The sequence below is a fragment of the Methylobacterium sp. Ger2507 genome (genome assembly GCF_055231875.1).
In genome coordinates, this window is sequence record NZ_JBUYVC010000003.1 from 1 (window position 1) to 52091 (window position 52091).

Sequence of the window (52091 nt, forward strand, 5' to 3'; positions counted from 1 at the left end):
CAGCATGGGAGGAGACCAGAAGCGGGTGTGCTCCGACCATATCTGCCTGCATGCACGGCGCCGCGCGAGGCCTTCCACCTGTGGAACAAAGGTAAAACATCGACTGTCGCTTGGCGGTCACATACCTACCGACAGCTGACTTCACTCATGAGGCTTTAGCTGCTCGTCCAGCCTTCTTCTTCTTCGGCTCGGCCGACGCTTCTGAGACTGTCCCATCTGGCTCAGCAGCCTTGCTCCAGCCTCTCCGCTGCTGTCCGAGCCCCAGCGAACGAGCAAGCTCGGAACGATGCGCCGAGTAGGTTGCCGAGGTCATCGGGTAATCGCGTGAGAGACCGTACTTCGCTCGGTAGGCCTCAGGCGTTAATCCTCGCATCGTAAGGTGGCGGCGTAGCGTCTTATAGGGCTTGCCGTCCTCAAAGCTGATGAGGGCATCGGGCGTGATCGATTTCTTGATTTCAGCTGGGGTCGGCTTCTCGATCTGGTCCGCGGCTGGCGTAGCAGGCCCGCCCAGACCCTTGAGCGTCTGATGCACGGAGGCAATCAGCTCACTCAGTTCGGCAGGCCGGACGGAGTTGTTGGCGATGTAGGCCGAGACGATGTCGGCGGTAATATCCACGTAATCGACGGCGGTTTCTTGGAGCGCGTTTTCTTCGGGTGTGTCGAGCACGTGAAATCCTTATGGCCTGATGATCTCGCAATGCCTTACTGTGATCTGCGCCGCGGGCAAACACATTGATTAGGTCCCCTCTCCAATGTAGAGATGTTCGTCACATCTAGATCGTAGGGTCCGCTACCGCGGAGCGTGCCTCTGCTCTTTGAGAGCTGCGGTTGCCGGTCTCGGACCGGGATGAGACCAGAGAAGGTCAAGCTCTTTGAGCCCGTTCGGTGTCGCGCCGGACGGGCTCACTCGTTTCAAGGAAGCGAGCGCTACTTGGTACGTCGGAAACTCTTGGCTTGCCGTGAGTTCATCCTGTGAACCTCAGGAGTAACCATGCAAACGCTGATGCTTTCGACCTGCGCCATAGCGCTGTCCTCGTTCGTCCTCGTGCAGATGAGCACTGAGGCTGACGCACGCTCGCGGACCAAGAAGCGGGGCGGCGTCGTCACCAGCATGCAGAACAACACGGGCGGCCGTCCAACCCGGGTTAGATCGCGTGGCGCTACCGGAGCCGACACGATCACCTCGAACTCTGCTGCGGGTGGCAATGCAGCCCAGCCGTCACGGGCCGGCAGCACAGGCAGCGCTGGCGGCGGCTCAGGTGGTGCTGGCGGCCTGTAGAGCCCGATAGGCCTTCAACGATCCTTCGCCCGCCTGGCTCCGGCCGAGGCGGGTTTCTTCGTTCTGCGTCTCGGTTACGCAACAAGCGTCCGGATCAAACCCCAGAGAGCCTGGTGCTCGGGGCCGCCGCTATCGAGGCTGAGGAAGATCGGCAGAGCCATGTCGACCAAGTGCCCACCTGACGGCTCATTGGCTGTGTGACGCACGAAGGTGTGGCCTGAGGAGGCGTCGACCATCAGGTCCCAGCGATCCCCGTTCGAACTGGCGTACAACTCGCGCATATGCGTCTCCTGCTTCGTGGTTCCTGCTCTGGAGCGCTCAGCGCTCCAGAGCTTCAGCAGCGTACCGGGCCCGGGCAGCACCGTCGGAAGGCAAGCCCGCGATCTCGCACCATGCACTGAACACGCCCGGTTCGATCGGCACGCGCACGACCTCGACGCCGCTGCATTGCACCTCTCGCTCGACCTGTTCGGTGGAAGCCCGCCAAGCCTCGTACTGCACTGGCAGCTTCCCGCCATCAGACAGGCTCTGGCGAAGCGCCTCGTAGTGCTCCGCGGCGTACCAGGGCAGAGCAACGCGACGGGGACGGCTCATCACGGACTTCCGGCTAGAGGTGATCGGTCTGATGGCCGCTCGATGCGAGCTGTGCTCCTAGGAACGGATCTTCGTACCACGAGGTTGCAGAAGCAGTACCAAGGAGAAGAACATGCTGACGGGTAGCTTACTGTGGCTTTTGGGCGTTCCGATCCCCGTCCTGATCCTGGTCTGGTTCTTCTTCCTTCGAGGACGGTAGGTATTGTCAGGCGTCTCGGAAACGAGGCGCCTCTTTGCTGGAGCAGAGTTGCTCCCTCGGACGTTCGTGGTAGGTCAGGCGAATGGCGAGAGAGTACCGGCTAAACCCTAAGGTCGAGATCCCGGAGGGCGTTACCCTCGACAAGCCCGGCATCTACGAGTGGGCGATCACATACCCGGATGGCTCGATCCGACGCTATGTAGGCAAATACACGCGCCGGAGCCGCCCGATGCGTGAGTACCGCGCCAACGTCGAACGCATCCTCGATAAGCGTCCTTACCGCAAGGCATCGCCAGAGGGCTTCCGCCAGGTGCACCGCGAGTTGGCTACGGCGGCCTCCGAGGGACGCATGGTCGTCCTCACGATCCTTGAGAACGTCCTTCTCGAAGACCTCAACCGCCGAGAGCAGGCGCTGATCCGTGAGCGAGGCGCGACCCTGAACGGAAGCGGAACTGCATCCGCCGCTACGTCGTAGGCGGACCCTCTCACTCAGCCTTTGCGCTCAGCGCCCGATGCACGGACCCCTTGCCGATGCCAAGCCTCGCCGCGTTAGCGGCCATGGATAGGCCCTCGGCCGCTAACGCCTTGATCTCTGCGCTCTTGGCACGTGCAGTCGGCTTCCGACCTTTGTAGGCGCCTTTTGCCTTGGCCTTGGCGATGCCCTCGCGTTGGCGCTCCAGCATCATTTCTCGCTCGAACTGCGCGACGCCGCCAAGGACGTTGAGCATCAGCTTGCCGGTTGGGGTCGAGGTATCCACGCCTAGGTTCTCGATCCGGAGGGCGATACCCTTTGCTTCGAGCTCCGAGAGGATGCTGCCGAGATGGGTGACGGACCGTGCAAGGCGATCGAGCTTCGTCACCACCAGGGTGTCGCCGTCGCGGCAGAACGAAAGAGCCTCGTATAAGGCCGCACGCTGGCCTACAGACGAGACCTGCTCCTTTAATAGCCTTTCGCATCCGAGTGCCGTCAGCGCCCGAATTTGGGCCTCCAGGCCGGCTTCCTGTTCCAAGGTCGACGTGCGGGCGTATCCGACGAGCATGTTTGCGTCCCACTAGGGTCTGAGACCTAGTGGCTGGACGCGTTCCAGAAATCAAACCCTAGGTCTGTGGAACCGGTCGCTGCCTGACTGGAACGTTCCACAAGGGCAAGGTCTAGTGGAACATGAGATAGCCGGGCGCGGTCATAAATTTACGAGGTACGTGTTGGCCCCAGCTTGGCTCACCAAAAAGCACACGTGACCCACGGAGTTCGGGAATGCGGACGCTAGGCTACGCCACTCAGATCGGCGAGCTGTCGGTGGCATTCGCCTGATGTCGTGTTTCCTCACGCCTAGTATGTATGGCAAGGCAGCCGAATTAAGCGTTCGTTTCCTTATTTGCATACCTTGTTGGGGTAATCTCGGGCAAGGCACGGGAACCTCCTAGCCAAGGCTGTCGACGCGCCTGGTGCTTGCCCCGCCGGCGCCGAGAGCCAGCGTCTTTCCGGTGTGAAAGCCGTGATACTTCCCCGGCAGGCATGACATCCGCCGGTCAGTTGGGTACAAATTCCGTTGGTCGCGGAGGACTTATGCGAAGACGGGATTTGTTCAACAGGGCCAGCAACCTGCTGTCCCTGCTGCACCTCCAGGTTCAGGGGGTGGCGGGCCTCAACCTCCTCGACACCAACGTCCACGCAGAGAACCTTTATCGCGATTTCCTCAACCTCGCTTACGGGTTCGGACTCGTGAACGCGAACCTGATCCGTGCCAACTTCCCGGCGATAGACCTTGCCGACGAGCCCGGTCGCGTCTGTGTGCAGGTCACATCCCAGGAGGGGGCGGGCAAGGTCACAAAAACTGTACGGAGCTTCGTCGATAACGGCCTCGACAAACGCTTTGATAGGCTGATCGTGCTGGTTATGGGGGCCAGTAAGTCAAAGTCTGGAGCTGTCCGCGTGTTCGCATCGGGCAAAGATTTCGACCCCTCGCGCGATGTGTGGGACACGTCCACCCTTCTGCGAGACCTCAACGACATGGACCTCGATCGCCTGGAGAAGTGCGTCGATTTCTTGGGCAGAAACCTCCGCTTCTCCGACCCTGAGCCAGTCCCGCGCGAAGTCCACACAGTCGTAAGCCTATTAGAATTCCTGTGCTCGCAGGAGGTCGTCATGCCCGATGGCAGCTTCGCTCAGGCGCCTGATCCCGAGAGGAAGGTGTATCGCCGGTTCGCCGACCATTCAGATTATCTGATGGACCGCTTCACCGACCTATTCCCAGAATACGGCAAACTCTTAAGCGACGTCGAGGCGCGCTGCGGGCTCACAGCCGTGTCAGTCCGGCGGATGCATATTTACCTGAAGGGGCGGAGCGACGCGCGCTTGAACGAGTGCGGCGGGAACCCAGTCGATGCCATCTCCATGTTGGTCAAGGATCTCGGTACTCTGCTCGCACAAGCCGAGGTCGACTACGATGAGGGAGCCGTCGAATTTTTCCTCCTCGCCAAGCTTATCGAGTGTAACGTCTTCCCGAACAGGACAAAGGCTGATGCCTAATATCTTCACGACCGGCGAGGATCTTGAGTCATCGCCTGCGATCGTCGGATACAGGATCCTGAAGGAGATGCGCGACAGCGGGCAGAACCGCATGAGCGTTTTCGACATTGCCGACCGCCATGCCGGCGAAAAGTGGTTCGAGGCCGGCCGCCTCTACTACGGACTCCTGTTCCTCTTCGCAGTAGGCCTCGTCCGGATGGACGGATCGTACGTGGTGCAGAATGCTGCTTAGGCGGCTCTACTCCGTTCCTGTCACGTTCGACTCCATCGAGTTCGGGCTTGGACTGAACCTTGTTCTCGGCGAACGGGACGACACCAGCTCCAAGAACAATGGGGTTGGTAAGTCGCTCTGTGTTGAGTTCCTGAACTTTGCACTTTTGAAGCGGAAGTCCGAGAGCCGGGTCATGAAGATCCCGGAGTCCCATCTCGATCCAAAAACGCTGATATGCGTCGAATTCGAGCTCGGCGGCGAAATCTATACCCTACGGCGCTCCCCTGCCTGTGCCGAGATGCCTGAGCTAGTAGGTCCCCAAAGCTCCATACTCTTCGACAAAGTCGAGCACGCAGCAGCGCACCTCTCATCGCTTCTGTTCGGCGACATCGACAGCGCACCCTCCTTCCGAGAGATGCTCGGCCCTCTCATCAGGGACGAGAGGTCGGAATTCAAGACGTTGGCGGGATGCTACGACACCTCTTTGCGCATACCGGACAATTATAAACCGCACTTGTACTTGTTCGGGATCGACACGCGCATTTACGACAACCTGAAGCTCAACTCGCAGATTACCTCCGCGAAAAATAAGGAGCAGAAAGGGATCTCCGACAACTTCGCCCTACTGACGAATGGCGAAACCATGGCGCAGGCACGTGCCCTCATGAATGGCCTCGACGCTGATGTGCGCGCGATCGCAGAGGACATCGACAAGCTGGAGAACACGGCCGGGTACGAGCTCGTCAAGAACGACATGCTGGACCTCGAACTGAGGATCCAGGATTTGCGCAATCGCCGCGGCATAGCGATATCCGCGATCACGCGCATGAAGCCCATTAGCCAGTCCCACCAGCTGGATGAGGACGACGTCAGAGCTTTCTACGACACACTGAAGGCAGGCCTCGGTGACATGGTCTCACGGGACCTCTCCGAGGTTCTCGGGTTCAGAGCCGAGATTGAGCGCTTCCAGAATAAGGTCCTTTCGCGGAAGGTCTCTGCCCTGGAAGCCGAGCGCAGACAGGCTACGGTGGAACTCCAGTCGCTTGAGCGGGAGTATACCAAGCTGCTTCGGGTTCTTGACCAAGAAGGAGGACTGAAGAACCTTCGACAGACTTATGCCGCTCATCGCCTTAAGAGCGAGGAGGCAGCGCAGCTGCGCGCGTTTATCGGGCAGTACGACAAACTCAAGATCGAGATCCAAAAACTGAAGAGTGAGCGTGCAGGATTACTGGTCGACATGCAGGCCAACGTTGCTGAGAACCGGCGAACGATTGCGTCCTTCGAAGACACCGTTTTAGACATGCACCAGTTCATCCAAGGAAATCGCATCGCTTCCTTCGATATTGAGGTGACAACGAATAAGCAAGTCGTTGAGCTAAAGATGCGTATCGACGACGACGGTAGCCACAGCATTAACCGCGAGAAGGTATTTATTTACGACTACGCGTTGCTCACCAACCCAGACACTTCGCTTCGCCATCCTGGCTTTCTTGTCCACGACAACGTGTTTGAGGTCGATCAGGACACGTTGAAGCGAAGCTTGCTCTTCATTCTAGAAGACCCGGCGCTGCGCACGCGCCAGTACATCTTAACACTGAACTCGGACCGCCTTGAGGCGGAGTACGAGTTGACGGACATGGTCGATCCGTACATCCGAGCTCGGTTCACAAAAACCGACAGGTTTCTGAAGGATCAGTACCAGGAAATTCGATCCTGACTTGGTATACTTTGTCTTTTAGCGAGCAAATCCGAAAATTTATCGTTTTGTCGACGGCTAAACGGCTGGATTAAGCTTCAGGTGCAAGAAACTCCGCTCCCCCGTCGCAGCCTCAGCCACGTGGTCGATCGCGTTCAGCAGCTCGCCAAGGTTCTGTACGGCTGAGGGCTGAAGCAGAACACGCCGGGCCGTAGTACGGCCAGCCAGGAGCTGCGCCTCGGTCAGCGGATCGAAGTCGGAACGGCCGCGTCGCTTCTTGCTCATTGCCCCTCCGGACTACTGATTGCCCCTGCCAGTGCGGCAGCTAACGCCACGGTCAGGACCGCCGTCATCATCCCGATGAGGGTTGCCGTGATCACGGCTCAGGCCCTCTCGATCTTGGCTACGAGCCGGTCGAAGCCCTCGCGGTAGGACATGCGCTCGCGCTCGCACCACTCGATGAACTCGTTGGCTGATCGAACGCTGACGCGAGCTGTGAAAGAGTAGGTAGGCTCCTCGATCGGCTTGCGGCGCTTCCGGATTGTCTGCGGATTGCGCTCAACAAAGCCGTGCGCCTCGGCGATGGCACGTGCGGCAGGAGCCGGGGCAGCCTGGGGCTCAGAGGCCTGAGCGGGGCGGAAGTCAGAGAGGCCAGTGAGGCCAGCGGGGATAGGACGGTTCATAGGGCGATCCCTCAGGCAGCCTGGCGGTTGATGCGGAGGTTCTCGACTACCTCCCCTGCCAGGGCGTCAGCGTTCTCCAGGGCCTTATCCAGGCCGTTGACCGCCGCCGGGTCCATCTCCTCAAGGCTCTGCCGGAACGTGAACATCGAGCGGTAGGCGGCGCGCTCCGCAAGGTCGGTCTTGAACATGGGGATGCCAGATCCGACCATCGTCTCCCGGATCACGCGCTCGTCGCGGGTCGCGAAGCCAGGCTTCGTCCGTGTGAACAGCACGCGGTACGGCCGGGGGCCGACCGCGGCAGCCTGATCGTCAATGAAGCTGATGGCGCGCCGAGCTTGGGACGCATCCATCGCCGAGCCTTGCGTCGGGATGATCACCAGGTCGGCCGCGAGGATCGCGGAGGCGACCATGAGCGACGCCGTGCCTTCGAGATCCGCGATGACGAACTGCTGCCGGCTGGCTTCGGCCTTGAGCATGCGGGCGATGTTTGAGGAGTCGGCATGTCCGACGATCTCGACCTTGTTCTGGGTCGGACCATCCTTCCAGGCGACGAGATGGCGGTTCGGATCGCAGTCGAACGCCGTCACGCTCGCGCCGTGGCGCGCGAGCGTCGTCGCGAGCACGAGGGACGTGGTGCTCTTGCCCGTCCCGCCCTTGGGATTGCTGATGACGAGAACCGGCATGGCGTGCCTCCGGGCGGCTCGACCTGCCGCGACACGGCTCAAATGCCCATCAAACCGTTAACTCGACCTTAAGGGCCTTTGCTCGGCATCCTGTGACAGGCCGTGACGTAAAATGACTTCATTGACGTCATGAGGAGTGACGCACCTTCACGTCGCAGTCTGTGATGTTGCCGACGTTACAGCACTGCATGTAACGGCCCTGCCGGGAATCCATCAGAGCAGCACCGGTATGACCGCGAACTCCTCCGACACGCACCCCTACAGCCTCGAAGTGCAGCCCGTTCCTGGAAGGAAAGGACAGTACGCCTGGACCATCCGGCAGTACGGGAAGGTCTTCCAACGCTCGGACCGGCGCCATCCGTCCGAGGCCAAGGCGACTCAGGACGGGCCTGTCGCAAACATTCGCTGTCCGAAATAATCTTCTCTGAACAGGACGTTGCAAGGCCAACTCGGCGCCTGCCCACCCACTTTACAAGGGTCGATGAAGCCGTCTGACTTGGTCGACACCGCCCCACCGAGCCAGGGTGCACCCACGCTGAGAGCATAATTTTCTGCGGCAAAAATCTTTGCGACAGGCCCCCTGAACGTACCCCAGCGGGGCAGAGTGAAGAACCGTGGGGCCGGCAACCAGACGCCCACAAAATAACTCGACAATTTTACGGCGCACATCGCATCTTCCGACCAAAGATTGGGAGGACACGTTGGCTCGGGGGTTTGTCAGCACCATCAACAAGATGGCGAGAGAGGCCGAGCGGACACGCAAGGCTCAGGAGCGCGCCAGGGTTAGGTACGCGAAAGCCGCCGTACAGGATGTGAAGCGACTAGAAAAGTTTGAGCGACAGGCCTACTTCGAAGCCCGGCTAGAGGAGACCCAGGCCGAGAACGACCAGCTCGCAGAGCAGATTACGGAGCTGAGCGGCATCCTTGAGAGCGCGCTTGCTCGAGATCTGTCGATCAATTTCGACCAGCTTCAGCGGTACGTCAGCGACAGGGATCTCGATCAGGATTCGTCCTTGAAGCTGCCGCAGGTGCCCATGCTTGCCGCGCTAATGCCACCGCCCCCTGGATTTTTCGGGAGGCTGATGCCAGGGGCACAGGGCCGGCACCGGAAGCTCTCGGCGAAGGCCGAGGCCGAGCACGCCGGCTTGATGAACGACTTCGAGGGAATCAGGAAACGCCGCACATCTGCGCTGTCCCAGCTGCAGGCCGAGGCCGACCAGCATAACGCTGAGATCTCCGCCTTCAGGGACGCCTACTGCGTCGGCGAGGCTGAAGGCGTCATCGCCTACTTCGAGGCTGTCTTCCAGCGCTCTCAGTACCCCGACAGCTTCCCCCAGGAGCACACCATCGCCTTCGTGCCCGAGTCCAAGCAGCTGGTGGTCGACTACGAAATTCCGCCTATGGACGAGGCCATCCCTACCGTCGAGAGGTATCGCTACGTCAAGACGAACGATGAGATCGTAGAGGCCAAGCGGAGCGAGAAATCCCGCCAGGCTCTTTATGGGAGCGTTCTCGCCCAGACGGCCCTGCGCCTCCTTCATGAGGTGTTCGCATCGGATATAGAGCAGGTTGTCGAGGTCGCCGTTGTCAGCATCTTCGTCTCGACAATCGATAAGGCTACGGGGCGTCCGATCCGCCCCTGCCTCGTTTCCGTCCGCATGTCAGCCGAGCAGTTCGCGGAGCTCCACCTGGAACGTGTTGAGCCGGCCGTGTGCCTGCGGCAGCTCCGCGCCCATGTCTCCGGCCATCCTTCCGAACTCGTGGCCGTGAAGCCGATCGTCGACATCAACATGGTCGACAAACGCTTCATCGACGAGACCGACGTGCTCTCGACCCTCGACAGTCGGCCGAACCTGATGGAGCTGACACCGAGCGAGTTCGAGTCACTGATCACCAACCTGTTCGAAGCCATGGGCCTGGAGGCGCGGTTGACGCAATCCTCGCGGGACGGCGGGGTCGATTGCGTTGCCTTTGACCAGCGCCCTATCTTCGGCGGCAAGGTCGTAATCCAAGCCAAGCGCTACAAGCACACGGTGGGCGTGAGCGCCGTGCGGGACCTCTACGGCACCATGCTCAACGAAGGAGCCTCGAAGGGCATCCTGGTAGCTACGAGCGGCTACGGCAAGGCTGCCTTCGAGTTCGCTAACGGCAAGCCAATCGAGCTGATCAGCGGAGGCAACTTGCTGTCGCTTCTGTCCGAGCATGCTGGCATCGAGGCGAAGATTCAGGCACCAGACACTTGGGTTAATACCGATCTCTCATCCTAAGCAGGCAGCTTCAAGACGCCAGTCCTTAGTACCAACCATTACCTCAAAAAAAGGTCTCATCGTGGATCCTGGCGAGCGCGACAAGATGCTATTTGAATGGCTCAAGTCAGAAAATGAATTAGTAAATAAACAGATTTCAGCCTGGTCTGAGGCAGACCAAAAAATAATTGCTGTCATGGCTACTGTTGTTGGTGCAATAATAGGTCTTTCCTCATCAAAATACATTTCTGGAACAGGTAATATTACATCGTATCTTCTGTTTCTTGCGTCTGTGCTTATGACACTAGCTGTGATACAAAGCTCTCTATATAGTTCTTTAATATTGCTTGCCCTAGAAAGAAAAGTTGAACTTTCAAAAAGAACAGGATCATTCTTAGCTGTTGACCCTGACTTTGTCCTAACCTTATACAAACCCAACGAAACAATTGCCTTCAAATCTTATAAAGTAGGAGTTGCTCCATACCTTGTTTTTAGGGCCACGGCAGGACTCATACTTAGTTTTGCAGGATTATATCAAATCGATTTTGAGTACTTCAATTATAAAGCTGCAGTATGTATTGTAATATCTTTATTTTTCTCGGTTACGGCATTTATAGTTACATTAAATCACACCGCCGCGATCTTTGCCTATCACGAATCACTAGGTGATAGGCCGGGTGCCCCAAAACCGAAGGATGCATCTGAGACGATTAAAGCTTGGAAGGATTGGTTTTTAAGCTCGCCGTTTTTTCGTTGAACGCTCGTTTAAGGTGATGTCAGACGGGCGGTTGGGGAGTGATGTTGTGGCTGAGGGATCATACGTCTCGTACATCCGGGTTTCTACGGACCGCCAAGGGCGCTCAGGCCTTGGACTCGACGCCCAGCGTAAGACGGTCGCCGATTTTCTTAACGGCGGCTCCTTGAGCCTTGTGGGCGAATTCGTAGAGGTTGAAAGCGGCAAGGCGGCCGATCGGCCTGAATTGGCAAAGGCTCTCGCGCGGTGTCGGGTCATGGGCGCGGCGCTGGTCGTGGCAAATGTCAGCCGCTTAACGCGAAGCGTCGCCTTCCTGTCCAAACTCCTGGAAGCGGGCGTTCCGGTTCGATTTTGTGACCTACCTCGCATCGAGGGGCCGACCAGTCGATTTTTGCTCCAGCAGATGGCGACTGTTGCAGAGCTTGAGGCGGGGCTTATCAGCGACAGAACGAAAAAGGCCCTGGCCGTTGCGAAAGCGCGTGGTCAGAAACTCGGAAACCCCGGCAATTTGAGAAATCGCGATGTTGGGTGCGCAAATGGCCAGGCCGTGCGGATCAAAAACGCTAATGCGCGGGCTCTCGACCTGGCGCCAATCATCACGGAAGTTCGAGACGCCGGCGCTGTATCCCTTCGTGAAATCGCAGCCGGCTTAAACGATCGCGGCATTCACACCCCGCGAGGGAAGCCGTGGTCCGCCACCCAGGTACAAAGGGTTTTGACCCGTATTTCGAGCTAAGGCGTACAATGACGCCGAAAAACAGAAAGAGTGAACGGGGGCATTGCCCTGGTTCGACTACACAGCAAAGAAATAATCTTGCTGGCTAAGGCTCGTTACGCCATCGATAGAAAAGGTCTCGGCGATGCTACCATCCGCGATCTTCCATGTTCCGCCCCCCAAATAGGCGAGTGTGGCGTCCGCGTTGTAACCACGAATATCGAGCTTATCACGGGCGAAAGCACCGGGATTGTCGAAATCTAGAATGCGGTCACCTTGGATTTCACCACGGGTCAGCACGTAGGTGTCATTGCCGGCGCCACCACGCATCCGATCGGCACCCATTCCGCCAACCAAGATGTCGTTACCTGCACCGCCGTTCAGAGCGTCGTTCCCGGCGCCACCGAATAGGAGGTCGTTGCCCTCGTCGCCGTAGATGACGTCCACGCCATCCCCACCGTCGATCCAGTCATTGCCGCCTTTGCCGCCGATTTGATCGTCGCCAGTGCCGCCGAGAATGGTATCTTTGAGGCTACCACCGCGGAGGAGATCGTTGCCGGCACCGCCGTCTATAAAGTTCAGGCCTGCACCGCCCTCGATCAGATCGTTCCCAGTATCGCCCCACAGCGAGTCGTCGCCATCGTCGCCGTAAATGGCATCATCACCATCTTTGCCGCCGATCTGATCATTGCCGTCACCGCCACGCAGACTGTCGGCGAACGTACTGCCACGCACAATGTCGTTGCCGCCGAGAGCACCGATGTCCACGAAGTGATCGGCCAGCGTAAAATCAAACGTCTCGTTTGCTCCTGTGCCGATAATATCTTGGGTGCTCGTGCTATGTGTTCCAATAATTTCGAGAGTAACAACAGCATCGTTGCTGACGTTATCATGACTATCGATGATACTGTATGAAAACTTAGAAATACCGTAATATCCAGAGTCTATCCACCCTCCCGTATTCGGTACTCCTGAATAAAATGCGAGTCCTTCCGGCAACACAACATCCTCAAACAGGTTCTTTGTTAGAGAGTGGAAGCCATTGATACTTACAAAATCGCCATCTTGATCAAAATCATTTGTGCCGAGCGTCGTAGGACTAATGGTGAAAGCGTCCAATTGGCGTATGACGATATGGTCGCTCTGAGCAATGGGAGCATGCTGCTCTGGAAGGGACCCATCGTAATTCAAAACAGTAACGTTGGAAATTATACCACCAGGTCCATGCCAATCACGAACAAAAAACGTATCGTATCCTGGCTTGTCTGCAACATAATAATAATCGACGCCGGTGTCTCCTGAAATGGAATCATATACAGGCCTCTCTATGATATGACCAATGCCAGTGAACAACTGCAAACCATCAATCTTACTTCTACCTAAGCTGGTTCCCAGACGTGCCTCAACTCCTACGGTAATTGATATAGGCGAACCATGATTGTTGAAGCTATTATACAAAGGGGATGCAAGGTATTCCTCCGAAAAAAGGACCATTGAAATTCTCCTGATTTATTTTGTGTCACTTTTCGGAAGGCTACTAACATCGATTCCCACCAAGCGGACAAAATGCAACTTGTCGGGTGATAACACAATCTTTTTAACGGTGACTTTTAGGTAGGTTACCGCAAATCAGGCCGTCTCCATGCGCTTGGCGAACAGGTGATTGCCCTGGCCGTCCCACCACAGCACCTTGATCAGATGCCTCTGTCGACCACGGAAAGCGAAGGCTTGTCCCGAGAACGGATCACGCGCGAGGTGATCCTGCACGAGGCTGGCCAGGCCGTCGAAGCCCTTGCGCATGTCGGTGTGGCCGGTCGCCAGCCAGACCCGGGAACCAGAGGGGACCGGGATCATCGTCCCAGCAGCGCCGCGATCACGCGTTGGAGGTCGACTTCAGCCCACGCCTCGACGCGCCCTCGATGACCACCGGCCAGCTCGATCTCGATGGCGCCGGGACGGAGCGGCTCGTCCCGGACGCTGGAGGGTGGAGCCGGCAGCGCAAGCGGGATGAAGCTCGGGCGGGACGCCGCCGTCGGTGCAAGCGCTCCGGCCCGCAGGGCACGTCGCCAGCGGAACAGCAGGCTGGAATGAAGCCCGTGCCGGCGTGCCACCTCGGAGGCCGTGGCAGTCGGATCATCCGCCTCGGCGAGGATCGCACGCTTTTGCTCGGGCGACCAACTCCGTCGCGTTCCTGCGACGACGATGTGAGGAGCGTTCGTCATAGGTCCAGACACAGGACCGATACAGCGCCACCGCGCGCCATCACCTGTATCCAGACCCAAGCCCTATCCCCGCAAGGCAGCCGTCACCGAGCGCTTACGATCCAGGCGCAGTTCCCGGCCTTAAAGACGCTGCACTGCGCTACGCCACTTTCGTGCCGGGTAACAGATTGGCTATCATCTCCTATCGGTCAGATTCGTGCAGAGCCGGGCGGATAAGAGGTGGCTCGGTTTGTCTGAACAACGACCTGGGCTTGGGTAAGTGGATCTTCTGCCGGGTTCAGGCCGCCGCGGGATGCGGCAGCCTGTCGAAGTAGGCTTGGTCGGGAGTACGCCGGTCAAGGCTCGAATGGGGCCTGCGCTCGTTATAGAAGGCGAGGTACCGGCCGATCGAGGCGCGCGCCGTGCTGACGGTGTCGTAGGCCCGCAGGTAGATCTCCTCGTACTTGACCGAGCGCCACAGCCGTTCGACGAAGACGTTGTCGCGCCAGGCGCCCTTGCCGTCCATGCTGATGTCGATCCCCGCCTCCCGCAGCACGCTGGTGAAGGCGTGGCTGGTGAACTGCGAGCCCTGGTCGGTGTTGAAGATTTCCGGCCTGCCGTGCCGGGCAAGCGCGTCCTCCAGGACCTCGACGCAGAAGTCGGCCTCCATCGTGATCGATAGCCGCCAGGACAGCACCCGGCGGCTGAACCAATCGATGACGGCGGCGAGGTAGACGAACCCGCGCGCCATGGGCACGTAGGTCATGTCCATGGCCCAAACCTGATTGGGCCGATCGATCGTCATCCCGCGCAGGAGGTATGGATAGATCTTGTGCCCAGGTGCCGACTTCGAGGTGTTCGGCTTGCGATAGAGGGCCTCGATGCGCCGAGCGCTTCATCAGCGTCGCGACATGGCGGCGGCCGATCACAAGGCCCTCTTTGTTCAGAAGGTCCCGCAGCATCCGGCTCCCGGCGAAGGGGAGTTCGAGATGCAACTCGTCCATCCGCCGCATCACTGCGAGATCAGCGGCTGGGACTGGGCGCGGCAGGTAGTAGACACTGCCTCGACTGATCCCAAGCGCCTTGGCCTGGGCGGCGATGGGGAGATCGTGACCTCGATCGATCATCGCTTTGCGCTCAGAAGACCGGCCTTGCCGAGCGCGCCGGACAAAAAATCATTGGTCAGCGTCAACTCGCCGATCTTGGCATGCAGCGTCTTCACGTCGATGGCCGGTGCCGCTTCCGACCGGGGCGCGGCCCCGAACACCCCGGCAGCCCCATCGAGAAGCTGGGCCTTCCAGGTCGTGATCTGGTTGGGGTGGACATCAAACTGCTGAGCCAATTCGGCCAGCGTCTTCTCGCCCCGCAGGGCAGCCAAAGCCACCTTCGCCTTGAAGGCCGGGAGGTGGTTCCGGCGCTGTCGCTTGCTCATCATCGCTCCTGATCCGCAGCCATCCTGGCCACCGTCAGGCAGAAACTCCACTCAGCCCCACTGTGCAGATTCCTTGAGCCACCTCTGATATGTCCACCCTGGCGGCGATATGGCAGTCCGCCCCATGACGGCCGGACCAACATCGTCAACCGATTTCAATCCGTTCCGTGCAGCGCCAAGTTTGCGGTAGCCGCCAAACCTTCGCTCTCAGAATGATGCCTTCTGACACTTGGGATGCGACGCATTTTTCGTTCGTTCGAGCATCACCGCCTTAAGTTTTCAGAGCCTTCCGTCGCTTACCGGCCCTTTGCACTAAGGTCCGTCTAAGTCCGCTTATGCATAAAGTTTGCGATCGCACCCCGCGAAGTATCTGCAAGTTTTTGCATAGGAGTTTTTCGATGATCGATGATGAATCACGGATTGCATTAACACGTCTGACCTGCAGCCTGGATCAAGCCACGGCGCTTCTTGGCTTGTCGAGACCAACAGTCATTGAAGCCATTGAGAGGGGAGACATTCCGGGTCAGAAGCTCGGGAGGAAGTGGGTAATTCCGACAGCACCGCTTCGAAAGATGCTCCAAGTCGAGCATATTGCCTCATGCCAGAAAGCCGACGCTGCTTAAATGAAGCGTGCAAAGAAGGCCCGGCAGTCGCGTAGGAGCGCGACCACCGGACTAGATGCGAAGGCTTGCGTCCTGGCAGCCGCGCGCATCTCCTATACCACGGTCGCACCTGATCCCGTGCGTACCGCCTCCTTGGAAACATCGCTTCTCTCTGCCGATGTGATGCCGAACGGCGCGGAGATCATCCTCGACGTCACCATACGCCTTGCCTGCATTCGCGGCCGGGTCTCTCAGGAGACCGCCTTCGCGCCGATCACGGCTAGATGGCGGCCTGCAACCATCCCGCTGCCGCGCGCAGCCGAGAAGACGACCCGAAACGGCTTCGACTGTACCGTGTCCTTTCTCGACAGTCTGAAAGTCCATCCCGCGCATGTCGGTTTTGACGCCTGTGCGGTCGCCGCACTGGCAGGCGGGAGGGTGCTTCAATGATCCATAGGGGGAACCGAAGAGCAGAACGACGCCGCTGTTGGACCGACGCCGAGATGGAACACGCGCGTGGCTTCGGCCTAAGGAGGGCCGATTTCGCTTGGCTGCTAGCACAAGGCATTTCGGGCCGGGTCAGCGCATGGCGGTACGTTGGCGGTTTTGATTTGATCCTGCGGGATGTGGTGGTGTTCGACCGCGAGCATCACTTCGAATTCGCGCGGTACCGGCGTGACGCCGAGGGTCAATGTGTTGCCGCGTACACGCTGCTGGCCCGTGATCGTGGGGGAGCTCCTCTCGACGTTATCGCTTGGCATCCGCGCACGGGTCGGCTCGCCACCTGGCTTGGACGTACCGGCTTGCTCGGGCTTGAGTACCCGTGTCCAGGCACGGCTCAGGACCCGCTTGTCATCTATCGAGATCCCGCGACTTGGCTCGCGGACGAACGCCAGGGCGTCGTCGTGGTCGATGAACGGCTCGCGCGCGCGGACCTGCTTAAGGCAGGCTCGATCATGGCGGCAGACATCGCCCATGGTACAGCTCTGCAGGCTATGCTCTCGAAGGTACGCCTCCCCTCGATCTTAGTGCCAGCCGATGCCTTCAGGGAGGCGACGGCATGATTGACTTCATCAGCCTTGAGAGCGCCTTTCGGAGGGCTCAACCTGTGAAGGTCGAGGAGGTGACACCTAAGTCTCCGCCGACCGGTTCGAAGCTCAACCAGCATTTGGCTACCTTTCCCAGGACAGACCTCGGAAACGCCGACCGATTCGTCGAGCGCAACCGTGACAGGTTTCTGTGGTGCGCAACGGTTGGATGGCTCGTCTGGGATGGAAGACGTTGGAACACGGATGGTGCCGCAGAGAAGGTCCTCCGTGCCGAACACGAGACGGTGAGGTCTATCCAGGACGAAGCGGAAGCAATCCGAGGGTCATATCAGGACATTAAGGTCAAGACGAAGAATAGCAACGAAATTATTATGCTGTCAGATAAACTTTCGTCGTGGGGTCGATTATCAGAGACGGCCTCTAAGCTTCGTGTGATCGCGAAACTTGCGTCTTCTTACATGGCGGTCAAGCCGAGCGAACTCGACACCAATCCAATGCAGATCAACGTTTTGAATGGAACGCTGACAATCATGAAGCGCTCCACCGGGTCCCACGTCATCCTCACTCCGCATAATCCGGCAGATCGCATCACCAAACTTGCGCCTGTCGTCTATGACCCTACGGCGGCTTGCCCGATCTTCGACAAGTTCCTGCTTCGGGTGCAACCGGATCAGAATAATCGCCGATTCCTCGACCAGTGGAGCGGCCTCTCGCTCACGGGCGATATCAGCGAGCAGAAGCTCGTCTTCCATTGGGGCACCGGCCGAAACGGGAAGTCCGTCTACGTCGATACCGTGGGGTACGTGGCCGGCGATTACGGCGCCACGATCCCGATCGAGTCCTTCACCGAGAGTGGCCGAGGCCGCCGGGGCGGCGACGCAACACCAGATCTCGCCCGACTGCCCGGTACCCGCATGCTGCGGACCTCAGAACCTGAAAAGGGAGCGAAACTCGCCGAGGCGCTGATCAAGCTGGTCACGGGCGGTGAACCGATGGACGCCCGTTACCTCAACAAAGAGTTCTTCACCTTCACGCCAAGCTTCAAGCTGACCATCCAGGGCAACTACCGTCCGAAGGTCAATGGGACGGACGAGGGTATCTGGGGTCGCCTGATCCTGGTGCCTTGGAGCGTGTTCATCCCGCAGGAAGAGCGCGATCCAAAACTCGGAGAGAAGCTGAAAGCCGAGGCCTCGGGCATCCTAAACCGCCTGGTCTCTGGCCTTTGCGATTGGCTCGACAACGGCCTCGTCATCCCACCAGCCGTTGAAGCCGCCACGGTAACGTACCGGGCCGAGTCCGACCCAATTGGCCGCTTTCTCTCCGAATGCACGAAGCCGACCCTCGGCGAGAGGATTCAGGCGAAAACCCTCCACGAACTCTACTCGGCATGGGCTAAGGCGCACGGTGAAACAGCTCGTACTGCGAATATGCTCGGACGTGACCTGAGGGGGCGAGGCCTACCCGATATCAAGTCCGGTGTGCAGTGGTGGGTCGATATCGAGGCGACAGCCCTGCCGTCCGACTTTATTGATCGCCGTGATGAACCTCCGCGCGCGAATAAGCGAAGCCGTGGATATCGCGATGACGATCAATCCTCCCGGCCCTCCCAAACGCCGCAAAATCCTCCTCGCTCTAAACCTTTGCAACACAACAGCTTTGACTGATGGGGGAGGATTGGGAGGAATTCGACCACCCATGCTGATATTTATGCGCGTGCGCATGCACCTGCGATAGTCTTTAAAATAATTTCCCAATCCTCCCAAAATCTCCCAATTTCAAACAAATCAACAGTCTACAGTAGGACTGTTTTGCTCGCCTCTGGGAGGATCGAGAGAACCGGCGCAAGTCGTGACTACCTTGTATCCTTCGGTCGCATTCGGGCTTTGCCGGATAGGTCTTCCCGAACGCTGAGGCTCCGGACGGAAGGAATTTGACTCCGACAAAGCGGCGGTGCGGCTTCTGTCATCGTAGGTGGGATGGGGTGGCACACAGCGACCTTATCGTCCGTGTGCATGCCTCCCTTCCTAGCCAAGGCGACAGGCATCAAGCCGTTGTTGGTGCGAGGTCGGCGAGGCTGCTGGATGGTCGCCCTGGATAGGAGATCATCCGCTTCACCATTCCTCGCCTGCACGCGTTGTCAGGAACCGCAGCATTCTGGAACTAACTAGTTCTAATAATGTAGTTTGATTCGAGCACACGTAAGTTGCAACAAATCTCTTAATGGCAAATTTGTTGTTGGTTCCGGCATTATATGATAGAAAATCTCGTAGATACATACTACTAAATATATGCCTGACTCACTAATAGGTAACACTCGCGATGAATGAGAATATGAATTCAACTTCTGAAAACAAAGCCGTTGCGTTGCCCTATTCGCCAACGCCTGCAGAGGAGGCTCTCTGCCTTCAGCACCATCAACAAAAGATCGATGGGAAACGGATGCGTCTCAAGACCAGGAAAACACGCAGGAAGACGGTCGTCAGCGTGGATCACCCTGATGAGCGGGTTGGCAGTGCTCTCATGATGGCTGCTCTGGGTACGAGCAACCCTGCTTTTATCGACGGCATCACCAAAGAAATCGTAAGTCACACGAAGCCGGCTGAAGAGGCCAGCCTCGCCAGAGCCAACTTCATGCTGGCCATGATCCAGGGCGTTGAGCCACGGGATGAAGTTGAAGCAATGCTGGCGACTCAAATGGCTGTCACGCACATGGCTACCATGACACTCGCTGGACGCGTTGCCCGCTCTGGCAACGTTTTCGAGCTGAATAGTAGCGAGCGCGCGTTCAACAAACTGGCACGGACTTTCACCTCACAGATGGACGCGCTGAAGCGCTACCGCAGCGATGGCCGTCAAACCGTACGCGTTGAGCGGGTCACCGTTGAGGCCGGCGGACAAGCGGTCGTCGGAGCTGTTGGCCTTCCCCCACGCGGGGGGAGAGCCGGTTCTGAAAGGTAAGGGCAACCCCATGCACTGGGCGATGCACCTCTCACCACGCTGCGGAGCAAAGACCCGCAGCGCAGCTCCATGCCAGGCGCCAGCGATGCCGAACGGCCGCTGCCGTATGCATGGTGGTGCATCTCCCGGTGCGCCGAAGGGCGAACGCAACGGCATGTTCAAGCATGGCGAGTTCACGAACGACGCGATCACGAAGCGCGCTGAAGTGCATGGGTTGATCAGGCAAATGCGACAAGCCCTCAGCACCTTTCGCGGCGCTGAAGGCTATGGGTGGGCTCAAAGCGGTCATGACAATGTAAATGAAGACGATTAAATCCACTTCATGCAAGTTCTGCGCTGGCTCGCAACATATTCAAGGCATGATTTCTACTGATTATTTTTCGTAAGATAATTTTATATCGATAATATAACATATATTACTTTATGCAATTAGATTATTTATTTATAGCACTGGTGTACAATCTACCAACGGAGCCAATTTTTGGAATGCGTGCTGTTCTGATTGGTCTGATCACAGCGGCTGTGACCATCACAACGGCGCAGGCCGTCTCTTGTCCTATGACCCGAGCAGAGGTTCGGGTGGTCGATACGAAGGTCCACTACGCTGGGGTGAGCGAGGTGAAGCGCCCTGATCTGATCGGCCAGAGGTTTCGCATCAGTCGGTACACAGCGCGACGAGAGTGGCGCTTGAGCAAGCCAATCGGCGCGAACAAGCTGCTCGGGTATGAGGGATACGAGCTCAAGGGCTCGGCCGGCACCTTCGAGGTAATGCGAGACTACGTTGACGGGTCTCCAGCCGTTACGCCGGTCAGCTGGGCATCGGGCTCCAAGGACGCCTATAGGCAGATCCGATGGGGTGGGGGGCGCCCCGAGCGCGTCACAATCGGTGAAGAGCTCGACTATCTGTTGGACGGCCCTCTATCCGCGCTCACGTTGCGTGTGACTGGCTGTCGTTGAAGCGGGTCTGCGATAGGTCACCGTAGCGCAGCACCCCGTCAGCCCCGGTGCTGCGGCCAACGTCCGTGCCCCAGTACCGATCGGCGCGGATGAAGGCATGTTCGGTCTCGAGCAGGCCGTTCTGGGCCATGAATGTCCCTTGCCGTCGCCAACGCCGACCCTGAGAGGAACGCGCCGATCCGGGCTCAGCTCAGCGGCAGATCCCTAGGCCGATCGCGCGGCATGCCCGTGAAGCCCTCCAGCCAGGCCTCGCGCTCCTCGGAGCCGGCGGGGTAGGGACAGCACTCGCGCTTGCGCCCATGGGCCCGTGCCTGCGCGCCTTGGTCGATGGGATCGGCGTGCGGTTTGGGATGCTCGGACATGAGGGATGCCCTCCAAATCTCGCTAACCTCATCCCCATCCGGGTTGATCCCGGCTGCGAGTGTCGTGACAGACGGGACCGCAGGCTCACTCGGCGTCGGGGTGGCTGATCATCGCGATGGTTGCAGTCAGGCGTTGCCTGTCTAGGGGAGACACCTTCATGCGGGACAGCGTAGGTGCAGGCTTCCGCTCACCTTGAAGCGCATGAGAACCGATCACGGCCTGCTGCAGCTGCGTGCGGGCGGAGGCGTCAGCCAGGACGAACAGCCCGGCAACGACGCAACCGGACAGGCAGGCGCTGAGGATGAGGGCTGAGAGGCTGGGCATGCGCAGGATCCTGACGACCAGCTCGGCCTAGCAGGCGCGTGGAAGTGACGATGCAGCGGGAGGATCACGCCGGGGGACGAAACGTTTCTATCCCCAACCCTGATCACACCCGAGAAACCTTTGGTGGCCCTGGGCCGGCGACGCGGTTCCTGTTCTCCGCCTTGCCAACTCTCACACGATCACCTGGCCGAGGCGTCACGGGCTACAGGGTAGGGAACTGGCCCACGCCGGCCTGTCATCGTGTGCTCTCTCGTGCTGACGCAGCCCGACGACTGTCCGGACCGGCGCTGACGCATCTGCGGGAGAGATCCTGGATGTATGATGGGGCTGAGCGATCGGCATCGTTCGGCAAAGCGATCAGCCGTCCGCGTCCCACGCATAACTGCGCGGGTTCAGCCTACCTGAGGCATGACGGAGATCGCGCTACCGATGGGCAGGGCTCTGCCGTTCCGGTAGCTTTTTTGCTGGTTCTGGCGGCAAATCTGTCCCCAGAGTTATCCCCTTATCCGTGGGGCGTAACGCTTTGCACCCTAGGACCTTCGGCTGAGGTGTCCCCTCAGCAGGCGAAGCGAAGCCACCCCGCTTCTGAGTGCCGCCGCGCCGGATCCAGGCCTGCCACTCGCGGCTGATGACGCGCACGAGGTTTGGCGAGTTCTTCCGGCCCTGGTGCCGGCGCTCCTCGATCGTCAGCAGCCCGTCGCCGGCAGCCAGACGCAGTGCCCCTTGAGCTAAGCGACGGCAGACACCCGCTCGGGCCGCGATGGCGTCGATGCAGAGGCCGCACACACCCTTGGCGGCCACCTCGTCGCCGACGATGCGCAGCACCGCCCGCTGCCCTTCCGTGAAGCGTGCGGCGAGCTGGGGTGGCAAGGGGCCGGAGCAGGCCAAGAGGCGGCGCCGCTCCAAGGATGCCGCCCGATCCGGGCTCCTGAGGCTCCTGCGCGGCGGGAACAGGCTTGCTCGGCCGGCGGGGATACCGGTCGGCCGGATGCCCTCCCGGATCGCGCTGCGGCGTCCGTGGAGGCGTTCGGCGAGGATCTGGGCCTCATGGTCGCCCAAGGCCCCTGCCCCGTGCCCCTGCCAGAGTTGGCGCGATAGCTCGTCCATCTGTGCAAGCGTTCGTGCGCCTTCGATCGCGGCCTGCATGGCGGCGTGAAACATCGGTCCCGGTCCCTTACGGGCCGCAGGCAGGCACAAGGCACGACTTCATCGTTGACGGAATTGGCGTTCCGTCTTGACACCCAGAGGGGTCATATGGCTTGGTGGGAATTGCATCGGGCCACCAAGGCCATTTCGATTTTGCGGCCCTCCAGTTTGGCGACTGGGGGGCCGTAGTCGTTTCAGGGTCTATCTCGCGGCGGTGATCTCTCCTGATGCCGGCTTACGACTCGCCTCCGAGGGCGAATGCAGCCAGACACGCCATGTCGCGTGGCGGGCATGGTTAAGTCAACGGTAGGAGCTGCCCGATCCATCACCAGCAGGAGGGCAGCGGCCATGGCGAGTGATGACGGCAATGCGCGGAGTCGTCGCAAAACGAAGGCTGCGACATATCTGGAGAAGGCTCGCGCCGGGGGCGAGGCGCGCGCTGACTACGATGCAATCCAGCAGGCTGCAGAGGACAAAACGGTGCGCCTGAAGGCCCTCCGGTTGGCTAAAGCGAAGGCCGACAGAGGGGACTAATTCAGCCTGCCGGCCGGTTCGTTGCCGTCGACAATGCTCTCGACAGGGGCAAAACGTGCAAGGCGACTCAAGCTCGCTTCGCTCAAGCCACCGGCGTTAGCGAAGGTCGTCAGCGCGACGCTGACAAGCATCTCGGCTTCCTCCTTCGATATCTCAGTGCCGTACATGACACTTGCGACGCCTCGGATGGCCTGCACAGCCTTGCAGAAGGCAGCATCCGCTCTCAACTCCTCGTGCCGTGTCATCGTACACCCGCGGTCTGCGGCATCCCGTTGTCGGATGCGCTTACATCGCGCAACTCATTTCCATGCCAAAATAGTTCCTGCCGTCGTTGCCGCACAGCATAATAAGGCAGCAGATATATTATTTCGGATCGCACCTTTCGCGCGTGGTCGTCTTAACAAAGAGAATATCTACAGCCGGGCAATTATTATGTGGTACCTCTACGGCTTCGTCCTGCTCGCAGGCGTGGCTAATGCTGTCCAGGCTGGTCAAAACGGTACCCTGTCCAAGGGACTGTCGCAGTCGCTGACGGCGGGCCTCGTGGTGGTCGCAGGTACGGCTACCTGCATCCTAGTGGTTGGCTTGGTCACGGGACGCCTGACATGGCCCTCCCTCGATCAAGCGATCCAGATGCCCTGGTGGGCTTGGTTCGGTGGCCTTATGGGCGGTGGCATCATTCTCGCTCAGTTCTTCATCGCCCGGCAGATCGGAGCGGCCACGTTTCTTGGGCTGTTTGTTACCGCAGGCGTCGTCACCTCGATCCTGCTGGATCATTTCGGATGGGTCGGCTTCGACCAGCACCCAGCTAGTCTGGGGCGCATCGTCGGTGCCATCTTGATGATCGGGGGCGTAGCACTCGTAGGTCTCTGCTGAACCCAAAGTTGGATTAACCCTCGTTATGCGACCCGACTTTCATCCAACGGGGCAATCCGAGATGGTTAATTTTGTTTTGAAGCATTCAGAACACAGGGTCTTTCGCACGGTTGGTGATGGAAAGGATTTTCCATGCGCTTTCAGACTGCACTCCTCGCTTTGATTTCGCTTGGCTCCCCAGCTCTGGCCCAATCCGCACCTCCCGGACGTTTTGGCGGTGGTCAGAACGATACGCTGCTGAATGAGCTACGCACTGCGCCGGTACCCAAACAGGCTCCAGACCTGGATACCATGCAGCTTGCATCCGCTCAGCGTGAGCGAGCTGCCTCAATGGAAGAAAAGACAAACGGCCTTTGGCAATCTTGGACAATGTCGATCTGCGAGGGGTGCGGAGATACCCCTTCTTACAAGAAGACCGTCAGTGATAACTTTGCCAATAAGAAGCCTCGTTACGCGACTGGCTCGGAAGGTAGCGCATTGAGACGTCAAGCTCTTACGTCGCGCTCGAGGACGCCGGATAAAGCTCCCCACAGCCTCTATGCGGACCTCTCCACCGAGAACATCAGCCAGATCCGCCGGATGCCTGGTCAGTAGGCGTCTCGGCGTGAGGACGCCAGGACATCAGGTGGTTGGTAAGCCAGCGAGCGGAGGGTAAGCCTCATCTGCGTGGCGCTCGCCAGCCGGCCGCTTTGGCCTCGTCCTCCGAGCAGAACATGCGCTCGCCGGCCCGGTCGTTGACGCGGGTCCGCTCGTAGTCGCTTGAGCCAGGCAGGTGGTAGATCCGCTCGCCGCCGGCCGAGATGTTGCCTTTGATGTTGCAGCCGCTTGCCTTGCTCGGCGGCGTGACGGTCTCAGGCCGTGAATGCTCGCCACCGGCGCGCTTCTCCCGGCGCCACTCCGACGGCTCCTGGAACGAGCCCGCCCAGATGCCAAGCCGGAGGGCTTTCGCGGTGTGCTCGGCGTTGGCGTAGTCCTCGGCGTAGCGCCGGTAGGCAGTGGCGTGGCCCTGGCGGACCATCCAGGCGTTCAGATCTTCGGCATCGGCGCGGCAGACAGCCACGACCCGGCCGTAGCGGTCGGTGTCGCGCGGATCGCAGGTCACAAGACGCTTGCCGATGTGATCGGACAGGGCCAGCGCCGCCGTCTGGCCGCAGCGGTAGTCCTTGCTGGCGACGTCCTTGCAGACCTGCGCGCTCTCGGGCGCGTCGATGCCGTGGAGGCGGATGCGCGTTCCTCGCACCTCCAACGTGTCGCCGTCGATCACCGAAGCGCGGCCGACGATCGGATCGGCCAGGGCCGGCGTGGCGAGGAGCAGGACGAGGAGGAAGGGCCATGAACGCATGCGGAGGCTCTACCATACTGGAAGGCACACCTTATTGGGCCGTAGGCATGAGCAGCACCTTATCGAGGATTGGTACCGGGAGCACCGCAAGATAGCGGCGCCGATCGAAAGCCTCACCCGAGCAATGCGCGATATCTGCTGCGCGTGATGAGTTGTAACTACCTGCGTCATGCTTTGCGTTTGGTGCTGGTTCATGGCGAGAAACGACCCAACCTTCATCCGCTGAGCGCAAATTAAGGCGGTTTTATTTTGTCACGGAAGCGTGATCTAAAGCATCTCCGGAAAATAATTAATAATCGAAACTTTTATATAATGAGGGACGTAGTGACCGTAGATGAAGAAATTTTTGAACTGTTTTGGGAGATCTGATGCGCATTCTGTGCCTCATCCTCTGCGCAACATTCGGACTTGGAAGCCCTGCCTTTAGTCAGGGAAAACGCCAGCCTCGTCCTGATTTACCCCCCACATCCAGTGCCACCAGCGACGAGAAAGCTGCTGAAATAAAGAAGGCGATTGAGCGTGGACAGGCACGGCAGCGAGCTACCGACGAACGCAACACGCGCATTTGGCGCCGGTGGGACTTCGCCGTCTGCATCGGCTGCGGACCAATGCCTAAAGGTTTTCGAACCGTCTACACCACACCAGCTCGGGTGCTGGCTGGCTTCATAGCGGCCGATGATGACGAGCGGCAACGCGGCCTCAGGCTTTAGGAGAGGCGATACCATTATCTGCGCCCCAGCGGCCCGGCCAGAGCGCTCGAACAACCGTCTTACTCAGCCGTTGGTCTGGAATAAAAACCGGAGAGGAAACGATGGCTGAGAATAAGCAAGACCCGCTGGACGTCCCGATGGATCAGGTGATCACGAGGGACGGGAGTAGCGATCCGAAGGGCTCCGAGCCCAAGGATGACGCCGCTGAGACCAAGAAGATCGCAGGCAGCCACACAGGGGAGACGGTAGATCCGGCTGAACGCTTCCCCGAAGAGCCCGAAGAACAGAACGACCTCGCCTGATACTGCCTGCGGGGCCCGGGCACCGTCGATGTACGCCGGGCCTATCGTTTCCCGGTGTACTCCTTGGATCACCCCAATCCGACGGGCTCCGGACACTTCTGCTCAAGGATGCGATCGAACTGCGTGCCGCTGCCGGCGAGATGAATGCATCGCCGGATCTCCCCGAGCTGTTCCGCCGGAGAGGCGCCCACGACCTGCGCCGCGGCCGTGACCTCCCGCAGAATGCACTCGAACGCAGCGCTGGTCATGCCCAGACTTACGGCGACCGCCTCAAGCCGATGGAGCTCGGCCGCTTCCTCGCTGAAGGTCATGCGGTTCCCTCCCAACCCCGTACAGCCGGACGATCCTGACGGACGTCCGTGAACGCCTTTGCCAGCACGGCTCGGCCATTCTGGTCGTAGACTTCGACCCACCAGTCCGACCAGTCCAGGTGCGTGCCGCGCGCCATCAGGTCGAGGGCGACCCGCTCCGCATGAAGGCGCATCAGCGCCAATGTCGGCAGCCGCCGACCGCGCAGATCGGCGACAAGATCGTGCCCATCCGTGCAGTGGAAGCGGTAAAGCCGCGTCGGCATTGGCGTTCTACCCCGCGCTCCACAGACGTCCACGGCGCCTTTCCATGGCTTGACCGTTTCGATTGAACCACGCCCGACGATGCGTTTTGTTCATGTTGTGTTCTAGCAGGAACCGAACGCGAGATGCAGGCCCAGCCCAACGAACCCTCTGTGGACATCCGCTTGACCGAAGCGGAGACGATCGCGCTTGCCTACCATCGCGCCACGCGCGGTGACGCTTGGGCTGCCCTCGTGCAGGCCGTCGAGGATGCGTTGGGCGATCTCGCCGAGGCCGAGCACCGGACTGTGCAGCAGCGCCGGCTCATCTCACGCGGCTACATCCGCGATGGTGCGATCTACCCGGACGACGGCCGATGAAGCCGCTGCAGGTCGCCGAGCTCGCACCCCATAGCGCCGGCACGGTCCGCATCCCGATCCAAGGCGCCGCGCTCTGCGCCGGCTTCCCGTCGCCGGCCGACGACTTCCTCGAAGGCTCGCTCGAGCTGCCGCGCTGGCTCGCGCCGAACCCGCCAGCGACCTTCGCCTGGAACATCTCCGGCGACAGCATGCGCGGGGCCGGCATCTTCGATCGGGATCTGGCGGTGGCCGATCGCAGCCTCAAGCCCGGCAACGGCAGCGTCGTCGTGGCGATCGTCGACGGCACCATGAGCCTGAAGCGCCTCGTCATCGAGGGCAACGTCGCGCGGCTTGCCTTCGACAATCCCGACCTGCCGGCCTTCGCGGTCGAGGATCTGATTGAAGGTGAGATCTGGGGCGTGGTGCGTTTCTCGATCCGCTGGCACGTGGCCCGCGGCGGACTGGTACGATGAGCCGAGCGATAGCGCTGATCGACGGCAACAGCTTCTACTGCTCGTGCGAGCGGGTGTTCGATCCCAAGCTCGCCCGCGTGCCAGTGATTGTGCTGTCCAACAACGACGGCTGCGCCATCGCCCGCACGGCCGAGGCCAAGGCGCTCGGTATCAAGATGGGCGATCCCTGGTTCAAGATCCGCCAGCAGTGCTTGCGCGACGGGGTTCGCGTCTTCTCCTCGAACTACACCCTCTACGGCGACATGAGCGCCCGTACGAACGCGGTCTACCGGGACTTCTCGCCGGCCGTGGAGATCTACTCCATCGATGAGAGCTTCCTGGACCTCTCGGACGTGCGCGATCGGGACCGGGTGACGCTCGCGCGGGATCTGCGCGCCACGGTGCGAGCCTGGACCGGCATTCCGACCTGCGTCGGTATCGGTCCGACGAAGACGCTAGCGAAACTCGCCAACCATATCGCCAAGACGATCCCGGATCTCGACGGGGTGTGCGACCTGACCGACCCGGTGGCCTATGACCACTGGCTCTGCCGGATCTCGGTGGCCGAGGTCTGGGGCATCGGCCGGGCCTCGCTGGCCAAGCTGATCGGCCTCGGCGTCGACACGGTTGCGGATCTGCGCGACCTCGATCCGCGTCCGGTGCGGAAGGCCATGACAGTGGTGGGCGAACGCATCATCTACGAGCTGCGCGGGCTCGCCTGCCTGTCGCTCGAACTCCTGCCGGCCCAGCGCAAGGGCTGCGCCGTGACCCGGTCGTTCTCCCGCCGCATCACCGAGCGTGAAACGCTTGAACAGGCGGTCGCCGCCCACGCGACGCGTCTCGGCGAGAAGCTGCGACGCGGGGGGCTCGGCACCACGCACGTGTCGGTCTTCTACCACACGAGCGAGCACGACCGAGGCGACCCGATGCGCTCAGTCTCGACGACGGTGACGCTGCCGGAGGCTACGAACGATACCCTGTCGCTGATCAAGGCGGCCCAGGCAGGCGTGGCCCGCACCTGGCGCGAGGCGCCTGGAGACCGTCCCTGGCGCTACAGCAAGGCCGGCGTGGTCACGACCGACCTGAAGCTCCTCGAGGATGCGCCGCGGGCGCTGATCGGTCAGCTCGACCGCGAGCGTAGCGCCCCGCTGATGGCGGCGATGGACGCCTGCAACGCGCGCTTCGGCCGGGGCGCCGTCGTGCCGGCCCGGGCAGGGCTCACAGAGAAGCGCACCTGGTCAACGAAGTTCGAGATGCGCAGCCCGCGCTACACCACGCAGGTGGGCGAGCTGCCGACGGCGCATGCTTGAAGCTGTGAAGCGTGCTGCCATGCCAAGTAAGGCAGGATCAAAGATCGGTCTCAAGGTGCTTCAGCTCGAACGACATTCGAGGACGAGGTGGGTTTCAGGCCGAGCGGCGGCGCATTCGGAAATCGAAAACATCCGAATGTAGTCAGTAGCCTACGCCTACGCTCCTGCACATAATTTTGCCCGACCTCGCTTAGCTCATAAACATTCAGCAATTCATTCCCGTTTTCCGCCCAAAATATGCGCGCTGTATTCAATTTTCATCGATCGATGATACCGCCAAAACAATGTATCGAAAAAATCAATGGCCAGACATAAAGTGGCCAAAGCCGATATGCCGATGGAGATTGGAATGAAGACAATTTTCTCGTTCAGTGTGGCATTGCTCATTGCTTGCGGAGCCTTCGGTATCGTCATGATCACGAAGCCTCCTGTTTCGGTGGCGCTACCCATTTCCAGCATTGATACCTACGCCCTAACGCTCAAATCAGATCCTGCCATGGCTGAGAGCTACGACTGTAATTAGCCAGGGATAAGCGTTTTTGGGCTGGGCTAGCAGGATCAAGCTCCGAGGAGCTAGATGCCCCGTGACGGCCCAGTTGGCATGAGCTTGGGTCGGATCCGTCCACAAGCCGTCCCTCGGGCCGCGGACTAGCTTCAGGGGTCGTCCTCTCGTGAGGCTTGTGAGTCCGCACCGCTCCAACGGTGCGTCCGCTTCTCACCGTCCGAACGACCATATCGGCGCTGCGCCGCTGGGCCGGCCTGGGGTGTCACGATAGAATGCTGTGTTCACGAACTGCATGCGCGTCTTGGCGATCGCCGACACACGCTCTGCGCCAAGCACCAGGGCACCGCAGAAGTCGGGGCGGATGGTGCCAGCTTCGGGATGCACCCCGAAGATCTCAAGTGTCGTCCAGCCGAGAGCGACCGCCTCATCCGCCCAGCGATTCAGGAAGTCAGCACACGCCTCGTACGCCCCTCCCCAGGATTGCAGGGTGTAGCCAGGGCATGGAACGACGCTGGGACGCAGATCCAGGAAGTCTTTGCGCCAGAGCGCGGGGTCGGCAGGGACGAGCTTTGGTTTCGCTGAGGCTGACATAGGGGCCGGCGGCTGTTGCGGGCCGGACGGGATAGGGGAGCGGCTGGGTCAATGCCAGTCGGGTCGAAGGAGTACGGGCTCAGGATGGGCGTCGGCTACAGGGTGCTCAGGCGTGCAGATCACCCGTTTTCCGTGATCCTGCGAGACTGATTGCGCTCCTCAGAGGACGATGAACCTCCCCGTAGGTGGGTCGCTCGTAGCCAGTGCGCGACTGAGCGTAGATGACTTCGCCCAGGGTGCCTGCCGTCTGCATCAGCAGGGCCGCCTCACACATGGCTGCGACACGAACCCCGAGCTCACGGGTGTGCATCCGGCCATAGAGGAAGACGGCCAGCTGGGCACGCGTGCGCTGAGAAATGCCTGCGACGAGGTTCGACAGCGTCTCAGCGTCGGCGCGGTAGAGCCGACCGAGCGTTTCAGCAGGAACCGGACAGCCATCCTCAAAGTCGCGGACGGTGATGAGATGAGCCTGGTTCACGGTCAATCCTGCCTGCTAAGTGCAGCAGGGTGGGCAGGATATGGTTAACCAAACGTGAGAGACCCTGCTGCCTGACAGGAGGGAATGGCAGCAGGGCTCTGTCTGCTCGTTACGAACGAGCCGATACGCAACTTGGCTCGCTGGCAGGATGGCTGAGACTGGTTAGCCGGATCTCACACGCCCCAAGGCAGCACGGGCTCAAATCGGGATTGTTGTCGGGCCAGACGGCCTATCCAATTGCCCGTTTCCCGTCCGGCCCCTTGGTCAAACTGGCCCACTTGGCGCGGGTTGAGGCGCAAAACCTTCATATCGCGTGTGCGCGCCCGGTACGCGCGTGCGTGGGGGCGGTAAACGGGCCGCCCGTGGCTCCCAGGAAGCCTAAGGATCTTGATGGGTGGTCGGTGCGATTTTCGGCTCTCGGCTGTCCTGGGGCATCCTGGGCGATCCTAGGGGGTATCTAGCGCCGCAGCCTGGCAACATCCGTCTATTCACACTGCCTCAAGCCATCGTCGCAAGCTCGCCGCCGCGATCCGACATAGGCAAGCCTGCCCCCGCCGCCCGATCTGCTCACGGGACCGGCGGGGTAGGATCGTCCATCTCACGCTGAGCCGGTACGCATTACAGTGGCTCGCCGGTAGGATGGCCGAGGCTGGTTAGCCGGATCTCACGCGCTCCAAGGCAGCACGGGCTCAAATCGAGATTGTTGTCGGGCCAGACGGCCTATCCAATCGCCCATTTCCATTCGGCCCCTTGGTCAAACTGGCCCATTTGGTGCAGGTTGAGGCGCAAAACCTTCGCAACGCGTGCGTGCGCCCGCGTACGGGTGCGCGTGGAGGCGGAAAACGGGACGCGCGCAGGGCCTTTAGGAAGCCTAGCGGTCTTGATGGGCAAGTCTGGTGGGATTTCCGAGCCTCGGCCGTCGTGGGGCATCCTAAGCGATTTAGAGGCTATCTAGCGCCGGGGCGCGGCAACCTCCGTGCATTCACCAGCCTCAAGCCATCGCCGCACTCCAACTGAAGTCGATCCGCTTCTGTGAAGCGTCAGGCTAAGTTCGCGGACGGCACAGCCTTGCCGCCAAATTCCGAGACCACCTGCCGTAGCTTCTCATCGTCGGTGACCAGCGTGGCATTCAGTTTCATCGCGGTCTCAGCGATCACGACGGAACTGCCGCAGCCGCTTCTCGATCAGCGGCGCGTAGGCCAGGACCCAGCGGTTCAGGGTGCTGTGATCGACCTCCAGGCCGCGCTCCTCAGAACAACTCCTCGATGTCGCGGTCGCTGAGCGGATAGCGCAGATACCAGGAGACGACCTGCACGATAAGCGACGCCTCGTCGTGCCGGCCCTTGAAGTCAGCCTTGGAGCGCTGCTTCAGCTTGGCGGCGATAGCGGACAGCATCATGGGCGGCCTCCGAAAACGGAGGCGCCATGCAGGCCGTAGGGTCAACGTCGGGTAAATGCCCGCGCGATCGCGTTTGCGACAGGCCCCCCGAAGGTAGCAAGGTCCAAAGCAAATTTGCAATGCTGCAATTTCACAGCGTTGTGAAATTATGATTTTTCGGCGTTAGCAATGATCTCGGCGATCGTTGGGTAGCTGTTCTTTTTCAGAACGTACTCAAGGCCTTGCACGAACAGATCGTGCTCTTTGACCCGCTTATGGTAGCTGATATCCCGCAGCACTTCCTTGACCGCCGGGTGGATGTAGAAGGGCGTCGGCTTGGGCTTAGCGGTCGACCTTGCCGGTCGGCCGACCTTCCGAGCTGGAGCGGCTTCCATGGTCTCAGGCGGCTCATCAGCGCTGGGTAGCATGGTGTCGGCGTCGAAGATCGAGGGTGCGCGGCGGCTCATGCCTTCGTCTCCTTGGATTGGGTGTCGAGCCACTTCCAGAGCTGCCGGATCTCGTCGGCGGCTTTGCTGTCAGGGGCGTACTCAGTGACGCCTTGGCCTGAGGCAAAGGCGTCCTGATAGTCGTTCCTGAGGAGAATTAGAGGCTCGGCCACGAAGCCGATCGACGCCAAGCCTGTGGCCGTGTCATTCGCCCGACCGTTGCGAGGGATGGGCGAGCACTGGTTCAGGACGAACGCGAACGGCTTCCCGCTGCGCATGATCGCCTGCACCGTCGCGCGTACCGCAAGCAGGTCGAGCCGCGTCGGCCGGATGGGCACTAGGCAGAACGTCGACGCCTCCATGGCTGCATGGGTCGTGGGCGTATCGGCGCCTGCCGTGTCCAAGATCGTCAGCGTGACACCCTTCCCACCAAGGCTATCGAGCATCGAGCCGATCTGGCCGATGCGCTCAAGCGGGAAGCGCTCAATCACTGGAAGGTGCTGATCCGGGATGGCTGCGGGGTCGGCCTTTTTCCGCATCTTACCCCATTCGACCATCGACCCCTGAGGATCGAGATCGAAGGCAGCGACCATCTCACCGCGCTGTTGGGCGGCGATGGCGAGCGACGTGGCGATGGTGGTCTTACCAGCCCCGCCCTTCTGAGTGACAAGCGTGATCGTTCTCATGCGCAGCTTCATAACGTCGAGGCATTAAGGCGTCATGAAACTGCAATATCGCAATTTTTTGAGGCTGCAACGTTATGACACCGTACCATTGCAAATTCGCAACGCTGTGAAACCCCATAAGTGGTAGAACCAAGGGCCTGATGGGGTGGACGGCCCCCGCTACGGCATCGCTGTGCCAAGATGAGGTCGTTGATCTCATCGACAGGAGCCGTCCACCTCATCAGGCCCCTGGGCAGGGCCGGAGGCCGTAACTAGCGAGGCGTTCACGCCGCGGCCGAACGCGAGTAGTTCCCGCCTAATACCTGAGGCTCCGCGAGCTGAATTTCCGGGCGGCCGTGGCGCAGGGGCTCGATGCCAGTAGCCTCAAAAGCCCGCCGCACCGCCGCCGGCTCCCGGCTCCCGGCTGATCGCCAGCAGGTAAGCCCGCGTTGAGGCGTCCGGCCGCGCCCGACCCTGTTCAAGGTCCCGCAGGGTCCCGATGGGGAACCCGTAGCGCGCGACGAACGCGGCCTGTGTGAGCTTCTGGCCGTCGCGGATCGCCCGCACGTCGACGTCGGTCGGGGTGTGCGTGTGGTACGTACTGGGTCGGCCTCGCCGCGAGCGATGGCGCCGGCCTCCTGGGCGGATTGGATGAGGTGCTTTCCGAATGCGGTCATCAGGCGGCCTGAGCCTGTTCGGGCACGGGCTCAATCCGCTCCAGATCCGGCCCGATCTCCGCAAGCAGGCTCTCGCTCTCGAAATGCGCCTGCAGGTTCGTCCAGAACTGGTGCGACGTGCGGAAGTACCGGGCCAGCCGCAGGGCGGTGTCCGTACTGACGCCGATCTCCTCCCTCACAATCCGCTCGATGCGGGAGCGCGGAAGGTCCAGGGCCTTCGCGACCGCGCCGGCAGTGAGGCCGAGCGGGGCCATGAATTCCTCGCGCAGGATCTCGCCAGGGTGAACCGGGGGCATGATCTCCATGTCCCCGGCACCATCGGCGGTGTCAAAGGTCTGGCGCAGGGCCTCGATGTTTCCGATCGTGTCAGACATTGGCGGTTGCCCTCCTTTGCGTCCGTCGCAAGATCCTAGTGGTAGTCCGTGAACTCGACCCGTTCCGGCCCGGCATCCGTCCAAGCGAAACAGAGCCGGAATTGGTCGTTGACCGCGATGGCGTGTTGTCCAGCCCGGTCGCGCCCCAGCGGATGAAGCCTGTTCGATGCCGGCACCTTGAGGTCATCCAGCGTTGTCGCCGAGTTGAGCACGGTGAGCTTCCGCCGAACGGTTTTGAAGAGGTCGGCCGGGAACCCCTTAGGGCAACGACCCCGGAACACCGCCTCCGTTATTCGATCATGGAAACTGCGGATCATCGGCCCGCCTGTGTTGCGTTCGATGACACATGTATCACCGAGCGCAACAATCCCGTCAATCCATTTGTATCACTCATTGCAACATTTCCTTCGTTCTCGTGAGCGGCAGCCCGGAAATGCCGGGCGTGTCGCAAAGATTTCTGCCACGGAAAATTCTGCTCTCAGCACGGTTGCACGGGTGGTTCCGAACCCATCAGACGGCTTCACCGACCTCGACGAGGCAGGTCATTAGGCGGTGAACAGGCACCGCAATGCCCTGATCAGAGAAGATTATTTTGGCTGCTGAATGTTTGCGACACGCCCAGCTTTTCTCGTTCCCGACCTGCGAAGCCAACGGCGTGGTCGGCCCGATCGACTCGACGCCGTGCCGGTGCTGCTGACGGCCCCAGAGGAGTGGAGCACTTGGCTTTCCGCACCCGTGAGATCCCGATGGAACTTCAGCGGCCCTTGCTGGATGCCAAGATGCGGATCGTAGCGACAGGATCTTCGGAAGATCCATCTTAGTAAGTAGACAGCCGGTGATTCATCTTCGCGGCTTACGATTTAATTAACTCATCGACCAAACAACGATTTCTGATCAAAAACAATCTGATCTACGCTGCGTTATCGGCTCGTATAGCTGCGAGAGACGACGATCTGCTCGCGATCCGCCTGTTGGTAGAAGTGAAAAACGACAATGATCCACCAGCTTGTTTACTACAGCCGCAACGTCGTCCTCGGGAATGATCGCGCGATGCTCACAAATTTGCGGGAGATCGTCTCAGCTTCACAGCGTAACAACAGCCGAGACGGAATCACCGGGTTTCTGATTTTCGACAAGACTTGGTTCATCCAGATCCTTGAGGGTAACCAATCTCAGGTGAGCACCACCTATACCCGTATTGCCCGTGACCCAAGGCATACAACTGCAACCATCATGGATGCGCGCAACGTTCAGAGCCGCTCGTTCCCCAACTGGACCATGGGCGGCGCAATGCGAACTCCGGAGGTGGAAGAGGTCTACCTACAGCACGGCATCGGCAGCGCGATCGAGCCGGCGCGTCTGAAGAGCGCCCAGATCATCAACCTCGCCCTGGATCTCCAGGCCTTCGATGCAGCCAAGCGTCAGGCGCAGCGTCTCGCCAGCTAACGGCAGCACGAGGCGACCCTGTCTATGACATGCAAACGGCGCAGGGCTTGAAAGCCTCTGCGCCGTTAGTTGGAGCCGTCGAAAGGGGGCAAGACGACGACCGTCGTTGTAATGCACCCAGTTACGCGGCGTGGATGTGCGGTCTGGCACGATTTAGTGGATGGGCTTACCGCGCAGGTGCGCCGTCTACGCCTCCCACTTCTCCGTGGTCGTGGCCGGTGATGGAATGACGAGCAGTTCCAACGCAGTTTGGCTCGCCCATCAGCGACCAATTGGCGCCAATTGAGCTTGGCATCTGGTACTTCCTCGTTCGCCAAGCTGCGAAAGGCGACCAGGCCCGTCGGCGCCCTAACCTGCTGCTATCTCTCGATACGCTCGGCGCGCTTGAGGAGGCTGGTGACCATCGTCATGGGCAGCGGCTCCTCGGTTGGGGGGCGACAATGCGCCAAGCAAAGAGATGCAAGCTTGGCTCGTCGGTTTCGGAAGCGTTGAGAGCAGCGAACTGCTGGGCATCGTCTCTATCGTCTTGGTGACGATCACTGTGCGTGGAGGGGCAGGGACCGTCTGGCTTGTGATGGGCCCTATCTTCCGCAGGCGAGCGGCTAGAGATGCAAAGCTCGTCATCGGGTTGCCTGCGGTTCGATAGGCAAGAGGCACTCTTTGAGGTTGGTCGCCTGGATGGCCCGCACATAAGCGTTGACTGCTTTGGAGATATCGGCAGCCTCGGCTGGAAAGAGATCGCCAGTGGGTACGGCCTGAAACAAGACGTTGGTAGCCCCCGAACGACCGGCCGCGGTCTCAATCGCGGGTGGCCCTGGTTGTCACCGTCGCTTTTGCCATCCTCATCGCTCGCCTCGGGACGATCAGCTGTAGCTGGGACAGCATTCGTGACAGCAGGTCCTGCGCCGTACGACGAGGTTGGGATCGAGGTGAACCGACGCTTGCTCGAGCCCCCACGCGCGTGGGGTTGTGAAGGCATCAAGGAGCGGTTCCCGCGGTCGGTTCCGCCTTTTGGATGCCAGCCGGGGCACATCTGACACAGAAGCATGATAGCAGAGCATGTTGGCCGCGTAGTTTTAGATCCCGCGGTGCCTGTGATCGGAACAGCCATGCGCGTCTTTCAACTTGCCTTTATCCTGTATCTCGGCGTCGGACTGCCCTGCACGGCGTTGGCTCAGCCTACGCCTTCGACCACAGCAACGGTCGCGGTCTTAGATCCTGCTACCTTGAAGGCAGCCCGGGAGGTCGTCACCCAGATGCAGGGGGATCGCACCGCGTTGCTCAGCGCGATTGCAGCGCCGATGGTCGGAATGATGCAGCAGATCGGTATCAAGCAGCAGGACCAGGCACAGGCCCTCGTGCAGGAGGTCGTGATGCCAACCCTAACCGCGCACTACGACGAGCTTCTCGATATCCAGGCCCGCAGTTTTGCCTCGGCGCTCGGAAAGGACGACCTGCAGGCGATCGCGGCGTTCTATGCGACCCCGGCTGGCAAGCGACTTGTCACGGCGCAGCCACAGCTCGCCCAGGCTCAACTGGCCGGGACGCAGCAGTGGATGCAGTCGGTGATGCCCGAGATGCAAGGCAAGCTGACCAAGGCGATCCAGGCTCACGGCTGGACGGCCGGCGGTCAAGCCAAGCCGCGCTGAGGCGGCGGAAGCCGATCGTCCGGATCACAGAGCGAGGGCACCATGGCGAACGACGATAGCGGCGCACAGGATCGGCGTGAGACGAAGGCCGCCAAGCATCTGGAAAGGGCTCGTGCAGGAGGCGAGGCGCGAGCCGATTACGATGCGACCCAGCAGGCCACGGAGGATAAGACACTCCGCCTCAAAGCGCTTCGGCTCGCCAAAGAGAAGGCTGATAAGAGCTCGTAGCCCATCGTGCATCCGTGAGCCGTTCTAACGTCGAATGGTCGGTTCACGGCAGCAGGTCTAATCAACGACACCAAGGCGCCGCACCGCACCAGCGCATGGACCTCTGATCGATCGAACCGGTCGTCTCCGGCTCACTCTGGTCCGAGGCAGTGAGGATCTTCTGACCTGTCTGGTTCGCATCGACGAGACGCGCTCCGACGAACCCGCCCAGGGTCAGTGCTGAGAGCCATAGGATCAGCCGGCTTGTTTTCTTCATGGAACGCTTGGTCATACGGCCGAAGGTGAGGCGTTCACAGTTATCAGAACCCTAACGAGGTCAACCTCGCTCCGTGCCGCCTTCGGTCGACCTCGCCGAGGCCAAGGGGTCACGCAAACGAAAGCGCCCCGAGGATTTCTCCTCGAGGCGCGTTACGACGAAAGCGGCCAGATGATCGGGGCTGGGGACGCTTAGGCCGAACCTAATAGTCCCGCAGGTCCTAGTACGAGCCGAACTTGTAGTTCAGGCCGGCGCGGACGACGGCGAACTCGGTGCCGCTGTTGCGGTTGGAGAAGCCGGGCTGGCGGTAGAGGACGTTGTTGGTGTCGTAGGCGTAGACGCCGGCGTTGCGGTTGTTGTTGTCGAGGTTCACGTACAGGCCTTCGACCTTGAGCGTGACGGCCGACGAACGGAAGAAGTTCAGGAACGAGTCGGTGGGGAGCGCGTACTCGATGCCACCACCAGCGGCCCAGCCGGTGCGGAAGTCGTCGTTGCCGCGGAAGCCGCCGAACGAACGCTCGTTGCTGCCGGCGCCGTAGGCGAAGCCGCCGGTGCCGTACACCAGGGTGCGGTCGAAGGCGTAGCCGAGGCGGCCGCGGACGGTGCCGAAGTAGTCGAGGCTAGCGGTGCCGCGCGGATCGACGAAGGTGACGCCGGGGACGGCGGTGAAGCCGGGGGTCAGGATCGAGTTGTTGCGGCTGCGGCCGAAGTCGACGTACTGGGCGTCAGCTTCGATACCGACGACCACGCCCGAACCCGGGGTGAACTGGTAGTTGTAGCCGATCTGACCGCCGCCCGTGAAACCCTCGTTGGAGTTGTTCGAGTAGGCGACCTGCGACGGGCCACCGGCGCCGACGAGGCCGTTCGGGCCACGCACGAGGTTCGGGAACACGTTGTTGTAGACGTTGGTGTCGCGGCTGGAGGCGTCGAAGCCGTAACCGGCGTTGAAACCAGCGTAGAAGCCGGTCCAGGTGAACACCGGCACCGGCACGAACACCGGGGGAGCCGCGCGGCGCGGAAGGTCGGCTGCAGAGGCGGCGCCGGCGAGAAGAGCCGTAGCAGCGCTGGCGAGGATGAGCTTCTTGATCATGGTCTGTCTGCCGGGGAAATCAGATGCGCACTCTCGGTGCGGTGTGATCGGAACTTACCGACAAGGTAGACCTCACCACTAGTGCAGGCGTGCAACACCTAGAACAGATTGATGAAGCTCTCGATCGCCAAAGAATGCGTTAGGTTTTTACTTACCATATTTATTCTGGGTCGCAATAACTCACGAATAACGACTTGGTTCCAAAAAAACAGCCTGCAAGGCATGAAGCCGCAGGCTGTCAGTTCGTATTGATCTATCCGAGGACCAGAAAGGACAGATCTGTCGACAGACAGCATCCTCCTGCAAATTTCCGCAAGCCGAAAGAAGCGGCATTGCTCAGCTACGAATGATGGGAGCGCTGATCCTGTACCCGATACTTTCAGCCAGCTAAGGCCTGCAGCTCTGGTACTCCGTCGTGGAGCACGTAACCGCGGCCCCAGACGGTCTCAATGTAGTTCTTGCCGCCTGAAGCGTTCGCCAGCTTCTTGCGTAGCTTGCAGATGAACACGTCGATGATTTTCAGCTCGGGCTCGTCCATGCCGCCGTAGAGGTGGTTGAGGAACATTTCCTTGGTCAGCGTCGTGCCCTTCCGCAGAGCCAGAAGCTCCAGGATCTGGTACTCCTTGCCTGTGAGATGCACGCGGTGACCCGCAATGATGGCCGTCTTCTCGTCGAGGTTCACGGCAAGATCGCCGGTGGTGATCACCGACTGGGCGTGACCCTTCGAGCGACGCACGATTGCCTGAATGCGCGCGACGAGCTCGTCCTTGTGGAAGGGCTTGGTCAGGTAGTCGTCGGCGCCAAAGCCGAGACCCTTCACTTTGTCCTCGATACCGGCCATGCCCGACAGGATCAGAATGGGGGTCTTGATCTTCGAGGCACGCAAGGATCGCAGCACCTCGTAGCCTGAGATATCGGGCAGCGTCAGATCCAATAGGATGATGTCGTAGTCGTAGAGCTTGCCGAGATCGATCCCCTCCTCACCCAGATCCGTGGTGTAGGTGTTGAAGCTCTCGGATTTGAGCATCAGCTCGATGCTCGCGGAGACGGAGGCATCGTCCTCGATCAGCAGCACGCGCATAGCCAGGATTCTCCAAAAGTTGAGGCATCCTGAACGGGCATTGGCAACAAACCGTTAAGGTTCAGCCGAGGCTCATCGTAGCAACGGTCGTGAGCACAGGAAAAGGAGCTTGTCGCAAACCGTGCCGTGAGCCGCAGCAGAGGCCGGATTTGCCGCGTTTTCGGGTTTTGTTAACCGTCTGAAGTCCAAAGCAGACCCGAGGGGCCTTTCGCAAACGCGAGTGTGCGGGCGTTTACCCGACGTTGACCCTACGGCCTGCATGGCGCCTCCGTTTTCGAAGGCCGCCCATGATGCTGTCCGCTATCGCCGCCAAGCTGAAGCAGCGCTCCAAGGCTGACTTCAAGGGCCGGCACCACGAGGCGGCCCTGATCGTGCAGGCCGTCTCCTGGTATCTACGCTATCCGCTGAGCGACCGCGACATCGAGGAGTTGTTCTGAGGAGCGTGGCCTGGAGATCGATCACAGCACCCTGAACCGCTGGGTCGTGGCCTACGCGCCGCTGATCGAGAAGCGGTTGCCGCAGTTCCGCAGACCGCACTGCGGCTCGGTCCGGATCGACGAAACGGACATCAAGGTGCGCGGTGAGTGGCGCTACCTCTACCGGGCCGTCGATAAGCACGGCAATCCGGTCGACGTCCTGCTGACCGCCAATCGCGATCTCGATGCGGCCAAGCGCTTCTTTCGCAAGATGCTTTCGTCCGAGCCGTTGCTCGCCCCAGACCGCATCGGCACGAATGGCGCCGGCACCGACCCGCCGGCCATCGCCGAGAGCCGGAAGGCGGGCCTGCTGCCGGGAACGCCGATCCACTCCGTCACCAAGCATCTGCAGCAGGGGATCGAGAGCGACCACTTCAGAGTGAAGCGGCCGATGCCGCGGGTGGGCGGCTTCCGCTCGTTCAACACGGCGCGGCGCACGATCCAGGGCTTCAAGGCCATGCTCTGGCTGCGCAAGGGCTTCGGCTTTGCCGGCGCATGGACCGTGCGCGAGCAGAACCGATTGCTCGCGGTCTGCTTCGGACTTCCACAGGCGAACAAAGCCTGAAAATGGGGAGGCAGAGGCCTTTCTACGCCCCATACCCAAGCTTGCAACAGGCCCGCTAAATCACGCCCAAGCCCGTCAGCAGCCCGCTAATGCCATTGAGAACGGTCTTTTGGGCCGACCATATCGACGTGGGCTTCAATCGCGGCTTTAACCTTGGAAAGCCCGGCTTCGGCGATGTCAGCGTAAGGGCAGAGCTTCGCCATGTCCCGCGCCCGCCGCCGCGCTGTGTGGGGCTTTGCGACAAGGCCCACGGCTACGGCGTCGAAGTACATTTTCCACTCGTCGCGGCTGTACGCATCCAACGTGGTCGCCCCCATCACGTCATGTGATCCCAAAGCCGCCTCCTAGCCGACGAGTGCTAACAAAATCGCGATCCCAGCCATAACCGCGCCTATGCGAACGGGGGGCGGGGGTCGCAAGGTGCGACTTCATTGCCTCAAATGTCGACCCTGATTATGTGCCCGCAGCCTTATCTGGTAACGACTGGTCATGCCTTCTTCAAAAAGCCAATCCCACCCCTTCAGCGTTCATCTCGCAAATTCCAAGGATGGAACTGACCGCTTCATCTGGCTCATCAATCAAAAAGGTGGTCCACGAAGGTTCTCTGGCAGCAGCTTTGCAACGTTTGAAGAAGCGCGTGTCGCGGTCAAAACCAAACTAGCAAGCTTAGTCATTGAGTGGCTTGCTGCTCAAACGTAAATAAACTGAAGACTGCCGAGTTTTGCGCTTTGTAGCTGCTTAACATTCTTACTTGGCGAGCCCTATCAGGGCTTCCGCGCGCTTCACCTCGATCTCGATGAACGCGATAGGGTGATCGGATCCATTCATCACATCGTGTCGAATGCCGGCAGGTCGGCTGTAGGCTTGTCCTGCTGCCAACGAGGTGTCAGTGACCTGATCTCCGTCGTGAACCCTCAGTATGCCAGCCATCAGCATCACGACGAAATAGGGCCATCCGTGCTCATGCCACCCGGTGACCGCACCAGGCTCGAAGTCCCAGCGTGTAATCCGTAGGGTTGCATCGTCCTGTTGGATAGTAGCCACGGCGGGGATTGTGCACGCGAAGGCCATGAGTGCTCCTTCCTGAGCCTGGATGGTCCCGAGGACGCCCTGGCTTTTGCAAGCTGTAGGCCAGCTTGGCGACGATAATGTGGGCTCAGCTAAGTCATAGCGCAGGGAAGTCCTGCGCGTTCAGAAACGAAGCTTCCATCTCACCCAATTTCTGGGCTTCAGCCTCAGTTTTATAAGAGTCCGGCGCGTGGATTTTGTGTGCGCAATCGGACGAGAGAAGTAGCCACCTGTAGCGATCTTCGTTCAGTGAACAGCGCCGCGTTACGACTCGGTAAGTTGGCTTTATTTGTTCCAGCATGTCGTTGCCATGTCATGCAGGCACGGCGTAACCAAGGCCGGGTGAACCCTGCGTCACTTCCCGCCCCTGCACATCCCAGCTTGTGATCTGCATCCCAAAAGGGACCCACCGGCTTCGTTTTGGATCAGGCGCTTAGCGTGCCGATCGGCGTCTAAATTGCATTCTGGATCACACACGTGGCTTCTCCCAAGATCCCGGCGGCTACCCTGGACCGCCTCGCCAAGCTCCTGCCCCACCTTGCCAGCGAGCATGATGGAGAGGTGGTCGCGACGGCTCGTGCCATCGGTCGGACACTCACCGTAGCGGGGTTGGACTGGCACGATCTCGCAGGGGCTATCCAAGCTCCGCTTCTTGAGGCCACCATGTCGGCTGCGCCAAAACGCTCCTCGTCGTCCGCCTTCAGAGACATCGACCCTTCCGCATCTTGCAGCCGGCCGGGGATGCGCCTGTGGGATACACAGCGTGTTGAGCCCTGGAGCCGGGCCGCCGGCTACACTCTCACCCTCGACTGGACGATCCCAAAGGCGTTCGGAGGTCGCTTCCTGACCAAGGCCGAGCGGGTTCGCCTCAAGGCGTTCGAGCGCTCCGTCCGTGTCACCAACGCAGATGCAGTTTGGATCGAGGAGGTCGTCGCTCTCGCGCACAAAGCCGCTGTAACATGGCGCGCCAGGGGGAAAGCAGCATGAGCCCAGACACGAAAACGGCGAGGCTTTCGCCCCGCCGCCGGTCGTCTCAAAGGTGTGAAGGCTTAGCGCCGGGGGCCACCTGCGGTTTGGCCGTACTGCTGAACCACAAAGTTCGGCTGACTGGCGTTGCCTTCCTGGGCGCTGTCGTGGCCACGACCATAACCGATAGAGCCGGTGGTGATGTCGTCGTAGCTGCGGCCCTCAAGGCCACCAGGGGCCGTCACGGCAGGGATGCCAGCGGGAGCGGTGTAGCTCTGGGCCAAAGCGGGCGAAGCAATCGCGCTCACGCTCAGGACGACAGCAGCAACAGCAGAAGCAATACGAGTGTTCATGGCACAATCCACTTGGGTTTGCGCGGTCTCCGTCGAAAGGCGGCTGGCCGTGACTTGTTCAGTGACCTTGATCTAGGCCTGTCTCAGTCGGAATGACGTGCCGTTTCGCACTCATGCATCAAACCAAGATTTCGAGTGGAGGAGCACGACCCATGATCCGACCGCGAACGACCGTACTCATCTCCGCGGCGCCTCTTGGACCCGAAGCAGCGCCTGCCCTGCCGTGACGGCAGGCCATCGTGCCGATCGCGGAAGCCATGCAGAGCCTCGTTGCAGCCGTTGAGGAACAGTCGACTGCTGGCCCGGCCGTGAAGGCCTTTCAGGCCGCGATCCGTCGCAACGCCGAGGAGGCTGCAGAGGCCGGTGGGCGCGAGGCTATGGAAGCCGCTCCTGATGGCGCGGAGCGGCGCGAGAATATCATCGACAAGGCATAGGCAGGCTTGAACGGCTGGCTGTCAGGGGCGCGCCAGCCGTGACGTCCTCAGTAGCCGTCGTAGAACCGCCGAGGGCGATCGTACTCATAGCTGCCGCGGCGGCCATAACTGTCTCCGTAGCCGTAGGGCCGTCCCTCGTAGAACCGGCGTGGTCCACCATAGCCGCCATAGCCGTAGCCGCGGTCATTCGGACGGCAGCGGCCCCATGGATTGGGATGGAAGCCAGGGCCGCAGCCTCCAGCGACGAACTCGACCACAGTATCACCGCGGCCTTGTTCGAAGGGATCGAACGAGAGGTCGGCGGCCTTGGCCGACGTCGCTAAGCCGAGCCCAGCAACCAGCACAGCAGCTATTCTCAGCACCTTCACGCGCGTCATGACCTGAACCCTGTTGGCGTCCGATCTCAGCCTCAGCTGACCGGAGAAACCATAGGCTGCGCCCCAACCGCTGAACCGATACTGACAGAAGCGCGGCCATTCCGTTCAGGCAGCCTCAGACCCATGATCCCGAGGTGCTCTGCGTTGAACCCGACTGAGCGCGCCGCCTACAACGCCTGCATCAGTCCAGGCAGCTCATCACCGCGGCAAGCCTATCCATTCGGGCCTCTTGCCGTCCTGCCACCAGCAGCCGAAGGTCAGGCCATCGCCCAGGCAAGTACCAAGATACCACCTAGAAACATCCCGTAGGTGGCCACGACCGCGGCGACCTCGCGGTGATGGCGTAAGACGGAGCGAGTGAGTGACATTGGATGGGACCAGGAACAGGCGTGCGGCGTCTTTTTGATCGGCCAACTGTGCCAATGTGAGGGCCTCTAGCGCCTCAATGCACGAGAAACGTCCGCTGTATCGTGGCGGTCACATAAGTGGTTCGACTTGCGGCTTTCGCCGGACCGTCAAGATTTCGGATCTCTGGCGGTTGGGTTCTTATCGAGCGCCTGGATCACTGATTGCTCCGGCTACCGCAGCGGTCAGAGCTGCGGTCATCATGCCGATGAAGGTCACCGTGATCATGTCTCAGGCCCTTTGGAAGTGTGGCTCGGGCGCACCAGAGCGGTTGAATTTCGATATGCCTACCAATTCGTTTACGGGTGGTTAACCCTTACACGCAGCAGAAGACCCGCCGTGGCGGTGGCCGGGCGGGTCTCAAAGTCGGATCAGTGCGGCTGGGCCCTTACAGGCTCAGGAAAGCGTGAGCCGAGCCGACGATGGTGAAAGCAAGGCCTCCGGCAAAGGCTGCGATCATCGCGTAGGAAAAGCCTTTCAGCAGCATGGGGCGATCCTCGTGCTCCCCGATCAGCAGCGGTTTCCGCCGGAGGTCTGACCATATTGCTGGGTGGGGAAATTCTGCTGGTTGGCATTGCCCTCAGCAGCCGAACTCATCGGGCAGCCGAGATAGGCCGGGGGACGGCGCACCTCGTTGACCGAGCCCGTGGTCTCGACATCGTAGGGTGCGAACGCCGTGTAGCGGGAGGGGCTGTCGTAAGCCATCGCGGACGAGATCGGAGCAACGCCAAGGACAAGCGCGGTGGCGAGGGCGGCGATACGGGTCTTCATTGTGGCTTATCAACTCCATTACAGGACGAACCAAGTCGTTGGCCCGTTTCTCTCTGTCTGAAGCTAAGATGGGGTGTCATTCTCATTCTTGACGTGCCGCTCAGCACGTGGTGAGCCGGATTAACGCCGAGGTCCGACCAGGAGAACCTCAAAAGCGCGGATAGGGACCACCGAAAAGATCCCCCAAAGCTTTGCGCCTGAACAAGGTATACCAGCGTCGGCGCTGATGTTCCGGTCGATCGTGGTTCATGTGGCAGCGCTGACAAAAGGCGGCGAGGTTCTTGGGTCCGTTGTTGGCCGTGTCATGGTCGCGGTGCCCGGTTGCCAGGACCACGCGCGTGGTCCGGACACGCCCGAGGATGTCGTCGGCTCCGATCGCCAGACAGATGAAGTGCCCGGTCCCATCGCGCCAGGAGACAACCTCTGCGTCCCACCAGCGACCGTCGCCGAGATGGAATACGGTCTGCCCATGTGGGCGGGCACAGACCTCGCAGCGCCCCTTCGCCCGCTGGAAGCGGATCACGGCCGAGAGCTGGGGCCAGTCGATGGGGTAGAAGAAGCGGTGCTCGCGCCGGATCGGCATGCGCGTCAGTCCCGCTGTGCTGCTGCAGCTGCGGCGGCTTGGCTGCGAGCTCTCGCCTGGGGGAAGTAGCTGTAGAAGGTGTCCCGGCTCACCCCAAGGCGCTTGGCGATGGTCGCGACCGAGATCGTGCCCGAGTGCAACAGGGCGCGACCCACCTCGATGTCGGCTTCCGTGAGCTTCTTGGGCCGTCCTCCTTTGCGACCGCGCGCCAGGGCCGCCTTCAGGCCCTCCATCGTCCGCTCGCGGTTGAGGTCGAGGAAGTACTCGGCCATGGCGCCGTGCATCTGCAGGGCAAAGCGTCCATGCGCCGTGTCGCTGTCGAACTGCTCGGTAAGGGAGCGGAAGTGGACCTCTTTCACGCGAAGCGAGTCGATGGTGCGCATCATCTCGACGAGCGAGCGACCGAGCCGGTCGAGCTTCCAGACCACCAGCACGTCGGTCGGCCGGAGATAGGCGAGTGCTGCCTCGAACTCGGGACGCTTGGTCCCGGCCTTGCCGGACTTCTTCTCCTCGAACAGGCGTTCGCACCCAGCCTTGGTCAGCGCATCACGCTGCAGGTCGAGGTTCTGATCGAGGGTGGAGACGCGGGCATATCCGACGAGCATGTCGGGATAGTGATTCAAGCACGTTTAATCCGCAATAGAAATCCGGTCATATATTCCCGACACGACCCTGCTTGCATGGGGCCAATGTCTGGGTATCGGTTTTGCAATGTCGGGAAAACGGTCGGATACCCGACACTGCCTAGCTATGCACTTCGCGCAGGCGTAGCCTTTGCGAGGCATGCCGGCGAATAGCAGTTCCGAATGACCGGGCAGGGTGGGAAGCGGTAGTTCGCTTTCGCGAGATGAACGTCCGGACTGCGGGTTGAAGCGGACGATCCGGGTTGTGATAAAGGTTGGCGGGGTCGCGATGCTCGATCCTCTAGGCCTATCTCGTCTGAGCGGGAAGAGACGCCATAAGGGCGGACTTGAGCCCGTCGATGAACCGACGCACACGCGCCGGCATGTGCTGCCGGGTTGGGAGCACGGCCCAGATGGCCAGATGCTCCGGCTCGGCATCGTCAAGGCCGATGGTCCTGAGAGCGCCGTTGGCTAGGTCCTGCGCCACATCCCAATAAGTCAGCAACGCAAGCCCGGCCCCGGCGAGGCACGCGGCGTGCACCGTATCGACGCTGCTGGCGGCCAGCCTGCCCTTGATGCGCTTGGCGACCGGATGCCCGGCCTGGTGGAACGTCCAGGCGTCCATCGCATGCAGCGTTAGGCAGGCGTGTACGCCGAGGTCGGCGAGCCGTTCCGGGTATCCATGCGCCGCCAGGTAGCTCGGTGCGGCACACAGGATGCGCGGATTGTCCGCCAGTTGCACGGCGATCAGCTCGGAGGCTGGCAGGGTCGCCACCCGCAGCGCCACGTCGATCCCGGCGGCCACGATGTCCACGATCCCGTCCGAGAAGGTGAGGTCCACCTTGAGGTGTGGGTTCTCGGCCATCAGCCGGACGACCAGGGGAACGACGAGAGCCCGGCCTATGCGGTGGGGCGCGGTCACACGTAGGACCCCGCTCAACCCCTCGTGCTGTTCGGAGAAGGCCATGGTCGCAGCCTCCCGCGCCTCCAGCATCGTCTGCGCGAGCGGTAGGAACGTCTCGCCGTCCGCGGTTAAAGCTACGGAGCGCGTGGTGCGGTGGAAGAGGCGCACCCCAAGCTCCTGTTCCAGCGCTGCCAGACGCCGGCTGACCGCCATCGGTGGCAGGCCAACCTGTCGTCCGGCGGCCGAGAGGCTGCCGGTCGTGACGATGGCGCAGAACAGGGTCACATCCGAAAGGTTCATCAGCGTATCACTGGGCGATAAAATCCTTATCGTCCACTTCAGCTACCGAAGGGCTGATCCGGCGACTACCTTGCTCACAATCGAGCAGCAAGAGCAGGTCGGAGGTCACACATGGGCGCGAACGCAGAGAGCCTTTTCACGGCTACGGATATAAACGGCGTATCGCTTCGTAACCGCTTCGCGGTCGCGCCGATGACGCGGGTGAGCGCGAGCGAGGACGGTACCGCCACTGATACGATGGCCCGGTACTACGAACGGTTCGCCCTTGGCGGCTTCGGGCTCCTGGTCACCGAGGGCATCTACACCGATCAGGCATTCGCCCAGGGCTACCTCCATCAGCCCGGCATCACCGATGACGGCCAAGCCCAGGCTTGGCGACCTGTGGTGGATGCCGTGCATCGACATGGTGCTCGCTTCTTCGCGCAGCTCATGCACGCGGGTGCGATCAGCCAGGGCAACCGTTTTCGCGATACCACCGTCGGACCTTCGGCCGTGCAGCCCAAGGGCCACCAGATGGAATTCTACTACGGCAAGGGCGCCTACCCTGCGCCTGCCGCCATGAGTGAGGAGCAGATTTCCGACGCCATCGAGGGCTTCGCCGCGTCAGCGGAACGGGCGGTCGCGGCTGGGTTCGACGGCGTCGAGATCCACGGCGCGAACGGCTACCTCATCGACCAGTTCCTGACCGACTATGCCAACCAGCGTGGTGATCGGTGGGGTGGCGATACGCGGCGGCGCACCACGCTCGTGCGTGCCGTGTTCGAGGGTGTGCGGGCCAGGGTCGGGGCCGGCGTGCCGGTCGGCGTGCGCATCTCTCAGGGCAAGGTCAACGACTTCACCCACAAGTGGGCGGGCCGCGAGCAGGACGCCGAGGCCATCTTCGGCACGCTCGCCGAGGCCGGGGCCAGCTACATCCACGTCACCGAGCACAAGGTGTGGGAGCCTGCCTTCGAGGGCGGGCAGGACAGCCTCGTCGCCCTAGCTCGCCGCTACGCACCGCACGTCCCGCTGATCGCCAACGGCGGCGTGCAGGACCCTGCGCGGGCGCAGGAGGTCATGGCTGCCGGTGCCGACATCGTGGCGCTGGGCAAGGTTGCGCTCGCGAATTCAGACTTCCCGAACCGCATCCGGGCGGCGCAGGAGGTGGCCGCGTTCGATCCCGCCATCCTTGGTCCAATCGCCAACATCAAGCCGAGCGAGCTGGCAGCCTGAGGGCACGCGGCGCAGGACGCCACCATGTTGAAGGCACCCTGTGCCGGCCCAGACGAATGTGGAGCATGAACCATGAGCGATGACCTCGGCACGGCGACCGTGAAGCCTGCCCGCACGAAGATCCGCGTCTGGATCGACTTCGTCTGTCCGTACTGCCTCCTGGGGGAGCAGCTCATCCGGACCGCCACCGACGGGCTCGACGTCGACATCGTCTGGATGCCGTTCGAGCTGCGCGCCTATCCGACCCCGACGCTGCGGCCCGAGGACGACTACCTGCCCACGGCATGGAAGCACGGCGTCTACCCCGCCGCCGAGCGGATGGGCGTCACGATTCGACTGCCGACCGTCTCGCCGCAGCCCTACACTCGCAAGGCGTTTCTTGGGCTTCAGTATGCAGTCGAGCACGGGCAAGGAGATGCCTACGTCGATGCGGTCCTGCGCGCCTTCTTCCAGGAGGATCGCGATATCGGCGACACAGACGTACTCAAGGCGATCCTCCGGGGGCTTGGTCTCGATCCCGATGCCCTCGACGCAGTGCTCGCCTCGCCGTTCCATGGCGCGCGCCACGACGCGGCATTGCTGGAGGCACAGGAGGCGGGCATACGCGCCGTCCCCTCGGTCGCAGTCGGCGACCGCCTGTTCTCTGGCATGCCGCAGCCCGAGATGCTGCGCACCGAAATCCTACGCCAAACCGCTTAGGCCCCCTTTATGGATGGCCCGCCCCTCACCGGGCTTCACTGCTAGGTTTGCAGTGTGGCTCACACCAGTGATGGAGCGGACCGATGGCCATTGCGATACTCGGGATCGATCTGGGCAAGAACAGCTGCAGCCTTGTCGGGCAGGATGCGACCGGTCGGGTCGTCTTGCGACGCCGGATGCGGCGCGAGACGGTGATGACCTTTGGCGCAACGCTTCCAGCTTGCATCATCGCCATGGAGGCGTGCTGTGGCGCCCATCACATGGGCCGGGCGCTCGCCGCTCAAGGTCACACCATCCGGTTGATGTCGCCGGAATATGTGCGGCCCTACGTCAAAGCCCAGAAGAATGACGACCGCGACGCTGAGGCGATCGCGGAGGCTGCGACGCGTCCGACCATGCGGTTCGTCGCGCTGAAGTCGGAGGCACAGCTCGACATGCAGACCCTGCACCGGGTGCGCGACCAGCTCGTGGGCGAACGCACGGCCCTGATGAACCAAATCCGAGCCGTTCTTCTGGAGCGCGGTCACATCGTCCCGCAGGGACGCGCCAAGCTCGCCGCCAGATTGGAAAATCTGCTCGATACCGAGGCGGTCTCTGACCTCACGCCACGGATGCGCATCCTCGTGGCGGACGTGCGTGAACGCTGGCAGTCCCTTGACGGACGCATCGCAGCCCTCGACGCAGAGTTCGCCGAACAGGCCCGGACCGACGAAAGCGCCCGCCGGCTCACCACCATCCCGGGCATCGGTGCACTCAACGCGACGGCGCTGGTCGCGGCGATCGGTGATGTGGCGACCTTCGCCCGCGGACGTGATCTGGCGGCCTGGCTCGGCCTCGTGCCGCGTCAGGTCACAACGGGCGGACGACCACGCCTCCTCGGGATCACCAAACGCGGCAGCAAGTACCTGCGCAAGATGCTGATCCAGGGCGCACGGGCCGCGATGCCGACTTTGCGCAAGAGCGATACGCTGATCGGCCAGTGGCTACGGGGCCTGCTGGCGCGGGCGCACGCCAACACCGCCGTCGTCGCGCTGGCAGCCAAGATGGCCCGGACCGTCTGGGCGCTGCTGCGCCACGAACGCGTCTATGAGCCGGCGGCGGTGGCTGCCTGAACCGAGCTTGGTCGGCGAAGCCTTCGTCGGCCTCACCATGTCTGCGAGCGGCGAGAGGAAGATGGCCTGACAGTCGATCGGTGTTCTGGAAGCCTCCGGCGGAAAATGGCGCTCGACGCCGACCCCTTTATGAGGACCAGGACGCGCGGATCTCCATCTTGGCCAACGGCATCGCCGGAAGGCCGGATACGTTTATGCAGACTGCTCAGACCAGCGGATCATAAGCCACTTGCGGACGGGGCGGGCCATACGTTTCGGTAGCTGCTGACGTCACGGCTCTTCAGACTGGGGGTCCGAGTAGGGTCGGAAGCAGACGGCGCAACGTGTGGGGAAAATCTCCGCTACCGCGATACGCCAGATTTTGATTTGGAAGCGTACCCAAGCCTCGGGCGGGCAGGGGCGCTTAAGCGGCCCCTGCCCTTTACCCGCCGCGTCCCCGGAGTTTTGCCAAAGCCAGGACGGCCGGATTGCGCGACGTGAGCGGGGGGCACTACTGCGTCGCGCCAGGAAGAACTACCTCGCGGGTCTGCGGCAGCCAAGGGCGTCGGTGGATAACTCCCTAGCGATTTCAGCCCGCGCGCCGGCTCTGTTCCGCCTCCGTGCGCCAGGCGTCGCGATCCTTCTCGGCCTGGGCTAGCCGGGCGCGCAAGATCTCGATCTCTGCGTGAAGCTCCCCGGCGTCGACCGCCAATTCCACGCACTGATCCTGCACGTCCGCGAGCTGCTGGCGCAGCTCTCTGTTCTCCACAATGACAGCGAGGAAGTCGGCGGATCGTTGGCCGGTCATGGGGCTCCCGCTAACGGTGGGGCGACGGTAGTTCGCCCGGACAGCCGTCGCTACCTGGGGCGAGCCAAGAGCAGCGCAGACGTTCACCATACGCACTTTTACGCGTCGTGACGCAGCGAACCGCTACGCTCATGAACCGTTGGTAACACGAGCTGCAAAGCTCGCTGATTTTGCTTCGCCAAGAGGCCGGTTGTCGAGGCAGGAGGGGGAGCTTTGCTCGCCTGCCTCGACAGCTGGCTTTTGCGTATCCAGACCGACATCGAAAGGTATTTCACGTCCGGGAGCCGTGGTTGCAAGGGCACGCGAAAGCGTCTGAACTGCATCGATTTGGTCGAGCAGTTCGGCAGCAAACGTGTCGAAATCGGCCCGCATGTTCATCGTGCTTCCCACAACCCGAAGACGCAGGTGCGCATGGTGGGAAGTACACTGCTATCCGTAGCTGCTGCGGAGCTTGCGCTTCAGGATTGGCGGCGTCAGGACCGGAGTGAGAGCGCGGCGCACTCGGCCAGAGTCATGTCCGTCAATGCGCGTCAG

At 61.0% G+C, this 52091-nt stretch carries 68 protein-coding genes and 3 pseudogenes (1 of these 71 running past the window's edge); 32 read left to right on the plus strand and 39 right to left on the minus strand.

The genetic code is table 11. From position 1 onward, the window contains the following. Positions 1 to 145: 145 nt before the first annotated feature. Positions 146 to 667, minus strand: a complete 522-nt coding sequence (locus ACV7NL_RS24270) for a Ros/MucR family transcriptional regulator (protein WP_056483210.1) — start codon at positions 665 to 667, stop codon at positions 146 to 148. A gap of 324 nt (positions 668 to 991) precedes the next feature. Between ACV7NL_RS24270 and ACV7NL_RS24275 the strand changes: the two genes are divergently transcribed. After that, positions 992 to 1279 (plus strand): hypothetical protein, encoded by a 288-nt coding sequence (locus ACV7NL_RS24275; protein ID WP_463357325.1) that lies wholly within the window; start codon positions 992 to 994, stop codon positions 1277 to 1279. Positions 1280 to 1353: 74 nt separating this feature from the next. Here the strand turns inward: ACV7NL_RS24275 and ACV7NL_RS24280 are convergent, their stop codons facing one another. Then, positions 1354 to 1560, minus strand: a complete 207-nt coding sequence (locus tag ACV7NL_RS24280) for a hypothetical protein (protein WP_056483213.1) — start codon at positions 1558 to 1560, stop codon at positions 1354 to 1356. Positions 1561 to 1597: 37 nt separating this feature from the next. Further along, positions 1598 to 1873, minus strand: a complete 276-nt coding sequence (locus ACV7NL_RS24285) for a hypothetical protein (protein WP_463357326.1) — start codon at positions 1871 to 1873, stop codon at positions 1598 to 1600. Between the two features lie 281 nt (positions 1874 to 2154). On the opposite strand from ACV7NL_RS24285, the gene ACV7NL_RS24290 reads away from it, so the two are divergent. After that, positions 2155 to 2547: a hypothetical protein gene (locus ACV7NL_RS24290; protein ID WP_463357327.1), complete on the plus strand. Its 393-nt coding sequence runs from the start codon at positions 2155 to 2157 to the stop codon at positions 2545 to 2547. A 10-nt stretch (positions 2548 to 2557) separates the two neighbouring features. On the opposite strand, the gene ACV7NL_RS24295 is transcribed toward ACV7NL_RS24290, so the two are convergent. Further along, positions 2558 to 3112 carry a recombinase family protein gene (locus ACV7NL_RS24295; protein WP_463357328.1) on the minus strand — a complete coding sequence of 185 codons (555 nt, stop codon included), beginning with the start codon at positions 3110 to 3112 and terminating at the stop codon, positions 2558 to 2560. 542 nt (positions 3113 to 3654) lie between these two features. Here ACV7NL_RS24295 and ACV7NL_RS24300 point away from each other — a divergent pair. From ACV7NL_RS24300 to ACV7NL_RS24310, 3 genes are read left to right on the plus strand one after another with little or no spacing between them, the layout of a single operon-like run. Beyond that, positions 3655 to 4602, plus strand: a complete 948-nt coding sequence (locus ACV7NL_RS24300) for an SMEK domain-containing protein (protein WP_463357329.1) — start codon at positions 3655 to 3657, stop codon at positions 4600 to 4602. Beyond that, on the plus strand, positions 4595 to 4834 hold the full coding sequence (locus ACV7NL_RS24305; RefSeq protein WP_463357330.1) for a hypothetical protein: 240 nt from the start codon (positions 4595 to 4597) through the stop codon (positions 4832 to 4834). The genes ACV7NL_RS24300 and ACV7NL_RS24305 overlap by 8 nt, the downstream gene beginning before the upstream one ends. Next, complete coding sequence (locus ACV7NL_RS24310) at positions 4824 to 6530, plus strand: DUF2326 domain-containing protein (protein ID WP_463357331.1); 1707 nt, start codon at positions 4824 to 4826, stop codon at positions 6528 to 6530. The genes ACV7NL_RS24305 and ACV7NL_RS24310 overlap by 11 nt, the downstream gene beginning before the upstream one ends. A gap of 362 nt (positions 6531 to 6892) precedes the next feature. On the opposite strand, the gene ACV7NL_RS24315 is transcribed toward ACV7NL_RS24310, so the two are convergent. After that, the gene (locus ACV7NL_RS24315; protein WP_463357332.1) at positions 6893 to 7192 is read right to left on the minus strand and encodes a hypothetical protein; all 300 of its coding nucleotides are present in this window, start codon (positions 7190 to 7192) and stop codon (positions 6893 to 6895) included. Between the two features lie 11 nt (positions 7193 to 7203). Continuing rightward, on the minus strand, positions 7204 to 7875 hold the full coding sequence (locus tag ACV7NL_RS24320; RefSeq protein WP_463357333.1) for a nucleotide-binding protein: 672 nt from the start codon (positions 7873 to 7875) through the stop codon (positions 7204 to 7206). A 701-nt stretch (positions 7876 to 8576) separates the two neighbouring features. Here ACV7NL_RS24320 and ACV7NL_RS24325 point away from each other — a divergent pair. From ACV7NL_RS24325 to ACV7NL_RS24335, 3 genes are all read left to right on the plus strand, one after another. Further along, positions 8577 to 10142, plus strand: coding sequence for a restriction endonuclease (locus tag ACV7NL_RS24325; RefSeq protein WP_463357334.1), 1566 nt, complete (start codon positions 8577 to 8579; stop codon positions 10140 to 10142). A 61-nt stretch (positions 10143 to 10203) separates the two neighbouring features. Next, on the plus strand, positions 10204 to 10878 hold the full coding sequence (locus ACV7NL_RS24330) for a hypothetical protein (protein ID WP_463357335.1): 675 nt from the start codon (positions 10204 to 10206) through the stop codon (positions 10876 to 10878). Positions 10879 to 10924: 46 nt separating this feature from the next. Continuing rightward, positions 10925 to 11611, plus strand: coding sequence for a recombinase family protein (locus ACV7NL_RS24335; protein ID WP_463357336.1), 687 nt, complete (start codon positions 10925 to 10927; stop codon positions 11609 to 11611). A 57-nt stretch (positions 11612 to 11668) separates the two neighbouring features. Here ACV7NL_RS24335 and ACV7NL_RS24340 read toward each other — a convergent pair whose 3' ends face one another. The 4 genes and pseudogenes from ACV7NL_RS24340 to ACV7NL_RS24355 form a co-directional block, all read right to left on the minus strand. After that, complete coding sequence (locus tag ACV7NL_RS24340) at positions 11669 to 13084, minus strand: calcium-binding protein (protein ID WP_463357337.1); 1416 nt, start codon at positions 13082 to 13084, stop codon at positions 11669 to 11671. Between the two features lie 135 nt (positions 13085 to 13219). Then, positions 13220 to 13444 (minus strand): IS66 family insertion sequence element accessory protein TnpB, encoded by a 225-nt coding sequence (gene tnpB, locus ACV7NL_RS24345; RefSeq protein WP_463357338.1) that lies wholly within the window; start codon positions 13442 to 13444, stop codon positions 13220 to 13222. After that, positions 13441 to 13812, minus strand: a complete 372-nt coding sequence (gene tnpA, locus ACV7NL_RS24350) for an IS66-like element accessory protein TnpA (protein ID WP_463357339.1) — start codon at positions 13810 to 13812, stop codon at positions 13441 to 13443. The genes tnpB and tnpA overlap by 4 nt, the downstream gene beginning before the upstream one ends. A gap of 277 nt (positions 13813 to 14089) precedes the next feature. Further along, positions 14090 to 15223: pseudogene (locus ACV7NL_RS24355) on the minus strand (IS3 family transposase). A 398-nt stretch (positions 15224 to 15621) separates the two neighbouring features. On the opposite strand from ACV7NL_RS24355, the gene ACV7NL_RS24360 reads away from it, so the two are divergent. The 6 genes from ACV7NL_RS24360 (at position 15622) to ACV7NL_RS24385 (ending at position 20145) form a co-directional block, all read left to right on the plus strand. Continuing rightward, a complete protein-coding gene (locus ACV7NL_RS24360) occupies positions 15622 to 15846 on the plus strand; it encodes a helix-turn-helix domain-containing protein (protein ID WP_463357340.1) in 225 nt (74 codons plus the stop codon). Further along, positions 15847 to 16275, plus strand: a complete 429-nt coding sequence (locus ACV7NL_RS24365) for a hypothetical protein (RefSeq protein ID WP_463357341.1) — start codon at positions 15847 to 15849, stop codon at positions 16273 to 16275. Positions 16276 to 16328: 53 nt separating this feature from the next. After that, the gene (locus tag ACV7NL_RS24370; protein ID WP_463357342.1) at positions 16329 to 16889 is read left to right on the plus strand and encodes a hypothetical protein; all 561 of its coding nucleotides are present in this window, start codon (positions 16329 to 16331) and stop codon (positions 16887 to 16889) included. Beyond that, on the plus strand, positions 16886 to 18538 hold the full coding sequence (locus ACV7NL_RS24375) for a DNA primase family protein (protein WP_463357343.1): 1653 nt from the start codon (positions 16886 to 16888) through the stop codon (positions 18536 to 18538). The genes ACV7NL_RS24370 and ACV7NL_RS24375 overlap by 4 nt, the downstream gene beginning before the upstream one ends. 655 nt (positions 18539 to 19193) lie before the next feature. Beyond that, a complete protein-coding gene (locus ACV7NL_RS24380; RefSeq protein ID WP_463357344.1) occupies positions 19194 to 19832 on the plus strand; it encodes a hypothetical protein in 639 nt (212 codons plus the stop codon). A 22-nt stretch (positions 19833 to 19854) separates the two neighbouring features. Further along, complete coding sequence (locus ACV7NL_RS24385; protein ID WP_463357377.1) at positions 19855 to 20145, plus strand: HGGxSTG domain-containing protein; 291 nt, start codon at positions 19855 to 19857, stop codon at positions 20143 to 20145. A 615-nt stretch (positions 20146 to 20760) separates the two neighbouring features. On the opposite strand, the gene ACV7NL_RS24390 is transcribed toward ACV7NL_RS24385, so the two are convergent. From ACV7NL_RS24390 to ACV7NL_RS24405, 4 genes are all read right to left on the minus strand, one after another. Further along, positions 20761 to 20919: a hypothetical protein gene (locus tag ACV7NL_RS24390; protein WP_463357345.1), complete on the minus strand. Its 159-nt coding sequence runs from the start codon at positions 20917 to 20919 to the stop codon at positions 20761 to 20763. Positions 20920 to 20974: 55 nt separating this feature from the next. Further along, positions 20975 to 21151 carry a ribosome modulation factor gene (locus tag ACV7NL_RS24395; RefSeq protein ID WP_463357346.1) on the minus strand — a complete coding sequence of 59 codons (177 nt, stop codon included), beginning with the start codon at positions 21149 to 21151 and terminating at the stop codon, positions 20975 to 20977. Between the two features lie 85 nt (positions 21152 to 21236). Continuing rightward, positions 21237 to 21476: a hypothetical protein gene (locus ACV7NL_RS24400; RefSeq protein WP_463357347.1), complete on the minus strand. Its 240-nt coding sequence runs from the start codon at positions 21474 to 21476 to the stop codon at positions 21237 to 21239. 423 nt (positions 21477 to 21899) lie between these two features. Further along, positions 21900 to 22637 carry a hypothetical protein gene (locus ACV7NL_RS24405; RefSeq protein WP_463357348.1) on the minus strand — a complete coding sequence of 246 codons (738 nt, stop codon included), beginning with the start codon at positions 22635 to 22637 and terminating at the stop codon, positions 21900 to 21902. Between the two features lie 333 nt (positions 22638 to 22970). Between ACV7NL_RS24405 and ACV7NL_RS24410 the strand changes: the two genes are divergently transcribed. Then, positions 22971 to 23156 carry a hypothetical protein gene (locus ACV7NL_RS24410; RefSeq protein ID WP_463357349.1) on the plus strand — a complete coding sequence of 62 codons (186 nt, stop codon included), beginning with the start codon at positions 22971 to 22973 and terminating at the stop codon, positions 23154 to 23156. Here the strand turns inward: ACV7NL_RS24410 and ACV7NL_RS24415 are convergent. Beyond that, positions 23153 to 23401: a hypothetical protein gene (locus ACV7NL_RS24415; RefSeq protein WP_463357350.1), complete on the minus strand. Its 249-nt coding sequence runs from the start codon at positions 23399 to 23401 to the stop codon at positions 23153 to 23155. The genes ACV7NL_RS24410 and ACV7NL_RS24415 overlap by 4 nt on opposite strands. A 187-nt stretch (positions 23402 to 23588) precedes the next feature. Between ACV7NL_RS24415 and ACV7NL_RS24420 the strand changes: the two genes are divergently transcribed. Both ACV7NL_RS24420 and ACV7NL_RS24425 read left to right on the plus strand, forming a co-directional pair. Continuing rightward, entirely contained in the window at positions 23589 to 24032 is a 444-nt protein-coding gene (locus tag ACV7NL_RS24420; RefSeq protein ID WP_463357378.1) for a DMT family transporter, read from the plus strand. A gap of 132 nt (positions 24033 to 24164) precedes the next feature. Next, positions 24165 to 24626 (plus strand): hypothetical protein, encoded by a 462-nt coding sequence (locus ACV7NL_RS24425; RefSeq protein WP_463357351.1) that lies wholly within the window; start codon positions 24165 to 24167, stop codon positions 24624 to 24626. Between the two features lie 64 nt (positions 24627 to 24690). On the opposite strand, the gene ACV7NL_RS24430 is transcribed toward ACV7NL_RS24425, so the two are convergent. Then, a complete protein-coding gene (locus ACV7NL_RS24430) occupies positions 24691 to 25374 on the minus strand; it encodes a thermonuclease family protein (protein ID WP_463357352.1) in 684 nt (227 codons plus the stop codon). Between the two features lie 368 nt (positions 25375 to 25742). Here ACV7NL_RS24430 and ACV7NL_RS24435 point away from each other — a divergent pair, with 368 nt between their 5' ends. After that, positions 25743 to 26084: a hypothetical protein gene (locus ACV7NL_RS24435; RefSeq protein WP_463357353.1), complete on the plus strand. Its 342-nt coding sequence runs from the start codon at positions 25743 to 25745 to the stop codon at positions 26082 to 26084. 101 nt (positions 26085 to 26185) lie between these two features. Continuing rightward, positions 26186 to 26386, plus strand: a complete 201-nt coding sequence (locus ACV7NL_RS24440) for a hypothetical protein (RefSeq protein ID WP_463357354.1) — start codon at positions 26186 to 26188, stop codon at positions 26384 to 26386. Positions 26387 to 26454: 68 nt separating this feature from the next. Here ACV7NL_RS24440 and ACV7NL_RS24445 read toward each other — a convergent pair whose 3' ends face one another. Both ACV7NL_RS24445 and ACV7NL_RS24450 read right to left on the minus strand, forming a co-directional pair. Next, positions 26455 to 26697, minus strand: coding sequence for a hypothetical protein (locus ACV7NL_RS24445; RefSeq protein WP_056482934.1), 243 nt, complete (start codon positions 26695 to 26697; stop codon positions 26455 to 26457). Beyond that, a complete protein-coding gene (locus ACV7NL_RS24450; protein ID WP_463357355.1) occupies positions 26694 to 26960 on the minus strand; it encodes a DUF6894 family protein in 267 nt (88 codons plus the stop codon). The genes ACV7NL_RS24445 and ACV7NL_RS24450 overlap by 4 nt, the downstream gene beginning before the upstream one ends. Positions 26961 to 27083: 123 nt before the next feature. Here ACV7NL_RS24450 and ACV7NL_RS24455 point away from each other — a divergent pair, with 123 nt between their 5' ends. The 3 genes from ACV7NL_RS24455 to ACV7NL_RS24465 are packed head-to-tail and all read left to right on the plus strand — an operon-like array spanning position 27084 to position 29058. Then, positions 27084 to 27317: a hypothetical protein gene (locus tag ACV7NL_RS24455; RefSeq protein ID WP_463357356.1), complete on the plus strand. Its 234-nt coding sequence runs from the start codon at positions 27084 to 27086 to the stop codon at positions 27315 to 27317. After that, positions 27314 to 27769: a LexA family protein gene (locus tag ACV7NL_RS24460; protein WP_463357357.1), complete on the plus strand. Its 456-nt coding sequence runs from the start codon at positions 27314 to 27316 to the stop codon at positions 27767 to 27769. Before ACV7NL_RS24455 ends, ACV7NL_RS24460 begins: the two co-directional genes overlap by 4 nt. Continuing rightward, positions 27766 to 29058, plus strand: coding sequence for a Y-family DNA polymerase (locus ACV7NL_RS24465; protein ID WP_463357358.1), 1293 nt, complete (start codon positions 27766 to 27768; stop codon positions 29056 to 29058). Before ACV7NL_RS24460 ends, ACV7NL_RS24465 begins: the two co-directional genes overlap by 4 nt. 213 nt (positions 29059 to 29271) lie before the next feature. Here the strand turns inward: ACV7NL_RS24465 and ACV7NL_RS24470 are convergent, their stop codons facing one another. The 8 genes and pseudogenes from ACV7NL_RS24470 to ACV7NL_RS24505 all read right to left on the minus strand — a co-directional run bounded on the left by ACV7NL_RS24470 (position 29272) and on the right by ACV7NL_RS24505 (position 34489). Next, positions 29272 to 29508: a hypothetical protein gene (locus ACV7NL_RS24470; protein ID WP_463357359.1), complete on the minus strand. Its 237-nt coding sequence runs from the start codon at positions 29506 to 29508 to the stop codon at positions 29272 to 29274. A gap of 752 nt (positions 29509 to 30260) precedes the next feature. Next, positions 30261 to 30632, minus strand: a complete 372-nt coding sequence (locus ACV7NL_RS24475) for a hypothetical protein (protein WP_463357360.1) — start codon at positions 30630 to 30632, stop codon at positions 30261 to 30263. Positions 30633 to 31787: 1155 nt separating this feature from the next. After that, positions 31788 to 32031 (minus strand): annotated as a pseudogene (locus tag ACV7NL_RS24480) (IS6 family transposase); the annotation flags it as partial. A 146-nt stretch (positions 32032 to 32177) separates the two neighbouring features. Then, positions 32178 to 32477 (minus strand): hypothetical protein, encoded by a 300-nt coding sequence (locus tag ACV7NL_RS24485; RefSeq protein ID WP_463357361.1) that lies wholly within the window; start codon positions 32475 to 32477, stop codon positions 32178 to 32180. Then, positions 32474 to 33142 (minus strand): ParA family protein, encoded by a 669-nt coding sequence (locus tag ACV7NL_RS24490; protein ID WP_056482978.1) that lies wholly within the window; start codon positions 33140 to 33142, stop codon positions 32474 to 32476. The genes ACV7NL_RS24485 and ACV7NL_RS24490 overlap by 4 nt, the downstream gene beginning before the upstream one ends. Positions 33143 to 33505: 363 nt before the next feature. Continuing rightward, entirely contained in the window at positions 33506 to 33688 is a 183-nt protein-coding gene (locus ACV7NL_RS24495; protein ID WP_463357362.1) for a helix-turn-helix domain-containing protein, read from the minus strand. Between the two features lie 109 nt (positions 33689 to 33797). Continuing rightward, on the minus strand, positions 33798 to 34172 hold the full coding sequence (locus tag ACV7NL_RS24500; protein ID WP_463357363.1) for a HigA family addiction module antitoxin: 375 nt from the start codon (positions 34170 to 34172) through the stop codon (positions 33798 to 33800). Between the two features lie 35 nt (positions 34173 to 34207). After that, positions 34208 to 34489: a type II toxin-antitoxin system RelE/ParE family toxin gene (locus ACV7NL_RS24505; protein ID WP_056187258.1), complete on the minus strand. Its 282-nt coding sequence runs from the start codon at positions 34487 to 34489 to the stop codon at positions 34208 to 34210. Between the two features lie 676 nt (positions 34490 to 35165). On the opposite strand from ACV7NL_RS24505, the gene ACV7NL_RS24510 reads away from it, so the two are divergent. The 3 genes from ACV7NL_RS24510 (at position 35166) to ACV7NL_RS24520 (ending at position 37495) form a co-directional block, all read left to right on the plus strand. Next, entirely contained in the window at positions 35166 to 35618 is a 453-nt protein-coding gene (locus ACV7NL_RS24510) for a BLUF domain-containing protein (protein WP_463357364.1), read from the plus strand. Between the two features lie 1109 nt (positions 35619 to 36727). Next, on the plus strand, positions 36728 to 37267 hold the full coding sequence (locus ACV7NL_RS24515) for a DUF2059 domain-containing protein (RefSeq protein WP_463357365.1): 540 nt from the start codon (positions 36728 to 36730) through the stop codon (positions 37265 to 37267). Positions 37268 to 37309: 42 nt separating this feature from the next. Beyond that, the gene (locus ACV7NL_RS24520) at positions 37310 to 37495 is read left to right on the plus strand and encodes a hypothetical protein (RefSeq protein ID WP_156376075.1); all 186 of its coding nucleotides are present in this window, start codon (positions 37310 to 37312) and stop codon (positions 37493 to 37495) included. Between the two features lie 476 nt (positions 37496 to 37971). On the opposite strand, the gene ACV7NL_RS24525 is transcribed toward ACV7NL_RS24520, so the two are convergent. Next, complete coding sequence (locus tag ACV7NL_RS24525) at positions 37972 to 38841, minus strand: outer membrane protein (RefSeq protein ID WP_463357366.1); 870 nt, start codon at positions 38839 to 38841, stop codon at positions 37972 to 37974. A 379-nt stretch (positions 38842 to 39220) separates the two neighbouring features. Next, complete coding sequence (ctrA, locus tag ACV7NL_RS24530; protein WP_463357367.1) at positions 39221 to 39922, minus strand: response regulator transcription factor CtrA; 702 nt, start codon at positions 39920 to 39922, stop codon at positions 39221 to 39223. A gap of 287 nt (positions 39923 to 40209) precedes the next feature. Here ctrA and ACV7NL_RS24535 point away from each other — a divergent pair. Next, positions 40210 to 40963, plus strand: a pseudogene (locus ACV7NL_RS24535) (IS6 family transposase). An 86-nt stretch (positions 40964 to 41049) separates the two neighbouring features. On the opposite strand, the gene ACV7NL_RS24540 reads toward ACV7NL_RS24535, so the two are convergent. Continuing rightward, on the minus strand, positions 41050 to 41283 hold the full coding sequence (locus tag ACV7NL_RS24540; RefSeq protein ID WP_156376096.1) for a hypothetical protein: 234 nt from the start codon (positions 41281 to 41283) through the stop codon (positions 41050 to 41052). A gap of 169 nt (positions 41284 to 41452) precedes the next feature. Between ACV7NL_RS24540 and ACV7NL_RS24545 the strand changes: the two genes are divergently transcribed. Next, positions 41453 to 41662, plus strand: a complete 210-nt coding sequence (locus tag ACV7NL_RS24545) for a hypothetical protein (protein WP_463357368.1) — start codon at positions 41453 to 41455, stop codon at positions 41660 to 41662. Positions 41663 to 41710: 48 nt separating this feature from the next. Here ACV7NL_RS24545 and ACV7NL_RS24550 read toward each other — a convergent pair whose 3' ends face one another. Next, positions 41711 to 42034 carry a cupin domain-containing protein gene (locus ACV7NL_RS24550; protein WP_056483252.1) on the minus strand — a complete coding sequence of 108 codons (324 nt, stop codon included), beginning with the start codon at positions 42032 to 42034 and terminating at the stop codon, positions 41711 to 41713. Between the two features lie 474 nt (positions 42035 to 42508). Between ACV7NL_RS24550 and ACV7NL_RS24555 the strand changes: the two genes are divergently transcribed. Then, a complete protein-coding gene (locus ACV7NL_RS24555) occupies positions 42509 to 43018 on the plus strand; it encodes a hypothetical protein (RefSeq protein ID WP_056483249.1) in 510 nt (169 codons plus the stop codon). A 62-nt stretch (positions 43019 to 43080) separates the two neighbouring features. Here ACV7NL_RS24555 and ACV7NL_RS24560 read toward each other — a convergent pair whose 3' ends face one another. Next, complete coding sequence (locus ACV7NL_RS24560) at positions 43081 to 43350, minus strand: hypothetical protein (protein WP_082503868.1); 270 nt, start codon at positions 43348 to 43350, stop codon at positions 43081 to 43083. 257 nt (positions 43351 to 43607) lie between these two features. Between ACV7NL_RS24560 and ACV7NL_RS24565 the strand changes: the two genes are divergently transcribed. Continuing rightward, positions 43608 to 43784: a hypothetical protein gene (locus tag ACV7NL_RS24565; RefSeq protein ID WP_156634264.1), complete on the plus strand. Its 177-nt coding sequence runs from the start codon at positions 43608 to 43610 to the stop codon at positions 43782 to 43784. 47 nt (positions 43785 to 43831) lie between these two features. Here the strand turns inward: ACV7NL_RS24565 and ACV7NL_RS24570 are convergent, their stop codons facing one another. The 5 genes from ACV7NL_RS24570 to ACV7NL_RS24590 form a co-directional block, all read right to left on the minus strand. Then, on the minus strand, positions 43832 to 44161 hold the full coding sequence (locus ACV7NL_RS24570; protein ID WP_463357369.1) for a GCG_CRPN prefix-to-repeats domain-containing protein: 330 nt from the start codon (positions 44159 to 44161) through the stop codon (positions 43832 to 43834). A 915-nt stretch (positions 44162 to 45076) separates the two neighbouring features. Beyond that, positions 45077 to 45337 (minus strand): hypothetical protein, encoded by a 261-nt coding sequence (locus tag ACV7NL_RS24575; protein WP_056188208.1) that lies wholly within the window; start codon positions 45335 to 45337, stop codon positions 45077 to 45079. 148 nt (positions 45338 to 45485) lie between these two features. Beyond that, on the minus strand, positions 45486 to 45920 hold the full coding sequence (locus tag ACV7NL_RS24580) for a hypothetical protein (RefSeq protein ID WP_056188205.1): 435 nt from the start codon (positions 45918 to 45920) through the stop codon (positions 45486 to 45488). A 5-nt stretch (positions 45921 to 45925) separates the two neighbouring features. Further along, a complete protein-coding gene (locus ACV7NL_RS24585) occupies positions 45926 to 46525 on the minus strand; it encodes a recombinase family protein (protein WP_463357379.1) in 600 nt (199 codons plus the stop codon). 325 nt (positions 46526 to 46850) lie between these two features. Beyond that, on the minus strand, positions 46851 to 47747 hold the full coding sequence (locus ACV7NL_RS24590; protein WP_463357370.1) for a LysR family transcriptional regulator: 897 nt from the start codon (positions 47745 to 47747) through the stop codon (positions 46851 to 46853). A gap of 111 nt (positions 47748 to 47858) precedes the next feature. Here ACV7NL_RS24590 and ACV7NL_RS24595 point away from each other — a divergent pair, with 111 nt between their 5' ends. The 3 genes from ACV7NL_RS24595 (at position 47859) to ACV7NL_RS24605 (ending at position 50770) form a co-directional block, all read left to right on the plus strand. After that, positions 47859 to 48959, plus strand: coding sequence for an oxidoreductase (locus ACV7NL_RS24595; protein ID WP_463357371.1), 1101 nt, complete (start codon positions 47859 to 47861; stop codon positions 48957 to 48959). Positions 48960 to 49031: 72 nt separating this feature from the next. Beyond that, positions 49032 to 49658 carry a DsbA family oxidoreductase gene (locus ACV7NL_RS24600; protein ID WP_463357372.1) on the plus strand — a complete coding sequence of 209 codons (627 nt, stop codon included), beginning with the start codon at positions 49032 to 49034 and terminating at the stop codon, positions 49656 to 49658. Positions 49659 to 49741: 83 nt separating this feature from the next. Then, positions 49742 to 50770: an IS110 family RNA-guided transposase gene (locus tag ACV7NL_RS24605; protein WP_463357247.1), complete on the plus strand. Its 1029-nt coding sequence runs from the start codon at positions 49742 to 49744 to the stop codon at positions 50768 to 50770. Between the two features lie 568 nt (positions 50771 to 51338). Here the strand turns inward: ACV7NL_RS24605 and ACV7NL_RS24610 are convergent. The 3 genes from ACV7NL_RS24610 to ACV7NL_RS24620 all read right to left on the minus strand — a co-directional run. Beyond that, positions 51339 to 51557 carry a hypothetical protein gene (locus tag ACV7NL_RS24610; RefSeq protein WP_463357373.1) on the minus strand — a complete coding sequence of 73 codons (219 nt, stop codon included), beginning with the start codon at positions 51555 to 51557 and terminating at the stop codon, positions 51339 to 51341. Between the two features lie 129 nt (positions 51558 to 51686). Next, the gene (locus ACV7NL_RS24615) at positions 51687 to 51935 is read right to left on the minus strand and encodes a hypothetical protein (protein ID WP_463357374.1); all 249 of its coding nucleotides are present in this window, start codon (positions 51933 to 51935) and stop codon (positions 51687 to 51689) included. A 142-nt stretch (positions 51936 to 52077) separates the two neighbouring features. Continuing rightward, positions 52078 to 52091 carry the 3' portion of an AmpG family muropeptide MFS transporter gene (locus ACV7NL_RS24620; RefSeq protein ID WP_463357375.1) on the minus strand. It continues 1315 nt past the right edge of the window, so the window shows 14 of its 1329 coding nt (coding positions 1316–1329); its start codon lies beyond the right edge, outside the window — the gene reads right to left on this strand; the stop codon is at positions 52078 to 52080.

Coding starts and splice junctions, on each gene's coding strand:
- ACV7NL_RS24405 (WP_463357348.1), bottom strand. CDS start 22,637: ATGTTTCACGCCGCCATGCAGGCCGCGATCGAAGGCGCACGAACGCTT.
- ACV7NL_RS24320 (WP_463357333.1), bottom strand. CDS start 7,875: ATGCCGGTTCTCGTCATCAGCAATCCCAAGGGCGGGACGGGCAAGAGC.
- ACV7NL_RS24570 (WP_463357369.1), bottom strand. CDS start 44,161: ATGACGCGCGTGAAGGTGCTGAGAATAGCTGCTGTGCTGGTTGCTGGG.
- ACV7NL_RS24340 (WP_463357337.1), bottom strand. CDS start 13,084: ATGGTCCTTTTTTCGGAGGAATACCTTGCATCCCCTTTGTATAATAGC.
- ctrA (WP_463357367.1), bottom strand. CDS start 39,922: ATGCGCGTGCTGCTGATCGAGGACGATGCCTCCGTCTCCGCGAGCATC.
- ACV7NL_RS24410 (WP_463357349.1), top strand. CDS start 22,971: ATGGCGAGTGATGACGGCAATGCGCGGAGTCGTCGCAAAACGAAGGCT.
- ACV7NL_RS24520 (WP_156376075.1), top strand. CDS start 37,310: ATGGCGAACGACGATAGCGGCGCACAGGATCGGCGTGAGACGAAGGCC.
- ACV7NL_RS24580 (WP_056188205.1), bottom strand. CDS start 45,920: ATGCCGATCCGGCGCGAGCACCGCTTCTTCTACCCCATCGACTGGCCC.
- ACV7NL_RS24450 (WP_463357355.1), bottom strand. CDS start 26,960: ATGCCGACGCGGCTTTACCGCTTCCACTGCACGGATGGGCACGATCTT.
- ACV7NL_RS24445 (WP_056482934.1), bottom strand. CDS start 26,697: ATGACCTTCAGCGAGGAAGCGGCCGAGCTCCATCGGCTTGAGGCGGTC.
- ACV7NL_RS24310 (WP_463357331.1), top strand. CDS start 4,824: ATGCTGCTTAGGCGGCTCTACTCCGTTCCTGTCACGTTCGACTCCATC.
- ACV7NL_RS24590 (WP_463357370.1), bottom strand. CDS start 47,747: ATGAACCTTTCGGATGTGACCCTGTTCTGCGCCATCGTCACGACCGGC.
- ACV7NL_RS24415 (WP_463357350.1), bottom strand. CDS start 23,401: ATGACACGGCACGAGGAGTTGAGAGCGGATGCTGCCTTCTGCAAGGCT.
- ACV7NL_RS24505 (WP_056187258.1), bottom strand. CDS start 34,489: ATGATCCGCAGTTTCCATGATCGAATAACGGAGGCGGTGTTCCGGGGT.
- ACV7NL_RS24290 (WP_463357327.1), top strand. CDS start 2,155: ATGGCGAGAGAGTACCGGCTAAACCCTAAGGTCGAGATCCCGGAGGGC.
- ACV7NL_RS24305 (WP_463357330.1), top strand. CDS start 4,595: ATGCCTAATATCTTCACGACCGGCGAGGATCTTGAGTCATCGCCTGCG.
- ACV7NL_RS24560 (WP_082503868.1), bottom strand. CDS start 43,350: ATGAACACTCGTATTGCTTCTGCTGTTGCTGCTGTCGTCCTGAGCGTG.
- ACV7NL_RS24465 (WP_463357358.1), top strand. CDS start 27,766: ATGAGCCGAGCGATAGCGCTGATCGACGGCAACAGCTTCTACTGCTCG.
- ACV7NL_RS24385 (WP_463357377.1), top strand. CDS start 19,855: ATGCACCTCTCACCACGCTGCGGAGCAAAGACCCGCAGCGCAGCTCCA.
- ACV7NL_RS24545 (WP_463357368.1), top strand. CDS start 41,453: ATGCCTTCTTCAAAAAGCCAATCCCACCCCTTCAGCGTTCATCTCGCA.
- ACV7NL_RS24435 (WP_463357353.1), top strand. CDS start 25,743: ATGCGCATTCTGTGCCTCATCCTCTGCGCAACATTCGGACTTGGAAGC.
- ACV7NL_RS24370 (WP_463357342.1), top strand. CDS start 16,329: ATGGAACACGCGCGTGGCTTCGGCCTAAGGAGGGCCGATTTCGCTTGG.
- ACV7NL_RS24490 (WP_056482978.1), bottom strand. CDS start 33,142: ATGAGAACGATCACGCTTGTCACTCAGAAGGGCGGGGCTGGTAAGACC.
- ACV7NL_RS24510 (WP_463357364.1), top strand. CDS start 35,166: ATGATCCACCAGCTTGTTTACTACAGCCGCAACGTCGTCCTCGGGAAT.
- ACV7NL_RS24600 (WP_463357372.1), top strand. CDS start 49,032: ATGAGCGATGACCTCGGCACGGCGACCGTGAAGCCTGCCCGCACGAAG.
- ACV7NL_RS24390 (WP_463357345.1), bottom strand. CDS start 20,919: ATGGCCCAGAACGGCCTGCTCGAGACCGAACATGCCTTCATCCGCGCC.
- ACV7NL_RS24615 (WP_463357374.1), bottom strand. CDS start 51,935: ATGAACATGCGGGCCGATTTCGACACGTTTGCTGCCGAACTGCTCGAC.
- ACV7NL_RS24595 (WP_463357371.1), top strand. CDS start 47,859: ATGGGCGCGAACGCAGAGAGCCTTTTCACGGCTACGGATATAAACGGC.
- ACV7NL_RS24565 (WP_156634264.1), top strand. CDS start 43,608: ATGCAGAGCCTCGTTGCAGCCGTTGAGGAACAGTCGACTGCTGGCCCG.
- ACV7NL_RS24440 (WP_463357354.1), top strand. CDS start 26,186: ATGGCTGAGAATAAGCAAGACCCGCTGGACGTCCCGATGGATCAGGTG.
- ACV7NL_RS24295 (WP_463357328.1), bottom strand. CDS start 3,112: ATGCTCGTCGGATACGCCCGCACGTCGACCTTGGAACAGGAAGCCGGC.
- ACV7NL_RS24360 (WP_463357340.1), top strand. CDS start 15,622: ATGATCGATGATGAATCACGGATTGCATTAACACGTCTGACCTGCAGC.
- ACV7NL_RS24575 (WP_056188208.1), bottom strand. CDS start 45,337: ATGAAGACCCGTATCGCCGCCCTCGCCACCGCGCTTGTCCTTGGCGTT.
- ACV7NL_RS24315 (WP_463357332.1), bottom strand. CDS start 7,192: ATGAACCGTCCTATCCCCGCTGGCCTCACTGGCCTCTCTGACTTCCGC.
- ACV7NL_RS24285 (WP_463357326.1), bottom strand. CDS start 1,873: ATGAGCCGTCCCCGTCGCGTTGCTCTGCCCTGGTACGCCGCGGAGCAC.
- ACV7NL_RS24275 (WP_463357325.1), top strand. CDS start 992: ATGCAAACGCTGATGCTTTCGACCTGCGCCATAGCGCTGTCCTCGTTC.
- ACV7NL_RS24455 (WP_463357356.1), top strand. CDS start 27,084: ATGCAGGCCCAGCCCAACGAACCCTCTGTGGACATCCGCTTGACCGAA.
- tnpB (WP_463357338.1), bottom strand. CDS start 13,444: ATGATCCCGGTCCCCTCTGGTTCCCGGGTCTGGCTGGCGACCGGCCAC.
- tnpA (WP_463357339.1), bottom strand. CDS start 13,812: ATGACGAACGCTCCTCACATCGTCGTCGCAGGAACGCGACGGAGTTGG.
- ACV7NL_RS24515 (WP_463357365.1), top strand. CDS start 36,728: ATGCGCGTCTTTCAACTTGCCTTTATCCTGTATCTCGGCGTCGGACTG.
- ACV7NL_RS24470 (WP_463357359.1), bottom strand. CDS start 29,508: ATGGGTAGCGCCACCGAAACAGGAGGCTTCGTGATCATGACGATACCG.
- ACV7NL_RS24605 (WP_463357247.1), top strand. CDS start 49,742: ATGGCCATTGCGATACTCGGGATCGATCTGGGCAAGAACAGCTGCAGC.
- ACV7NL_RS24280 (WP_056483213.1), bottom strand. CDS start 1,560: ATGCGCGAGTTGTACGCCAGTTCGAACGGGGATCGCTGGGACCTGATG.
- ACV7NL_RS24430 (WP_463357352.1), bottom strand. CDS start 25,374: ATGCGTTCATGGCCCTTCCTCCTCGTCCTGCTCCTCGCCACGCCGGCC.
- ACV7NL_RS24365 (WP_463357341.1), top strand. CDS start 15,847: ATGAAGCGTGCAAAGAAGGCCCGGCAGTCGCGTAGGAGCGCGACCACC.
- ACV7NL_RS24500 (WP_463357363.1), bottom strand. CDS start 34,172: ATGTCTGACACGATCGGAAACATCGAGGCCCTGCGCCAGACCTTTGAC.
- ACV7NL_RS24460 (WP_463357357.1), top strand. CDS start 27,314: ATGAAGCCGCTGCAGGTCGCCGAGCTCGCACCCCATAGCGCCGGCACG.
- ACV7NL_RS24425 (WP_463357351.1), top strand. CDS start 24,165: ATGCGCTTTCAGACTGCACTCCTCGCTTTGATTTCGCTTGGCTCCCCA.
- ACV7NL_RS24550 (WP_056483252.1), bottom strand. CDS start 42,034: ATGGCCTTCGCGTGCACAATCCCCGCCGTGGCTACTATCCAACAGGAC.
- ACV7NL_RS24585 (WP_463357379.1), bottom strand. CDS start 46,525: ATGCTCGTCGGATATGCCCGCGTCTCCACCCTCGATCAGAACCTCGAC.
- ACV7NL_RS24525 (WP_463357366.1), bottom strand. CDS start 38,841: ATGATCAAGAAGCTCATCCTCGCCAGCGCTGCTACGGCTCTTCTCGCC.
- ACV7NL_RS24610 (WP_463357373.1), bottom strand. CDS start 51,557: ATGACCGGCCAACGATCCGCCGACTTCCTCGCTGTCATTGTGGAGAAC.
- ACV7NL_RS24485 (WP_463357361.1), bottom strand. CDS start 32,477: ATGAGCCGCCGCGCACCCTCGATCTTCGACGCCGACACCATGCTACCC.
- ACV7NL_RS24375 (WP_463357343.1), top strand. CDS start 16,886: ATGATTGACTTCATCAGCCTTGAGAGCGCCTTTCGGAGGGCTCAACCT.
- ACV7NL_RS24400 (WP_463357347.1), bottom strand. CDS start 21,476: ATGCCCAGCCTCTCAGCCCTCATCCTCAGCGCCTGCCTGTCCGGTTGC.
- ACV7NL_RS24395 (WP_463357346.1), bottom strand. CDS start 21,151: ATGTCCGAGCATCCCAAACCGCACGCCGATCCCATCGACCAAGGCGCG.
- ACV7NL_RS24420 (WP_463357378.1), top strand. CDS start 23,589: ATGTGGTACCTCTACGGCTTCGTCCTGCTCGCAGGCGTGGCTAATGCT.
- ACV7NL_RS24380 (WP_463357344.1), top strand. CDS start 19,194: ATGAATGAGAATATGAATTCAACTTCTGAAAACAAAGCCGTTGCGTTG.